Genomic DNA, 57,671 nt, shown 5'->3' with positions numbered 1-57,671 from the left:
ATAAAGCATTTGACTTCATTCGGAACATAATCGATGAAAGAGATAGTACCTCATGAATATTTAAATAACCATCCTTCTTTTTTCTAATGAGATAAAAAATAAAGCTGACAGACCCTTTATAAAATAAATAGGTTCCGATAATGACAGATCCTAGTATAAAGATCATCGCAAGGAATAGCTCATTCATCGTAGTAAAATCGCCACCAAATAACTTAGACGAAATATAGTAGCCTATAATGATGAAGAATATGCCGAGAATCCCGATAATCATTTCCAACAGGGATACTTTTTTTACTTCTGTAGTGGAAGCAACTTTAAATAAAGATAAAATGTTTTGCTTTTTAATAAATACGTAATTCAACAGCATGATACAAAGATAAATCGCACTAAAAACGATCACTGTTTGGATCAAAGCATTAGGTGAAAAAGTAAGCGTTGCAATGGCATTGACGCCGGTAATTTTAAACAAAATCATAATGAATAATTTGGAGCTGGCAAAGCCAATAAAGACTCCAATGAATAATGAGCTGAAATAAATGATAAAATTCTCAGCCGTAAGAATGCGGAATATTTTCCCTTTTGTCATGCCGATTAATTGAAGCAAGCCAATTTCTTTACTGCGCCGTTTAATGAAGATGTTATTGGCATACAAGAGAAAGACAGTCACAATGACAATCAATAATACGGATGCAGTTCGAATGGCAGCAGCCCCTTTAATCGAGCCTTTTGTTGCATCCATTGACGGATCATATTGCAATGTGACAAACGCGAAATAAAGGGCTACTGTAAACATTAAGGCAAATACATATAAATAGTAGTTTTTCAAATTTTTTTTCAAATTACGGAAAATCAGCTGATTAATGCTCATTTTGCACCCCGCCTAATACCCCTTGGGTTTTCATAATATGCTGAAAGAACGTTTGTCTTGTTTCTTCCCCTTTTATTAATTGGGTATAAATTTGCCCGTCTTTTATGAAAATGACCCTGCTTGAGAAACTTGCTGCGACCGGATCGTGGGTGACCATGACAATGGTGGCTTTTCGTTTTTGATTTAATTTTTGCAGCTTGTTTAATAGATCAGATGCCGATTTTGAATCAAGGGCGCCTGTTGGCTCGTCGGCAAAGATAATGCTCGGCTCGTGAATAAATGCCCTTGCTGCTGAAGTGCGCTGTTTTTGGCCGCCGGAAATTTCGTTTGGATATTTATCCTTTATTTCATAAATGCCCAGTTCTGTTGCCAGTTCATTGAATTTTTGCTCCGCGTCTTTTTTTGCTGTTTTTGTAATGGATAAAGGCAGCAGGACGTTTTCTTTCACTGTTAGTGTATCGAGCAAATTGTATTCTTGAAAGATGAATCCTAAATGTCTTTTGCGGAATTCAGCCAGTTGTTTTTCTTTCATGCTTACAATGTCTTTTCCTTCTATTTTGATCGTTCCTTGGCTGACTTGATCAATTGAGGATAGAACATTGAGCAATGTCGTTTTCCCTGAGCCGGATGCCCCCATGATGCTGACGAATTCTCCCTTTTCGACACGAATGTCCAATCCCTTTAACACTTCTTGTTTATTAAATTTGTTTCCATAGCTTTTGTAAATTTTTGTTGCCTCTAAAATATACATATCGCGTCCCTCCTTGATATTTTTATCATAATCGTCCTTCTTGTATTTTTCCTTCGATTCAGCGAACAAAATGAAAAAGCATGTGACAAAATTGTCACATGCTTGTAATGCGGACAAATTCATTTTTCTTTGGAAAGGTTAAGGTAACAGTCGTTCCTTCTCCAAGCTTTGACTCGACTTGAATATTGATCAGCAATGTTTCGGCGGCTTTTTTCGCCAAGTATAATCCCATGCCTGTTGAGGCATTGTCCTGATGTGCGGTCGTGGATGTGAAGCCTTTGTCAAAAATGCGCGGCAGATCCTTCGGGTCAATGCCACGGCCAAAATCCTTCACTTTGATCATTGTTTGATCATTTTGCCGATAGCTTTGAATGATGATATCGGATGAATCGCTGTATTTTACCGCATTTGTTAACAGCTGTCTCATGATAAAGGCGAGCCATTTCGCATCGCTTAGCACTTCGGCAGCCTCTAGCTCGACCTCAAACCCAATTCCTTTTTGCATACACCATGATTGCAAAGCTTTTATCTCTTTGAAAATGAGTGGTCCCAGTGCAACATTTTCAATATATAAATCATTTTCCATGAAAGGAATCCGTTTTTGATGAAGCTGCTGGTCAAGCAGCAGATGAATGCGCAGCCATTCATATGTCAATTGTGCTTTGATAACTTCATCATCTAATCGTTCAATGATTAAATGCATCGCTGTCAGCGGTGTTTTAACTTCATGAATCCATGACAGCAATTCATCTTTTTCCTGCTCGAGCGCAATTCGATTTTGCGAAGCCTCTTGTTTCAAAAGCTTCGTTTGGTTTATTATCCGCTGTTCAATCATTTTTTCAAAAGGGCTTTCAGCATTCGCTATACTTGTTAAATCAAGGCTGTTTTCCCATCCTTCCAAGCTTTTATAAAACTTTGTTTCTTTATTGTAGCGGATGATGACAAAAATGAAAAAAATAATCATCAATAAAAAGACAATATAGAGAACGGACTTTAATGAAATGGTTGAATCAAGATAAGAAATAAAAAGGATAAACAGCTGCATGAATAAAAAGAGAAGGATCCAGCTCTTTCTTTCAATAATATATTTTTTAATCATATACGGCTGCCTCTTCCTTTGCTATGTAGCCTTGGCCGACTTTCGTTTCAATAAAGCGTCCCAACCCGAGCTCATCCAATTTTTTTCGCAAACGATTGACATTGACCGTTAAGGTATTATCGCTGACAAAGCGCTCATCCTCCCACAGGCTTTTGATTAATTCTGTCCGGCTGACGATTTTGTTTTTCTTCTCAAGCAAATGCTTTAATATCAATAGTTCATTTTTAGTTAGTTCAATTGTTCCTTTATCATTTGTGACTGTATTGTTCTCATAATCGACCGTCGCCCCGCACCATGCCTTCAGCTTCATTTGTTCTGTATTATAGTTGTATACTCGGCGGAGAATGGCTTGTATTTTTGCGATAAGCACCTCGAAATGAAACGGCTTTTGTATAAAATCATCCGCTCCAAGCTGCATTGACATCACCATATCGGTCGGGTGATCCCGCGATGATAAAAAAATAATCGGAACGTTGGAATGGGAGCGGATCATTCGGCACCAATGGAATCCGTCAAATTTTGGCAACTGAATATCAATGATGACCAAATCAGGCTTGATGGCTGTAAATTCTTCAATCACTTTTCCAAAGTCAGTAATGCCGTATACATCATAAGACCATTGTAATAACCGTTCTTTTATTTCATGAAACAGGGTGGTGTCATCCTCAATCAGCAAAATTTTAAACAATGCTTTCACCACACTTTTCCTCTGATCTTTTTAAACGTTTCGCTATTCCATAGCGCTGTCGATTAAAAGAACAGCGGTTCGTTTTTTTCGATGTTTTCTATAATTTCCAGAACACATTTTGAATGTGTGGCTGTTCAAAAGTTTTTCGGTCTTCTGAAGATTGTAATATCACGTGATAATTCATTTTCGTTCACTATCTTTTGCATAATTATTATACTGTATTTAGCAAATTAAAATAAACTGGTTTTATGTTATACTTTGTTCAATAATAAGCGGGGAACAGATTATGATGAAGGGAAAGAGGCTACATGAAAATACGTGTATCTGCTGTTCAATATCATCTTCATTCCATCGGGAGCTTTGAAGATTTTGCAAACCAAGTAACGCATTATGTGAAAACCGCAGAAGAGTTTGATGCTGATTTTGTTCTTTTTCCTGAATTTTTTACGACTCAATTGCTGTCCATTCCGAATCAAAAGCAGACGATTCAAAATTTACCTCATTATACGGACCGATATTATTCACTATTTACATCGCTTGCAAAAGAAACGGGCATGCATATTATTGGAGGCACTCATATTATCGAAAAAGAGGGACGATTGTATAATACAGCCCATTTATTTTATCCCGATGGCCGGATAGCTGAACAAGCGAAGCTTCACTTGACGCCGACGGAAGTGAAAGAATGGCATTTGACTCCCGGAGAAACGGTTCAAATATTTGAGACCGAAAAAGGAAAAATTGCCATGTTAACTTGTTATGATATCGAATTTCCAGAAATCGTTCGAATTGTACGAGGAATGGGAGCTGACGTTGTGTTCTGTCCGTCTTGTACAGATGACCGCCACGGATTTCAACGAGTGCGGTATACAAGCCACGCCAGAACGATTGAAAATCAAATCTATGTGGTGACAACAGGGACAGTAGGTTCGCTTCCTACCGTTGATTTTATGAGGGCAAATTTTGGCCAGGCAGCGGTCATTACTCCGAACGACATCCCATTTCCGAAAAACGGGATTTTGATGGAGGGGGAAATAAACCACGATATGATTATTACGGCGGATCTTGATTTATCTCTCTTATACAAAGTGAGAGAAAACGGATCTGTCACCACTTGGAGAGACCGCCGCTTTGATTTGTATCCTGATTTAAGTGTTCATGGACGAAAGGGGAATGGAGATGAGCCGTTACAGAAAGAGATTTTATCTGAATAATCAAGGCCGCAATGTCGAAGTGGTGATAAGGAATTATAATGAAGCAGATTTTGATGAATTAATTGAAATTCAAAAGGAAAGTTTTCCGCCGCCTTTTCCATCAGAACTTTGGTGGAATAAAGAGCAATTAACGAATCACGTGACATTGTTTCAGGAAGGCGCTTTATGTGTTGAGGTAGAAGGAACGTTAGCAGGATCGATGACATCTTTAATCGTGAATTTTGATCCCGCCCATCCTGATCATACTTGGGAAGAGATAACGGACAACGGCTATATCCGTAACCATGATCCGAATGGCAACACTTTATATGTTGTGGATATTTGCATCCGTCCGTCCCACAGAAAGCTGGATTTAGGAAAATGGCTTATGCAATCAATGTACGAAGTAGTTGTCCATAAAGGATTGGATCGCTTGCTCGGCGGCGGCAGAATGCCGGGATATTATAAATATGCGGATGAGATGTCAGCTGAACAATATGTCGATGCTGTCGTCAGCGGAGATTTAAAAGACCCGGTTATTTCATTCCTCCTCCGTTGCGGACGGACGCCTCTTGGAATTGTGGCTAATTATTTGGAGGATGAGGAATCCCGTAACTATGCTGTTCTAATGGAATGGAAAAATCCGTTTAAATAAGTAATTGAAAAAAGCTGCTTGAACGCCAATTATTGGTGATACAGCGGCTTTTTTTTCATGCTCGCTCTACTAATATTTTAAACTTGCTTTCACATGGAATATGAGCCAGTTTCCATATCAAACTTCGGCTTTTTGGATCTGTACCTCCGATATGATCGTTCGGTATTTACATATTGCAGCCATTGCCTATTCACTTTTGCCTAAGGTAAAATCAAACATAATAAGGCATGACTGGGGCGATAAATAGTGGATGAACGAACGAAGCATTATTTTGCGGAATTGCAGTCAAGTGATAAAAATGCGCAGTACGAAGCGTACAGCAGCATTATGAAGATCACTGAAGAAGAAGTCGATTGGGCGTATGAAGTATGGGATCAGCTGAAGGAAGAGCTGACAAGTAAAGACCCTCATAAGCGCTCGAGTGCTGCTCAGTTTTTAAGCCGCTTAGCGATCAGCGATCCCGAACAGCGAATGTTGGAGGATTTTCCTCAAGTTTGGGAAGTAACCTATGATAAAAAGTTTGTAACTGCCAGACATAGTTTGCAGGCTATTTGGAGGATTGGTTTAGCTGGGGAAAAGCAAAAAGAGATGGTTATCCGTCATTTGGCAGCTCGGTTTGACAACTGTGTTGACGAAAAACATGCGACACTTATTCGGTTCGATATTATTCAAGGGCTGCGAAACTTGTATGATAAAGTGCAGGATGAAGCGATCAAGCAGCTTGCCTTCGATTTAATTGAAAAGGAAGAAGATCCGAAATATCAAAAAAAATATGCAGCAGTATGGAAATAGAAAAAAAGAGCCGTCAGTAGCAACACTCCCAGTAAATGAATGGCAATATGATTGCAAGAATGATTGTTTGCTGATTATGTAGTGGCTTTAGAGGATCGGAAGGTATTTGCAGACTGTCGCAGGCATTCATTTCCAACAGATTAATTGAAGAACAAACATATTCTTACAATAACAGAAGGAAAAATAATGCCCTTTTAAAGTGATTGCACATCAAATAAATGCCGTTTGAAGTGAAAAAAGAAGAAAATTTTCATTTTGAAGTATTATACGCTGTCAAGCTTCTATAAAAAATACTTTTGATCATTCGTCTCAGCGCTTCAAAGCAGAGGCTTCAGTAGAAAAAACTGCACGTAAATATTAAATCGGCAACATTTTATAAAAAAAATTTTTCAGTTGATTGGCTATCATAGAACAAAGAATTACATTTCGGAGTGATAAACGATGGAAAATTCTCAAATAAATGAAGTTCAAGAGCTGTACCAGCAACTAATCAATGCGTGGAACAATCGAACTGCTAGCGGAATGACGGATCTGTTTACTAAGGATGGCGAAAGCATTGGTTTCGATGGCAGTCAGTCGATTGGACGCGATGAAATATTCGCACATCTCCAGTCCGTCTTTGAACACCACCAGACAGCTAAATTTGTCAGCAAAGTGAAAAATGTCCGGTTTCTAGCTCCTGATATCGCTATTTTACGAGCGATTGCCGGTATGGTTCCTCACGGCCAGTCCGATTTAAATCCTGATGTGAACACTCATCATACACTTGTTGCAGTGAAAACGGAAGGAATTTGGCGTATTCAACTTTTTCAAAATACTCCAGCTCAGTTTCATGGCAGACCTGAATTGGTTGAACAAATGACCGAAGAGTTAAGACAGCTGCTTAAATAATCCATGTCCTGTTCAGGGGAATGGTGAAATATACTTTCATGCAAAAAGAAGATTAGGAAAATCCTAAATCTTCTTTTTTGATGTGTGCGAATAAAACGCTTCACATTTTCATAACGAAAAAATCATTTTTATATAATCATCGTTGATATCAAATTTGTTATTAATGACTTTTTGTTGCTGTAAGCCTCTGTGATATTTGGACAAGTAATCTTTGATACCTATTAGTGGCATTTGTTTTAAATAAAAAGCGGGCAAATCGGAAAATGCTTTTACTACTATAAAACTACCCTCCAATTATGATTGCAAGCTGCGATGATAGTTTTGTGCTCTAATATGTAGTTGGCAATGAGTTCGGTCATGTCGATGGGGATATTTTTAACGATCGGTTTTTCTTTAAACATATCAAAATTGCCTGTTCCACCTGCGCGGTAGCTGTTCATGACGACATCATATTCTTTGTCAAGCTCCAATGGGCTGCCGTGATAATTTAGCTTCACAACTCGTTGGCCAACTGGATTAGAGATTTTTAATTCGTATTCAATTCCTTCCCACATATCATAATTGTAATGCTGCGGTTTAGGATATAAGAAAGCGGGATTGACAGAGATTGTTCCGTTTTGAACCGTAAAATACTTGGCGCTTTGCTCTAAAGCATCTTTAATATCTTGGCCGCTGATGCGGATGACAGTTAATGTGTTCGGATAAATATAATTGGAAACAATATCGCGCATTGTAACATGTTGTTTGAATCCAGGCAAGTCATTATTGAATAAGGCAGTGGCAGAAATATCAACTTTGGCTGTTTCCATTTGCACCTTATTGATAAATTCTATAAAAGGATTGTCTTGTAATCGGGTCTTCAATGGATCAGATACGGTCATGTCACCAATAACGGTTCCGATCGGCTGATCCAGCCATTTTTGCGTTTCTTGTTCAATATCGGATATCAATGCCAAAACATCTTGATTCGCTTCCATTTTTTCATCAATTTTGATTAAGTTGGAATGACTAACGATTGCGGGGCTGTTTCCATTTGCCTTCTGTCTAACTTTCATCGTCACTTCACCCAAAAATTGCCCCTTATGGCCTGGCTGAATGATTGTGATGCCGTTTAGTTTATCTGCGAGTGGGCGGTGCTGATGGCCTGTGATTAAAATATCAACACCCTCTAGTTCTTGGCACATTTGGTATGCTTGGTTTTCTCCTGTCAGCTGTTCTATAGGCTCTCCAGTTTGTAGATCTCTTTCAAATCCCCCATGATATGAGACGATCATCACATCTGGTTTTTCTTTTTGGCGAATATCGCTCACCCATAATTTAGCCGTTTGCAATGCATCTTTGAAAACAAGTCCCTCAATATTTCGCGGCTCTTCCCAATTAGGGATGAAATGAGTGGTGATACCAAGTACAGCAATTTTGACTCCGTCCAATACCTTGACGAGATAAGGTGTTCCAAAAGCGGGCTCTCCTGTTGTTTGCTTTAAGATATTGGCGGACAGCCAAGGAAAAGCAGATTGGTGAATCGCCTTTTGTAAATAACTTCGTCCATAATTAAATTCATGATTTCCCAATACGCATGCATCATATTGGAGATCATTCATAACTTGAATCATCGGATTTTCACTGTCGGGTCTGCTTTTTGCATGATAATAAGTCAACGGGCTTCCTTGAATCAAGTCTCCATTATCAAGTAAGAGCACGTTCCCTTTTTTTCTTTTTTCTTTTATAATCGTGGCTATTTTGGCCAGTCCGAAATTTTGTTCTTCTTTGTCTCTGTAATTGGTCGGGTAAATGTAGCCGTGAAGATCGCTGGTTACAAGCAGATGAATCGCAGTTTCTTTCTCCATTATTTTCCTCCCTTCTTTTTTCATCATAACAAATTGTTGCAAAAATGAAACGAATAATTGAGTGAAAAGAAAAATTTACAAAGTTAACAAAATATTTGTGATATTTTATAACGAAATTTACAAATAATAAAAAAATTGGTGTTAAAATGGAAATTAGATTTTCAAAAAGATATGGGGGAAATTAATATGTTAAAAAAATTAGTAGCTTTTGGAACAATACTAGCTTTAACAGCGGTGGTCATCAGCGGATGCGGGGAATCAAGCCAACAAACTAACAGCAGCAAAGAATCAGAAGGGTATATTCCGAAAACTCTTTCTGTACAATTTGTACCTTCTCAAAATGCAGATACATTGGAAGCCAAAGCAAAGCCGCTTGAAAAGTTATTGGGAGATCGTTTAGGTATACCTGTAGAGGTGAGTGTTTCAACGAACTATAATACCATTGTTGAAGCAATGGAATCCAAAAAAGTAGATGTAGGATTTTTGCCGCCAAATGCTTATGTGCTGGCGAAAGAAAGAGGAGCTGCTGAAGTAATTCTTCAAGCGCAACGTTACGGAGTGGATGATGAGACCGGGCAGCCAACAGATGAACTAGTAGACAATTACAAATCAATTTTCGTAGTGAAAAAAGATTCTGGTATTACTAGTGTGAAAGATTTAAAAGGAAAGAAAATCGCTTTTCAAGATGTCACTTCATCTGCAGGTTATGTTTGGCCGGCCGCAACGCTGATGGATAATGGGATTGATCCATTAAAAGATGTACAAGGAATAACAGTAAAAGGGCACGACCAAGCAATTATTTCTGTTTTGAACGGTGATGTCGATTGTGCGGTTGTTTTCCAAGATGCCCGCAATACCGTAGCAGGAGATTACCCAACTGTTTTCGAAGATACGAAAGTCATTGAGTTTACAGAACCGATTCCGAACGATACGATTTCCGTCCGTTCCGACATGAATTCAGAATGGGTTGAAAAAATCAAGCAAGCTTTCATTGATATTGGAAAAGACGAAGAAGGGCATGCGATTATAAAAGACATTTACACGCATGAAGGCTACATAGAATCGAAAGACAGTAACTTCGATATCGTCAGGGAGTATGCTGAAAAAGTGAAAACTGAATAATGTATTTTCATAAAATATAGCCAGGCGAATCGTTCGTACTGGCTAATCCTCTATGAATAGATAAAGCAACGTCGGGATGTTTAGATAAATATTTAAAAAAGGTTGGTATGCAGAGTGATAGAATTTCATCGTGTTACAAAAATTTATCCTAATGGTGTAGTAGGATTGGAAAATATTGATTTGAAAATTGAAAAAGGGGAATTTGTTGTGATTGTCGGTTTATCTGGCGCTGGCAAATCAACGTTGCTACGTTCTATTAATAGATTGCATGAAATTAGTTCCGGAGAAATAACAATAGACGGGAAATCCATCACGAAAGCAAAGGGGAAGGAACTCCGCCGCATCCGTCGCGACATTGGGATGATCTTCCAAAATTTTAATTTAGTGAAAAGGTCGACTGTTTTACGAAATGTTTTATCTGGAAGAGTTGGCTACCATTCTACTCTCCGAACCGTTTTGGGATGGTTTCCAAAAGAAGATGTGGATTTGGCCATGAATGCTCTGGAACGAATGAATATTCTTGAAAAAGCGTACACCAGATCGGATCAGCTTTCAGGAGGACAGCAGCAAAGAGTGTCGATTGCTAGAGCTTTGGCGCAAAAAGCTAAAATCATTTTAGCGGATGAGCCTGTAGCATCTTTAGATCCTTTGACAACAAAACAAGTAATGGATGATTTAAAAAAGATCAATCAAGAGTTAGGAATAACGCTTGTTGTCAACCTGCACTCGGTCGATTTAGCTAGACAATATGCCACAAGGATCATCGGCCTGAAAGCAGGACAAATTGTGTTTGACGGATCTGCTAGGGAAGCGACAGATAAACGGTTTTCTGAAATATATGGAAAGCCTTTTGAGGTGGGAACAAATGAAGCGGATAGAGAGTTTAAATATGAATCGATTAACTAAACAAGAAATTCCTAAAGCACCTACTAAAATAAAGCATTACTTGACAGCAGCGTTGATTGTGCTGCTGATCGGCTGGAGCGCCTATCAAACGGAAAGTTCTTTCATCGATTTTGTTGAAGGGTTTCCAAATATGTTTGATTTGCTTGTACAAATGTATCCTCCCAGCTGGTCATATTTTGATGATATTGTTCCGGCAATGCTTGACACATTCCGCATGGCGGTTATTGGGACAACGATGGGAGCTTTGCTTGCGGTCCCATTTGCTTTGTTATGCGCAAGCAACATCGCTTCTAGTAATTGGATTTATTACCCGTTCAGATTTATTTTAAATTTAATTCGTACCATTCCTGAACTTCTTTTAGCCGCTATATTTGTTGCGATTTTCGGATTGGGGCCATTACCAGGAATATTTGCATTAGCTGTTTTCTCAATGGGCATTATTGCGAAATTAACTTATGAAGCGATGGAAAGTATTGATAAAGGCCCATTGGAGGCGATGACGGCAGTTGGCGCCAATAAAATTCAATGGATCGTCTACTCTGTCGTTCCGCAAGTGTCCCCTTACTTTGTCTCTTTCGTTCTTTACACCTTTGAAATTAATATAAGGGCTGCAGCTATATTAGGACTAGTGGGAGCAGGAGGAATCGGAGAATATTATGATAAAACATTAGGTTTTCTTGAATACGACAAAGTGAGTACAATCATTATTTTTACATTAATGGTTGTTTTGTTGATCGACTATATTAGTTCTAAATTGCGGGAGAAACTATTATGAAGAGTGTTGCAAGACCAGTTAAACCAAAAAAGAACCAGTTTAAGCTGTGGAGTATATATGTGTCATTGGCTGTTATTTATATATGGGCATTATCCGGTATTCCAATAGAAGGATTTAAAGAAACGGCCGGCCAAATTACAAAAGCGATTTTATCCGGCATTCTTTCTCCTGATTGGGGATATGTTTACTTGCCCGAAGGCGAAGATCTGCTCCGAGGGCTATTAGATACATTAGCGATTGCCATATTAGGCACATTTATTTCAGCTTTTCTATGTATACCGTTTGCTTTTTGGGCGGCTAACAATATGACGAAAGGAAAGATTGCGGCAGGAACAGGAAAATTTATTTTAAGCTTTATCCGGACATTTCCGGAACTAGTGATGGCGTTGTTATTTATTAAAGTAGTAGGCCCTGGCTCTTTTGCCGGTGTGTTGGCGCTCGGACTCCATTCCATCGGGATGCTTGGCAAATTGTTTTCAGAAGAAGTGGAAAATATTGATTTCGGACCAATTGAAGCTTTGAAAGCAACAGGAGCAAGCGGCTTGCAAACGCTGTGGTTTGCCGTTGTTCCACAAATCATTCCTGGGTTTATCTCTTACACCTTATATCGTTTTGAAATTAACCTCCGTTCCGCAAGCATTTTAGGAATCATCGGTGCAGGCGGAATCGGTACACCGCTTATATTTGCCATGCAGTCTCGCGACTGGAGTCGTGTCGGTATTATTTTATTAGGAATCATTGCCATGGTTACGATCGTCGATATCATTTCCGGCTATTTGCGCAAGAAGGTGGTTTAGCAGATGCTCATTAGGCAGCAATGTATATCGAAAGCTTCAGCAATAGCGGCTGAACTCAATAAAAGGCTTTTGCCTTGTTGAGTTAATAAATTATGGAGGTAGAGTCATTATGAGAAAGATGCTGTTGCAGGGCCTTGTGGCAGTATTGGCGTTTTTTATTTTTGCTTTTGAAAACGTAACTGTAAGTGCAGAAGGTCCGAATGATCCGGCCCCAATCTTAGTTCCTAGCGATCCGAACGGCAAGAAAGTTTTGTTTGATAACAGCCATGGGCAAACAGCAGGACAGTCCGATTGGGTGATTGATGGTGCATTTTCCGATTTTGCCAATGCATTGCTTGAAGCGGGATATACAGTGAAGGAGCATCGGAGTTTAGATCCACTTACTCTGGAGGATTTAGAAGGTTATAATGTTTTTATTATTCCAGAGGCACAAATTCCTTTTAAGAAGTCTGAACAAGATGCTATTGCCGAGTTTGCAGAACAAGGGGGAGGCGTATTTTTTATTGCCGACCACTATAATGCCGACCGAAATTTTAACCGTTGGGATTCAAATGAAATTATGAATGGTTGGCGCAGAGGGGCTTTTGATAATCCAACAAAAGGAATGGATCAAGGTGAACAAGCTGCAATGGCTGGTGTTGAAAGCACCGATTGGCTAAGTGAAGAATTTGGTGTAAGATTTCGTTTTAACTCGATAGATAACACAACAGCAAATGTGATTATACCATCTGATGAATCCTTTGGTATAACGAGTGGCATTGATGAAATTTCGATTCATGCTGGTTCTACACTGGCTATTATGAATCCTGAAATTGCTAAAGGGATTGTTTATTTGCCTGATGGGCTTACTGTAGAAGAAAACAAATGGAGCAATGCAGTTGACGGAGGGGTTTATTTTGGCGGCGGAATTCATGAAGGGCCCTTTGTAGCGATAGGAAAAAAGGAAAGAGGAAAGGCCGCTTTCATCGGTGACTCTTCTGTGGTGGAAGACAGCACCCCTAAATATAGAAATGAAGAACACGGAGGAGTCAAGAGAACGTACGACGGATTTACTGAAAAAGATAATGGCCAATTGCTAATGAAAATTGTCGAATGGCTGTCTCATAAAGAAAGTTATCTAACCTTCTCTGAACTTGATATACCGCTTGATCAGCCTTCACCAATATTAGAAATGGAGACCCCAGAGCATTCTGAGGAGCTGAAGCCGGAGCCTTGGCGTTCACCGAATGAAGGTTATCTTTGGTATGATCAATCGACATTTGCTGACGGTTCATTTGGCTCGGAAATGGATCCTCCAAAAGATATTAAATATAACATTGAAACCCCTGAATATTTGCCAACTGGCGGAGAACCTTTTCAAGTAACACTCAAATTAACAGATATGAAACCGGGACAAGTCATTGAAAATGGGGAAATTCAAGTATATTTAGAAGGTGGTACATCAATTTCGCAAGTTCGGCTTCCGAATGGAACATGGCCTACCACTTACGGTTATCAAAGTGTTGGGAGCATTCAAGCTAATCAGCATGGTGTGGCGGAAAAAGTACTGACAATGAGACTTAACCCAACGGTACAAGACGGAACAACAGGATATATTCGCCTTCGAATAGGGGCTGGAAACAACGTCTTCACCAAAACAGTCAATATCGGTCAGTCAATTGTTGAGACGCCGCCTGGCGGTGAAGAAAAATATCAATTGTTAACACCGAAATATATTCCGCTAGGTGGTATACCATTTCTGGTAGAAGTGGTGATGAGTGGTTTAACACCTGGCCAAGCAGTAGCAAATGGACAAATTCAAATATATCTGTCAGGCGGGCAAAGCATTTCGCAAATCCAATTTGAGGATGGAACATGGCCAATCACTTACGGTTATTTCAATATCGGCAAACTGACAGCAGATGAAAATGGAAAAGCAAAGAAAACGATCATGATGCGCATTAATCCAAATGTTTCGGCGTATGAAGCCTATATCCGTTTGCGCTTAGGTTCGGGCAATAACGTTCTCACGCAGAAGGTAACTATGAGATAGCCATTACAAATTGAAAATGTGTTAGTGTGTATCAGGTTTTAGAACAGTATTTTGCAACGGCAACGGGGGTAATAATTATGTTTACATTACCATTCGATAAGGTATCACTAAAATGTTATTCAGCTGAAAGAAGGAGATTGTCTCCAAACATAAGACTAAATATTCACTCTTATGCGTGGAAAAGCGGTGTTCCTTATATGCCCCTTTTTACATTATTTAGTTAATATATATAAATTGAAATAAAGGTTTTCTCCCGTTCCACGGCGAATAAATACAAAGAGAAAATAGGGGAACGGAGAGAAAACTATGATGCCAAATCACAAAGACGAGATCGAAAAGTTGTCCACTGCCATGAAAGAAGCAAAAAGTAAACGAGCATATGAACGCTACCAAGCGATTTATCTTCATTTGCAGGGATATACCAAAGGAGAAATCGCAACGATTATTGGTCGATCCAAGAAAACTATTTATAACTATATTCATGCCTACGCCCAGCGCGGTCTTGATGGACTGGAGATGAAATACTCACCTGGCGCCCCACGTCGATTGACCCCTGAGCAGGAAAAAGAGCTGGCTTTGATCATTGAACATCAGCTCCCCGTAGATGTGGGATTCGAAGCAAAATATAATTGGACGCTTGCGATAATCGCTGAACTCATTCAACAAAAGTGGGGGCCAACATACACGCTTCGCGGAACAAGTGACATTCTGCATCGGTTAGGGCTAAGCTATACGAAACCGACCTATACACTAGCCAATGCCGATGAAGAGAAACAAAAAGAATTCGTCGAAATCACCTTCCCTGAAGTAAAAAAAAACTGGTAGATGGGAACATCGCCCATGTCCTCTTTCAAGATGAGTCGATGATTCGTGATTACCAAGCGATTCAAAAAACATGGTTTGTCAAAGGAAAACAACGAATCATTCCGACGTTTGGAAAACATCAAGGGCTGAAGCTGATTGGCACGTTGAACTACGAAACAGGGGAAGTGTTTTGCATCGAAGAAGAACGCTATGACGCGGAAACATTTCTTCGATTTCTTCAACTTGTGTTAGAACGCTATCCCACAGGCAAAATAGTGATGATTTTAGATAACGCTCGAATTCACCATGCCAAACTCATTCAGCCATTTTTAAAAGAACACGAAGATCGGTTAGAGCTCGTCTTTTTGCCACCATACAGTCCGCAATTGAACTTGATTGAAGGGCTATGGAAATGGCTGAAATCAGACGTGATTTACAACGTGTTCTATTCGAGTGTGCAAGAAATTAGAAAGAATGTCCAAGCCTTTATTCAGCGAATCAACCAGAAACCAGAACAAACGATCGATCGTTTGTGTGTTCAGTTGTAAATCTTTAATTCAACTTATATAGGGACGGTTCGATAAGTCCCTAATAAAATGAAGCCAGTATAGAAAAACAGCTCGTTTTTCTATACTGGCTTTTGTATATGTTTACAATTTTTCTTAGAAAACAGCTGGCGGATGACGGTTACTTTCAGTATGTTGTGGGCTAAAGCCACAATCCCTTCATGAGCCTCGGCAAATTCTTGAAGCTTTCTCTCCGCTATTTCTCATTAAAATCCTGAATTGTTTTCCTCAGCTTTTGAGCTCAAACTGTACATCGACTTCAAACGTTTCCGAATCTCCTTGATCGTCTGTTCGATTACATTGGTCGCATACATCACGCTCCGAATACTGACTGGATTCGTCCATAATTGTCAGAAGGACATCCAAGTCGTTGCCGCGATTGCGCCTCTCTCAGATATTTGGTAATGACGGAATGGCAGATCATAAAATATTGCCTGCGCCCCGGGAGCAATGGTGATACGCTTTCTCAGGCAGCACTGGCGGGATCACTATAAATAAAAACAAGGGGATTCCCTTTTTCCGCTTCAGAGTCGAAGTAATAGCAAAAAAACATCCGCCTGTTCTACGTCCTTTCAAGATGCCATAATGAAGTAAAAAATTTCTCACGGCATTTGAAAGGGGAAACTATTGAAAATTTTATTTGCGAAAAATTCATGAAGATTCTATTATTTATTTAGAAAATTGTTATATGTTTTGGAGTGTGGTCACGAATTTATGAAAATGGTTTCCTTTAATGCATACCGGACCATCGGAATTCCAGGTGTACACTATATAAAGCCTGACAATATGTTTAAAGAATTAGAAACCATTCGACAAGCGGATATTGTTCTTTTTCCTGAAACGTGGCAAGCCCCTGCTCTAGTATACGGATTAAAGAAAAAAATTTTCCCAAGCATTGAATCATTGCAGTTGGGCTTTAGCAAAGTAGAAATGACGAGAGCGCTGTGGACGGTGGCGCCTGAGCATGTTCCATATACGGAAATATTGGCGAGCACCCCAAGCAATATCGAAAAAGTATTAGAAACGTTCCCGTTCCCATTTGTTGCAAAGGAAGTCCGGAATTCAATGGGAAAAGGAACCTTTTTAATTAAAAATGAGTATGATTTTTATCAATATGCTAATCAAAATGATGTTTTGTACGTACAAGAATATTTAGAAAACGACGGAAAAGATTTACGCATTTGTGTCATTGGAAAAGATATTTTCACCGCCTATTGGCGGGTTGGGGCGGAAGGGGAGTTTCTCCACAATGTTGCCCAAGGCGGAAGCCTCTGTTTTAAATTTATACCGCAAGAAGCTTGTGACCTTGTTTTGAATGTCTCGAAACAATTGAACATTAATCATGCCGGCTTTGATGTGCTAATAAGCGGAGGGCATCTTTATATTCTCGAGTTTAATGTTCTTTTTGGGAATATGGGCATCACAAAAAGTGGCTTATCAGTTGAAAAAGCAATTTATGAATATTTATTAAGTGAATTTGTGCCGCCTTTTCCAACATCACCGACTACAAAAAAGGTTATTTAAATCAATAAATGCTAAATGTTCATTTTTGTAGATTCATAGTGATACTTAATAAGGAAAAGACGGAAGAAATGCAATAGTTTTTCTTATCATAGAGTGGGAAGCGGCCAATTGGAAATTTTTGTTTTTTAAATGGGAAATACAGTATGAGATTGCTTGTGGATAGATCGTGCGCCAGCTTTGGAAAAGATGTTTAACGGGCTTCCTTCGTCGATTGTGTACATGCTTCAGGAAGAGCATGTAAAGGTTCATTTGCATGAAGAATTATTTTAAAAAAACTTTTTTTCTCGCTATTGCTCAGCTGATCACAAAGGGTAGATTTTTTCATCTTTAAACGAAAGGACAGCCGAAAGTTGCACTTTCCTTCAATAACGATTTGCCGCACAAAAGGTAAAATTTGAGCCTGCTGTCTGATTTATGTTTCACATGGAACAAATGTGCTGAACGTTTGTCTATTGCAATAAATATGAAAACATTTATTATAAGTTATACCCGTGGTGCTAGTTGAGCGTTAGAACTCAACTAGCCCTAGTGTGACCAGCGAATAGGCTAACAATATGCCGTCGAGCGCTACTTCAAATCCGATCATGGAATTCGCTCGAATCTCTGTGATCCGGTATTGGTCAACCAGAACCGAGAACACCGTCTCGATCACTTTGCGTTTTTGTTGGATCCACTTCTCCCATGCCTCGGACGGGCGATGTTTCTGGTTTTTTCGAGACGGAGTCCAAAGCGCCATTTGGTATTCTTCGTACAGCCTTTTTTGCAAGTCACGGCTAATGAACCCTTTGTCCCCGAGGTTATAGGGATGAGGAATTTGGGTCATCACGCTTTCGGCTGCGATTCGATCGTGGCAGGATGCTTCCGTCACCACATATCCCATTGGCAAACCTTGATCGGTCACTTGAAGGTGCAGTTTCAACCCGTAGTACCATTGCTTTTTTGAAGCGCAATACCCGATGTCGGCGATCCCTTGAAACCGTTTGACACGATGCATTCTCGCAGCATGGCACAACTCTAACGGCAAGCTATCGACCACGGCATAGGCATGATGTTGGCCGCGTTTCGCCAGTTCATGGCGGATCCATTTCATCGCCCAGCGCAGCGCCCGGCAACGGCGATTGTATCGGGAACGTTCGAGAAACTGCCCGTTTGTGAACAAATTTCCGGTGACAAAGCGATGCCATGCCCGTTCGGAAGAAAAGCCAAGCAGCTTCCCCAAAATGTGAATCGCTATGATCACGTCATCTTCTTGCTTTACCAAATGGCGGTTGCGGCGTTGAAGATGCGTCTGAATCAATGACAGTTGAGCGGAGACAAAAAAGAAAATGGCGGCATATTGCTTTTGAATCTTGGTCCGATCTGTAGTAAAATGAAAGTGCTCTTGCATGGGGATTCTCCTTTCGAATGGTAGGTCGCACTTTCATTTTAAGGAGATCCGCCAGGCAAGGGCTATTTTTATGCTTGATCAAGTTTATCTAGCACCACGGGTTTATATAATAATTCCTTAAAGCTTCTGTTTTTTCTTATCTCTTCTACCATATAAAGTGACATAAGGAGGATTTCCAACAACATAATCAAACTGGTCTATACCTTTTACAGCATCAAGTTTTACTTTTGCAGCTTCTTCTGTTTCAACAAATTTTAATCCTGTATCAAACAGTTCTAGTTGTCCCATTTCTCCTTCTGGTTTAAATGTAGTATCTGTAACATAAATTCTTGGATTTAATTTATCTTGAATAGATGCATCGTCCTTAAATAAATAAGCCATTAAGCATTGAATATTTAACTTGGTAAAATAAACCATCTCGGGTAAAATATCAAATCCAACTAAGTTATGATTAATAAAATTGATTAAATCTTCTTTTGAATGCCCCTTCTGATAAAGTTTGTAAATGATAAAAAGTAAAAAAATACCTGTACCGCACGACGGTTCAAGGAATTTTTTTTCTATTGTATTCTCTGCTTCGAAATCAACGACATTTTTAAGTATTAATTCGATAACATCTAAACTACTTGTATGAAACTGACCACTTTTCTTAACGGATTCATTTTTATAAACGGCACTAACCTCATTTGATATAGATACAAAAAAATCTATTATATTATCAACATTCACATATAAATCATCGGTTTTAGAAACGAGTTGTCTAGATGGTAGTAAATGATTAATATCAATACCAAATTTTTTACCAAAAACGCTGCAGTATTTACTAAATACATTTTGGAATTTATCCAAATTCAGATCAGCTTTCTTACGTTCCAATACACTGACCATTTCCATAACTCCTTTTGATGATGATGAGTCACATAAATGTTATATGAGCTCATTTAAATCGTCAAGAAGCTAGTTCGAACGAGTCAGTCTCATTTGTTGTTTGCAAACAAAAACTTTTTCAATAAGTATTTAATACATTAAAGAAGTCTATTTCATCGTCATCCGTGTGGTCATTACCAAAAATTTCAAATTATACTTCGGCCGTTGTATTAAATTCCAATGTTTTGACACTATTAAACAAGATGCGTTTCATGTAGGCAGATGGGTTTTTAATTCTTCGTTCCCGGCTAGCTTGCTTAAATTGTTCAAGGGCGTGTTCTAAATGAACGATTGTGAAGCTGTTGGAACAAGTCCTAAACCAAATCCTCGAGGCGCAAGTCAAAGAACAGCTGGGGGTCCGCCGTTATGAACGAACGGAAGAACGGAGAGAAGCGAGGACATGCCGCGAAAGTTCCTTGACAACATGATCGCTTGTCCGGAAAAGAGACCGTCAAGGAGGCTCTCCGGACTTACCTACTATACGCCAAGCCATCAAAGTCCATGTTGTCTAGCAAAGGAGCCGGCGAACTTAAGTCTCCGAAAAATAGAACCGCTTTGTGCTGTGTCCCGCTTCTTTTTACACAAATTCTTGGACTTCATCAACTCCACGGCATTCATGATCTTTGTTTAGTTGGTTTGATGTTGTTCGTTTTCATATAACGTTTAAGCTCATCATAAAAATTTTCGCGGGTTCCTGCTAAGACAACAACCACTAAATTTCCGTTTTCATCGAAATCAATAAAATAGGCAATCTCGTAATTAATCCCTTGATGGTAAATGTCATAACCGTAAATCCCTGCTAAATCCCCTGTTTTCGCTTCTCCAGCTTCGGTTGGATTGGAAAGAATCTCCCGCAAGGCGTTTTTAAAGCGTTGTTTTAATGCTTGGTCTTTTTTCGTCATCTTTTTTATCGCCTTTTCCGCCTTAGGGAGTAATTGCAGGCGATTATTCTTCGTCATCTTCGTTAAATAAATCCTCCAACGTATCCCATGTATATGTTTTCGCCTTTGGTCTTTCTTCAGAAATCATGGTTTCTAATGCAGGGGCGATTTGCGATTTACGGTATACAAACTCTTTGTAAAGTTCTTCTCCTGCATATCCTTCTTCGATAAGGTCTTTTAAAATAAGATCGGAAAAGTCAAAGTGATCTCCGTGAATCGGACGAATAATTAATTTATTATCTGCTAACTCAATTAATACTTCGTTTCCAATTCCTAATTGCTCATAAAAGTCCTTCGGTATCGTAATTTGCTTTTTGCTCGATACGGCAATTCGTTTCACAGCATGTTTCTTACGATTAGGGATATTCTCCATAGGTACCTTCCCCTTTGCCACCACATCTGATGGTACCATATTATTCCCCCTCCTCGAAAAAATTAACCAACTTTCTTGCTTTTTTTGTTATAAAAATTCTTGGTTTCTTTGTTTAGTATGATACCACTAATGAAAAACAAAAACAATGATTCCCTCAAGCCGAAAGAATTGTCTACTAACAAACATGTGTCATTGAAACGTTGGCGGCGCCCTCACTGCATCCCGCCAAATCATAGCCACCATCCTTTAAGCCGAAGGAGATCGTGGCGTGATGCCCAGCGAGCCGCTGCATGTTTCCGTGTCCCTTTTATCCTCCCTTTGCGGAAAGAATGGAAAAACAGATTAGGCGCCAGCTTTTGATTCAGTAGATGGTGTCTTTCAGTTATTCACCGTGTCAAGGAAAACGTGGAATACCTTGGAATCGAGGAGTTGCCGCGAAAGCTCCTTGACACACCTGTTCCTTGACAACATGATCGCTTGTCCGGAAAAGAGACCGTCAAGGAGGTTTTCCGGACTTACCTACTGTACGCCAAGCCATCAAGTCCATGTTGTCTAGCAAAGGGGAATTTACGCAATCATTTGGACTTGACCGAACAATCCGCAAAAATTTTGCACATTATTTCCGAATCCGCCTGAAATAATTTGAAAAAGGGATTCTGAAATAATGTGCTAACTCGCAATACTCTTATCCCAAAATCTGTCCACCTTATATTCAGAATGGATGCTAGATCAATCTACTTTCAGTCTCTTTTTTGACACAACAAAAACGCCTAGCAAGATGGGACACCTCGCCAGACGCGCTTAAATAGACTTCTTTATAGACATTTTTGCTTGTCCGAACATAAAATTATCCAGCCAGAAAAAACGCGTTATATATTACTGTAGTTGAGCAATTTTAATTACAATAATTACCATGTAAAAGAGACAAACAGGGTACCCCTTATGCCACGTGGAGCTGTTTTTTCACGGTATCAATGGGAATATTTTGTTTCGCTGCACGGTAAATGAACTCCACGAGGCTATGTCCTTTTCTCTTGCGCAGAAGATCGAGCCCATCAGAAAAATCGCTGTTCGACTCGAACATGCTGTACACGTAAGCAAGCTGCACCAAGATCCAGTAGCGTTTCACCGCCCGACGTCCGCGAACGCGGTATCCATCGAGTTTCAGCTGGTCTTTCGCTTGACGGAAAAAACATTCGATCGACCAACGCTGGGCATAGTAGCGCAAGATCTCTTCATCGCTTAGATCCCGGTCGGTGCTCAAGACGCAGTGAAGATGTTCCGATGTCATCGGCTGATCGGCTTTCCAAGCGAGCAGCACCACGGCATCATCGAGACCTTTGAGAGAGCCTTCGTAGCGATAAACCCGATAACGCTCTTCTCCCACCGTGACGAGATGGGTGTCGTTCGGTTCGATATAGCGGGCAAACTGTTTGGCTTGGATGGCGATGCCTTTTGGATAAAGAACCCGATTCGTCTTGAGCATTGCGATTACGTGGAATCCCTTTTTCAGACAAGCTTCCACGAGCTTTTGCGATGGATACCAAGAGTCCATCAGCACATAAACAGGACGGTGTACATCCAAAGAAGAAAGCATCTCGATCGCGAGTTCCCCCTTGCTTTTCCCAGCCGCCTTGTCGTAGAGGCGGAACGCAAAGGGAAAAGCCTGGGTCATCGTATGAACCATGAGCCAAACGAGAGAATGTCCCCAGATCGACTTTTTCTCTGTGTGAGAATAGTGCCAATCACACCCTTGAATGGCGTGCGTTGCCTGTGACGAAGGCTTGGTTTTTTGGCAAATCGTATCATCGATCGAAACAAAAAGGGGTTGATTCTCCTGTTTGGCGATGCGTTCGACACGACGAAGCATCCACTGTTGAAGTTTGCGAAGCAGCGTCTCTTCATCCCAAGGGCTTTTCGTGAAAAAATGGCTGAGTGTCGTTCGATGATTGGGGTGAAAGCTCCAATGATGAAGATCGGTCAACGTTCCAGAAAAGCCTTTCGTGATCATCGCATCCACGATATGAACGAGATGCTTCATGACAGGTTTTGAAAAATAAAGTGCCAACCCCAACATCGTGAAAAACTTGTGGATTCCTTGATGATGTGCTAATCTATTCATGAGACATGAACCTCCTTGTGAATAGTTTTGGTGACACATCTATTCTAATCAAGGAATCGGGTTCATGTCTCTTTTTTTTGCTTTACCAAATGGCGGTTGCGGCGTTGAAGATGCGTCTGAATCAATGACAGTTGAGCGGAGACAAAAAAGAAAATGGCGGCATATTGCTTTTGAATCTTGGTCCGATCTGTAGTAAAATGAAAGTGCTCTTGCATGGGGATTCTCCTTTCGAATGGTAGGTCGCACTTTCATTTTAAGGAGATCCGCCAGGCAAGGGCTATTTTTATGCTTGATCAAGTTTATCTAGCACCACGGGTTAAGTTATATATTTAATGGAATTTTAAAATTTTTATTATTTCCCAGGTTAAATTGTTTGCGTTCCCTTTATTATCATGTAATAATTTCTGTTAACAACATAGATATTTAGTATTTCAAAACAGATCTCTATAATACTGCAAGTGGTGGTGTATAAAATGGAAGGAATCAATCAGTTGCCAGTGAAAGTAGGGGATTGGGTAAAAGGAAAAACAAAAAGCGGCGAATTTATTTACGGTTATGTTGAAACGATAGATTCATCACAAAAGATTATAAGAGTAAAAGTTATGGCTTGCGACAATGAAATCGTCGTTGGTAAAACAGTTGAAACATTAAATCATTGGGTAAAAAAATTGCCCGTATCTCCAATAGAAAATGAAGAGCAGATTAAAGCATTAATTGATTTAGCCTTGTTAACAAAAGATGAAAATTGGTTTATGGAGCTGTCCAACAAATTAAAACAATTAACGAAAGAAAAGGAGAAAGAAAACATAATATAAATGAATAAGACAGCTCCGATGATAATTTTTTCACAATATTTTTTATGATCGTTTTAATACGATTCACGTTCCCCCGTTATAACTTTATGTTATCCTCCCAGAATATAGAGCATTTTATTATTTCAATATATTATACTTCTTTCCCATTGCCAAAAACCTTTATTCTTTTATAGCTGCCCACATTCCTACATTGTATATATTTTTTATCAGTTCAATTCAGTTGTTATGTAATGAAGGAAGACGTTTGAAAAACATCATCATACTGATCAATATTTGTTCACAATAGGGAGTTCTGCTTACATATGCAGAAGAACCGGCGGCATTTTTCAAAGTGATTGTTGGAACGTCGTTTCGTCTTTTTTTGAAGCATACTAAAAAATCACTGATTTTAAACATTAAGAATTACCGTTTAAATGCCATGAAGCCGTTTCATTTAGAAAAAACAGAGCTCCGCCAATCACCATTCGATCAAGTTAATAACTGGTAATACAATTTCCAAACATATGAATAACGGAAAAAAGAGAATGATTTGGCCTTCCGTGCAGAAGCAAGAAAGACTGATTCCAATCTTTTGGAATCGGTTTTTTTATGACCCATTTTGTCGATGCGTCCAGTACGATCGGTAACTGTAAATTTCTGTATTTCCGGGATATCAAAAGAAGGGCGCCCCAATTTCTCATGATTGAAAAAGTAAAAGGGGTTTCCAGCATTTTTGGGTTAAAAAGTTTCAAAAATAAAAGGAGCTTCATTCAGTGGATCGCTAGTTCTCACAGCTTTTTTGTAATGCTACAATAAAGGAGAATATTAAAAAATACGATAAACATTGTAAGCTGGCATGTGATGCGATTGGACGGAGAAGCTTCAATCAACAATTGAAGGAGGTGTTTTATGATGAAGAAAAGAGAGTATGTCAAACAATGTTGGAAGCACTTTATTTTTGAAAATAAGCTCGACGAACAATTATCTCCCATTGTAAAGGATTCATGGATTCGTTCCAAAGAAATGAATGTTGATCCTTTTCAACGATACGGTCAAATGAAAAAAATCGAGATAGACCATTACAAGCCTTTAATTGAATGTTCGGTTCCGTTTATGGAAGGATTGTATTCAATCGTAAAGGGCTCGGGTTTTTTAGTGATTCTTTGCAACGAAAAGGGACAGTTGTTAAAATCAATTGGCGACGCTGATACGTTAAAGATGGCAGCTGATATTCAATTTGTGGAAGGTGCCGATTGGAGTGAACAAGCAATGGGAACGAATGCAATCGGCACTTCGATTGTGATCAATCAACCTGTACAAATATATGCTGAGGAGCATTATTCGGAAATTTGCCAGGCATGGACATGCTCGGCTGCGCCCATTCACGATTCAAAAGGAAAGATAATCGGCGTATTAAATGTTTCAGGCCCATATGAAAAAGTGCATCCACATACTTTAGGAATGGTAGTGTCAGCAGTGAAAGCGATTGAGTACCAACTGGAGCTGATTGAAAAGACAGAAAAAAACATTATGATGCAAAGATTTCTTGAAGCGACTACCAATAATATGAAAGAGAGCATCCTCATTTTCGATACGGAAGGGCTCATTATTAAAGTGAATGATCAATTAAAAAAGCTGCTTCAATTGAATCATTCTTGCCTGGAAGGGAAAAAGATCAGCGAAGTTTTTAGCAACAAATCGATTATTTCCAATCGCCCTCGACATCTTCAAAATCATGAACTGCACTTAAAAATAAAACAGTCAAACAAAGTTTTTCATGTTCTAGTTGATAAACTCCCCATTTATAAAGACAGCCAATGGATCGGTTCAATGATGATTATAAAAGAGATTCAAAAGATAAGACAATTTATTAATCATTTATCAGGCAATCAGGCGAAAATCACTTTTTCTGATATGATCGGGAAGCATCCCCAGTTTCTCCAAAAAGTAAACGAAGCGAAGCTAGCAGCAAAAACGGACTCAAATGTATTAATTTTAGGAGAAAGCGGTACGGGAAAAGAAATGTTTGCACAAGCGATCCATAATGAAAGCGATAGAAAGCATAAGCCTTTTATAGCCATCAATTGCGGCGGAATTCCTCGAGATTTATTAGGAAGCGAACTGTTTGGTTATGCGGACGGTGCTTTTACCGGAGCGAAAAAAGGGGGAAGTGCAGGAAAATTTGAGCTTGCCGATGGCGGTACGCTTTTTTTAGATGAGATTGGAGAAATGTCTTTGGAAATGCAAGTATTGCTTTTACGAGTCATACAAGAAAAGGAAGTGGTGCGAATCGGCGGGCATAAAGTTTTGCCTGTTGATGTTCGCATCATCGCAGCGACGAACAAAAATCTTCGCGAAGAGGTCGAAAAAGGCAGCTTTCGGGAGGATTTGTTTTTCCGGCTTAATGTCATGCCGATCACTTTGCCGTCATTGCGAGAAAGAAAAGAAGACATACCGCTCCTTGTTCATCATTTTATTGAAAAAAATTGTGAAAAGTTAAATAAGCCTTTTCCTGAAATCAAACCGGATTTTTTTCAAGCGTTAATACATTATCATTGGCCGGGAAACATTAGAGAATTGCAAAATATAGTAGAAAGAACTTTAAACAAATTGACGAAGCCTGTTTTAACTATTAAAGATTTGCCTGAGGAAATTATAAAAACGGACTCCAAGCCAAAATCGGAAACGGTGTTTATTCATCGAGATGAAATGAAAAAGCAGTCGATCTTGCAAGCTTTACGTCTATATAACGGCAACATCACAAAAGCTGCGCAATATTTAGGGATATCACGAAGCACTTTTTATCGGCAAATGCAAAGATTTCAAATCCCTTATTAATATCATTTTGTTTCATTTCGTATCAAATTGTATCATTGTGTCTCTAAAAAGCGTCCCAAAACGGGACGTTTTTTGTGTAGCATAAAAAATCTTATTCATTTTCAATGAAATTAAATATATCAATCACGAAAATGTAGTTTGGCACAATTTTTGCATTTAACTATTTGAAACCGTTTTCTATTTTGGTAGAAGGGAGAGAATACATTGGCAATTTCTAAAAATGATCTTTTATGGATGTATGAAAACATGTACAAAATCCGTTATTACGAAGACAAAATGGCAGAAGCTTATACTGAAGGGAAAAATCCGGTTTTCAATATTGGGGCGGGTCCTGTTCCTGGCGAGATGCATTTGGCAACAGGGCAAGAACCGGCAGCCGTCGGCATATGTGTTCATTTGAAAAAAGAAGATACGGTTACGTCGCCGCACAGGCCTCATCATCATGCCATCGCGAAAGGCGTTGACCTAAATAAAATGACGGCTGAAATTTTCGGAAAAGAAACCGGGCTTGGCAAAGGCAAGGGAGGACATATGCATTTGTTTGATCCGGATGTCAAGTTTTCCTGTGGAGGAATTGTTGGAGCAGGAATCCCACACGCTCTTGGAGCAGCTTTAGCTGCTAAGAAAAAAGGGAAAGACTGGGTTGCGGTTTCATTTATTGGAGAGGGAGCTGCCAATCAAGGAGCTTTCCATGAGTCATTAAATATGGCAGCACTTTGGAATTTACCTCTTATTGTGGTGATTGAAAATAATCAGTACGGAATTTCTGTTCCGAAAACAGCATCGACATCTGTAGCATCTAACGATGTTCGTGCAGCTGCATATGGCATTAAAGGATATTACGTCAAAGACAACGATCCGATCAGCATGTACGAAGTATCAAAAGAAGCAGTGGAACGCGCCAGACGAGGCGAAGGTCCATCGATTATTGAAATTGAAACATATCGTTACTTGGGACATTTCCAAGGGGATCCGGAGTTGTATAGAGATAAAAATGAAGTGTCGCTTCTTCGGGATAAAGATCCGATCATACGCCTTCGAAATCTATTAATCTCTGAACAAAACATAGCGGAAAACGATCTTGACATCATTGAAAATAAAGCAAAACAGGAAGTAGACGCTGCTTATCAATTTGCACGCAGCAGCAATTATCCGAATCCGGAAGATGCTTTAAAAGACTTATACGTTTCGTAAATAAACAGGAAAGGGGTTATAAGCTGTGCAAGGAACAAAAACGCGCTTATTAACGGGAAATAAGGCCATGGCGGAAGCGATTAAATTGGAGATGGAGCGAGATCCAAACGTGTTTGTCATGGGGGAGGATGTCGGAGTTTACGGGGGCATCTTCGGATCGACAGAAGGGTTATTTCAACAATTTGGATCAGATCGAGTGATTGATACCCCGATATCTGAAACTGCATTTATTGGAGCGGCCATTGGCGCAGCAGCCGAAGGAATGCGGCCGATCGTTGAATTGATGTTTGTCGATTTCTTCGGAGTTTGCATGGATCAAATTTATAACCATATGGCAAAAATCCCTTATATGTCGGGCGGCCGAGTGAAGCTGCCAATCGTGTTAATGACCGCTGTTGGCGGAGGGTACAGTGATGCTGCTCAGCACTCTCAAACTTTGTATGCAACGTTTGCGCATTTGCCGGGAATGAAAGTGGTGGCTCCATCCACTCCATATGATTTAAAAGGGATGATGATTTCAGCCATTCGGGATGATAATCCTGTAGTCTTTATGTTCCATAAAACGCTGCAAGGCTTAGGATGGATGGATCAATTAGACGCATCAGTCGGTCATGTGCCGGAAGAAGCTTACACGGTGCCGCTAGGAAAAGCAAACGTTGTCAGGGAAGGGAAAGATATAACAATTGTAGGGATTCAAATGACGACTCATCATGCACTGGAGGCTGCCAAAAAGCTGGAGCAAGAAGGAATTGAAGCAGAAGTCATCGATTTGCGTTCACTTGTCCCGTTAGATCGTGAAACAATCCTGCAATCCATTAAAAAGACTCATCGATTACTTGTAGTAGATGAAGATTATTTATCGTACGGCATGACGGCGGAGATCGCTGCCATAGCTGCAGAGGAAGGCTTGTATGACTTAGAAGCTCCGGTCAAACGATTGGCTGTACCAGACGTGCCGATTCCTTTCAGCCGCCCGCTTGAACAGTTTGTTTTACCGAATGCAGAAAAAATTTATCAAGAAGCTGTAAAACTCGTTAATGAATAAATCTACCATTTCTTTCACAGGAGGCCAACATGATTATTGAAATTAAATTGCCGCAATTGTCGGAAGAATATAATGAGAGCTTAATTGCATTTTGGCATGTGTCAGAAGGGGATGCGGTGGAGCAAAATGACATACTTGTTGAAGTTCAAACGGAAAAGGCGGTATCGGAGCTGCATGCACCTGCAAGCGGAATCGTGAAGGAAATCCGTAAAAAAAGAGGAGATACAGCATCTGTCGGCGAAGTGCTTGCAACAATTGAAACAGCTGAACGCGACGGGCAGCCAGACATAAAACAAGAAGAAACGAATGAAAGATCGGAAGAACAAATAGCAACGGAGCAAAAGGTCGAGAAAAGGGCGACGCCGCGAGTGAAGAAATTAGCGAAAGAGCTAGGGGTGGATTGGCGGCTTGTGGAGCCGACTGGTTTAAACGGGAAAGTAACGGAAGAAGATATTCGCAACGAGTACAAGAAGCGGGAAAAAGAGAAGCAAACAAATTCTTCATTCATAGTGGCCGCTCCATCCGTGCGCAAATTTGCAAGAGAACATCAAGTGAATCTTGAAGAGGTAATTCCATCGGGTCCAAACGGCAAAATATTAAAAGAAGATATTGAGGCCGTGATCAATAGGCGCAAAAATCAGCAGCTTGAGATGGAAAGTCAGCAAAAAAATCAGAAGGAAGAAACAAAGACCAATTCGGTACAAGATGAATATATTCCGCTTTCAAACATTCGCAAATTCATTGCACGTTCAATGGTTCATTCGAAAAAGACGATTCCGCATGTAACACATTTTGATGAAGCGAATGTTACTAAGCTTGTTCAGCATCGGCAAAGCGTAAAATCATTTGCGGAAGAGGAAGCAATCAAACTCACCTATTTAGCTTATGTTGTGAAAGCGTTGACGATCGTTTTGAAAAAATATCCACAATTAAACGCTTCCTTTCATGAAGAACGTGAAGAAATCATTTTGAAGAAACAATACCATATCGGTTTTGCGGCTGATACAGACCGCGGTCTTGTCGTTCCGGTCATACGGCATGCAGACCAAAAAACATTATTTCAAATTGCTAAAGAAATTCACGAGCTTTCCCTAAAGGCAAGAGATGGTTCCATTCAAGCGGATGAAATGACAGGCTCTACATGTACGATATCGAATATTGGATCAGCTGATGGCGCATGGTTTACACCGATTATCAACCATCCGCAATCGTGTATTCTTGGCATCGGCCGAATCGAGAAAAAGCCTATTGTGGTCAATGATTCAATTGAAATTGCATCCATGATGGCGTTATCGCTCAGTTATGACCACCGGATTATGGACGGAGTATTGGCACAAAAAGCATTGAACGAGCTAAAAAAATATTTGAACGAGCCAAATTTCATTTTTGTCAATTAATGTGGGTTTGAAGAAATATAGACAATATTGGGGCTGTTCAGACAGTCAAATCTCCATTGAAAACAAAAAACATCAAATATCAACGTTTTTAAAATATTAAAGGGGGCCGTCTATAAGCCGAAAAAGTCTTATAGACAAGCCCCTTTGTCCTTCACAACAATTTTAAATTCTGCCCTTGAGACGTTCTAACTTTTTTTTACTTATTTCAGATCAATTGAAAACAGACCGACGCCTAGCATTTTTATGGGCTGCTTTAACAGGTTTCCCTAAGAACAGTAGCTGGGGTCCGATTATTTTATTTTTTGGTTTTCTCCGCAAAATGAAGCGGATGTCTTCTCGACTTTTTATGGTAAAATAATTAACAACAGTCTCAATTAAAGGAAGAGGATGCATGTGAAAAATTGGCTGCCCATTTTGTTTATTGGCTTTGGTTTGCTTTGTGTCGCATATGGCGGATGGAAGTTATGGTCCATGAACAGCGCCCAAAATGAAGCATTGAAAGAAGCCCATCAGCTTGTTGGTGCAGAAAGTCTAAAGAAAAAGGAGAAAAGCGGTGTTGTACCAAGCGACTTTCAACCGAAAATGGACGAGGTGATTGGCATTTTGCACATTCCGAAACTTAAAGCACAATTGCCGATCGTTGAGGGGACGGATGAAGACGAATTGGAGAAAGGCGTCGGTCATTACAGAGGCACTGCTTTTTCTGGGCAAAACGACCAAATCGTTTTATCAGGACATCGGGATACAGTTTTTCGCAATGTTGGCGATTTAAAAATTGGAGATGAACTCATTGTTGAAATGGAGTATGGTCGTTTCACATATTTGATTCAAGAAACAGAGATTGTTGATGCCGATGATCGAACAGTGATCCGATCTACTGCTCCAAACGAAGTTTTAACGTTAACAACATGCTATCCGTTCGGTTATATTGGAAATGCGCCACAGCGATATATTATTTATGCGGTACCGGCATAATTCAGTGGAAAAACGAGCCCTTGCTTATAAAGCATCAAGGGTTCTTTTTTGTTTTAATAAAGTCATTCAGCCGTCTATCCGTAACTGTTCATTTAGCATTTGAATGAAGTTAAATGAGCGGTAATTGAATGATAAATTTGGGGCTTTAATCGCAGATTAAGGCGATGTCGATTTCAAATTATTTCACAGTAAGATCCAATGGGCATTCATAAATAAAAAATTCTAATTTTTGATTGGAGAGTTGTTCGAGTTTTGTTTTTCAATATTTCATTACTGTACACGTGCATGTATGCTGGATGTCTCTTGCAATTGGCAGTATATTTTACACTTTACATCTGCATTTTGCTGAAAAAAAGACTGCTAAACTGTCTGGATGAATAATATTGGATTACCTGTTATGACCAGAAGCCCGGTTTTTTACTATTGGCACCCAATGGTTCAGTTATTGCTGTGATTGGATATTTGCCATCGGATACAATGTGTTGCGTAGTTTGAAGAATTGACTTTGTCAATCATTTAAAATGCCGCCTCGGAATATATAACAATTTGTTTTTTATTCTAAAAACCTTTTTTCCCTTTTAACGCTAATAAAGTTTTACAAACAATTAATTTTTAAAAAGTAGAAAGAGTATTGCTTTTTATTTTGTAATCGATTACAATAGATTACAAATCTAGCATAAAAAATAATACAGCCAAAGGATTTTTATCTAGGAAATGGAGATCTGGATATGGTTAGAATTAGCGATGTTGCAAAAATGGCAAATGTGTCCACAGCTACTGTTTCCAGAGTTTTAAGCAATTCTGGGAACGTCAAAAAAGAAACGGCTGAAAAAGTATTGGAAGCAATCAAAAAGCTGAATTATCAACCAAATTTATTGGCTCGACAGCTGAGACGCTTAGAAACAAAAACGGTTCTTGTTGTAGTGCCTGATATAACAAATACATTTTTCTCAAAAATATTGAGAGGGATAGAGCAAGTAGCGATTGAAAACGATTACGAGGTCCTTCTCGGCGACACCGGGAATAGTTTAGAGCGTGAAAAAGGCTATTTAGATATATTGCGCCAGAAAAAAGCAGATGGAATGATTTTGTTGACCGCAAGACTTGAATCTCATTTATTAGAGGAGATTTCTCATGAATTCCCAGTGGTGCTCGCATGTGAATATTTGGAGGGATCGGATATTCCAACTGTTTCTATTGATAATATTAGCAGTGCCAGAAAAGCTACGGAATATTTGATCAGTTTGGGCCATAAACGAATAGGATTTTTATCAGGCCCAATGGACGTAATATTGAGCAGAGACCGCTTAAAGGGCTTCAAGCAAGGAATGATGCAGCATGATATTGCGATCGAACCGAATTTAATTCAAGAGGGAGATTTTTCATTTGAGAGCGGTTTTAATTTAATGACAAAACTGCTTGCGCTTACTGAACCGCCAACTGCTGTTTTTGCGTCAAGCGACGAAATGGCCATTGGAGCGATAAAAGCGATCAAAGCAAAAGGATTGAAAGTTCCAGATGATATCTCAATAGTTGGTTTTGACGATATTAAATTCGCATCTATTTTTGAACCTGCGCTAACAACTGTTTCACAGCCTATGTTTGAGATAGGTCAGAAAGCGATGGAATTATTAATAAAACTTATTCAGAAAGATAAGCTGGAAAAAACCCAATATATATTAGAAGATCAACTGGTTATTCGCGAGACATGCAAAGAGAAGAAGAAAGATATGATTAAAATGTAATGGATTACAAAAATATACGCCTTATTCCCTCTGTTTTTTTCATTTTAATGTAATCGATTTCGCTTTATGGGAGGTGATGGCAGCTTTTCAATACGAATGGGGTAAAAAAGCAACTGATGAACATGTAAAAGAATTAGGAGGGGTAAAAATGAAGCTAGGCTACCAGACCAATACTTGGGGCGGTGTTGTTGGCCATCCGGCAGGGGTTACGTCAATTAAAGATCTTTACTATTTGGCAAATGGATCAACAGAAGAAGCATTAAAAGATATAGCTGCTTCCGGTTATAAAGGTTTTGAAATTTTTGACGGAAACTTGATGCAATATGTAGATAGAAAAAAAGATTTTCAAGCATTAATGAACGAGTACTCTTTAGATTTTGTGGCGGTGTATACAGGCGGAAATTTTATTTTTCCAGATATTTTGGAAGAAGAAATGTTGAAAATTGAAAAGGTTGCAGCATTTGCCTCCGAATTAGGCGCCAATCATCTAGTTGTCGGCGGGGGAGCTGTACGTTCAAACGGGATTTTAGAAAACGATTACATTCATTTGGCAAATGCATTAAATAAAGTTGTGGAGATTGCCCAAAAGTACGATTTAATCCCAAGTTATCATCCTCACCTGGGAACGATCGTAGAATCACCAGCTCAATTAGATAAGCTGATGCCTTTAACAACTATTAATCTATGTCCTGATACGGCGCATCTGGAGGCAGGCGGAGGCGATCCAATCGAAATTATCAAAAAATACTCATCTAGAATCAAATATGTCCACTTTAAAGATTATGATAATGGCCAGTTTCTGCCATTAGGAAAGGGACACCAAAATTTTAAAGAGATGACGAGAGTATTAAAAGAATTTAATTATGACGGCTGGATCACGATAGAATTAGACAGCTATTCGGATCCAAAACAAGGTGCAGAAATCAGCAGAAATTATTTAAAAAATATTGGTTTGTAACATTTTAGGAAAAGGGGATGGCTTATGAGAAAATTTTTCACGATATTTTCCATATTTGCAATAATTAGCAGCATTATTCTCGTCGGTTGTAATCAAAACAAATCAAACAATGAAAATAGCTCTTCTGATCAAAACAATTCATCATCTGAAGCTCCTGCATCAGGACCTATCACGATTAATAAGGAAATTTCAGATGATCAGTTAATTTTAAGTAAAGGCCCGCACGGGGAAACAGCAGTTTCCGCCAAAACATTGGAGCTGACCGAAGAGGAAATAGCAAAAATAAAACAAGGAAACTATAAAGCAGCGATTGTCATGCATTATGCAGGGAACGACTGGTCAACCGCCCAAATTGACGGGCTAAAAGCAACGTTTGAAAGAATGGGAATAGAAGTAGTGGCTGTAACGGATGCAGACTTTAAGTCTGAAAAACAAGTTTCGGATATTGAAACAGTGCTTGCTAAAAATCCGGATATTATTGTCAGTATTCCAGTAGACCCGGTATCTACCGCTGAGGCTTATAAAAAAGCTGCTGAATCAGGCGTAAAATTAGTTTTCATGGATAATGCGCCTCAAGGGCTAGAACATGGAAAAGATTATGTGAGTGTTGTTTCAGCAGATAACTACGGAAATGGAGTTGCAGCAGCTGAAATTATGGCTGAAAAGCTAGGCGGTAAAGGGAAAATTGGAGTTATATTTCATGATGCTGATTTCTTTGTGACAAAACAGCGTACAGAAGCTTTCGAAAAAACAATTCAAGAAAAATATCCTGATATTGAGATTGTTGCACGGGGCGGTATAACAGATCCAAACGATGGTGAAAAGGTGGCTTCGGGTATATTGACGAAAAATCCTGATTTAGACGGCTTGTTTGTCGTTTGGGATGTACCTGCTGAAGGTGCACTAGCAGCAGCACGGACAGCCGGGCGTGACGATTTAGTTATTACGACCATTGATTTAGGAACAAATGTAGCTTTGGAAATTGCTTCTGACGGTATTGTGAAAGGATTAGGAGCGCAGCTTCCGTATGACCAAGGAATTTCAGAAGCTATTTTAGCTGGATATGCATTGCTAGGTAAAGAAACCCCTCCGTATGTGGCAGTTCCAGCTTATAAAGTCACAAAAGAAAATGTTCTTGATGCATGGAAGCTTGTTTACCATAAAGAGGCACCAGATTCTATTCAGAGCGCAGCAAAATAATCATTATTCAATTTTTAAACTCAATGGGAGGTAAGGTTAATGAAAAAGTTTAACATAGCAATGATCGGCGCTGGATTTATGGGAAAAGCCCATTCGCTTTCATATGCAGGTATGCCAATGTTTTTCTGGCCTGCTCCTGGAATCCCTCATCGTAAAACGGTTGTTGATGTTACGGATGAATTAGCAAAAGAGGCAGCTCAGCGTTTTGGTTTTGAAAGCTATTCTTCTAACTGGAGAGAGGTTATAGAAGATCCTGATATAGATATTGTTGATATCGTAACACCTAATGATACTCATGCTGAAATTGCCATTGCAGCTGCAAAGGCCGGCAAACATATAATAAGCGAAAAACCATTAGCTAGAAATGCTGAAGAAGCAAAAAGGATGCTGGATGCTGTAAAAGAAGCAGGGGTCAAACACATGGTGGCTTTCAACTACAGAAGAACGCCAGCCGTTGCTTTAGCAAGAAAGTTTATTGAAGAAGGGAAAATTGGAAAAATCCTAAATTTTCGCGGAACGTATTTGCAAGATTGGTCAGCAGATCCTCAATCTCCTTTATCCTGGAGATTCCAAAAAAAAGTTGCAGGTTCAGGTGCACTCGGAGATATTGGAACACATGTAATTGATTTTGCGCGGTATCTCGTTGGGGAGATCACAGATGTCATGGCAGTAACAAAAACATGGGTGCCGGAAAGACCGATTCAAACGAGCGGCCTTGATAAACTCGGCACAGTCAAAGGCGAGGCAGAGGCTCCTAAAGGTCAGGTTGACGTTGATGATGAATTTACAACGTTAATAAAATTTGAAAACGGTGCCATCGGCAGTATTGAAGCAACACGTAATGCATGGGGAAGAAACAATTTCTTGACATTTGAAATCCATGGAGAAAAAGGGTCATTATATTTCAACTATGAACGACGTGATGAGCTGCAAGTTTGCTTTGCTGATGATCCAAGCAACAGCAAAGGATTTAGAACAATTTACACCGGTCCTGAGCATCCGTACGGTCAAGGATTATGGCCAATCCCAGCGTTGGGAATAGGGTATGGTGAAACAAAAATTATCGAAACGTATGATTTCATAAAATCCATTGTAGAAGATACTGAAGTTTCGCCGAATTTCTACGATGGCTACCAAATTGCCGTAATTTGTGATGCGATTTTAGAATCAGCTGAAAAAGGGGTATGGGTAAATTTGAAATGAAAGAACAACTATTGAGGCTACTCTTGCATTGAGTAGCCTCAAATTAAAAGAAGGTGATCAAAATGGACAAACCTTTATTATCAATGAAAGGAATTTCAAAATATTTTAACGGCATCAAAGTTTTAGACTCGGTTGATTTTACTTTAAACAAAGGTGAAGTTCATGCATTAATGGGGGGAAATGGCGCCGGCAAATCTACATTAATGAAAATATTAACAGGCGTCTATCAAGCTGACGAAGGTGAAATATATATTGAAGGAAACAAAGTAACGATTAAGGATGCGAACGATGCGAAAAACAATTATATTTCCATGATTTTTCAAGAATTTAGCTTAATCCCTTCACTGACTGTCGCTGAGAATATTTTTTTAGCCCGTGAGCCAAAAATTGCAATCGGGATACTAAATGATAAAAAGAGTATAGCCAAAACAAAAGAAATACTCAAGGAAATGGAAATTGACATCAACCCTAAAGATATCGTCGGAGACCTTGGTGTTGGATACTGGCAAATGACTGAAATAGCAAAAGCTTTGTCGCATGAGACAAAAATATTAATTATGGATGAACCTACATCGTCCTTAACGGAAAAAGAAACAGATGTTTTATTTAAAATCATCAATAAGTTAAAAAAGAAAGGTATTTCTATCATATATATCTCACACCGTATGGACGAGATTTTTAGAATATGTGACAAAATTACCATTTTACGTGATGGAAAAAAAGTTGCAACTGAACAATGTGATCAAATCGATATGGAAACTGTCATTCAGCATATTGTAGGGGATGATTTAGATAAATCGTTTGAATGGAAAGAAAGATATTATTCGACAGAGGGAACTCCTGTCTTAGAAGTCAAAAATTTAACTTCCGGCTCCAAAGTAAAAGATATCAGCTTTCAGCTCTACTCAGGAGAGATTTTAGGAATTGCTGGATTAATGGGGAGCGGAAGATCTGAATTAGCGCGTGCCATTTTTGGCATTGACCAAATAAATAAAGGTGAAATTTATATAAAAGGCAAGAAGCATACAATTAAAAGTCCATCAGATGCGGTTAATGCCGGCATAGCACTTATTCCAGAGGACCGGAGACTGCAGGGGTTAATTCTAGATTATAGTGTGAAAGAAAATACGATTTTACCGATTCTATCAAAATTAAAAAAAGGAATTTTCATCGACCATCGCAAGGCTAATATGATAACAGAAAAATTTGTCAAAAGACTAAATATTAAAACAGATCATATTTTTAAAACAGCAAAGCTGTTGTCTGGGGGCAACCAGCAGAAAATTGTATTAGCGAAATGGCTTGCTAATGACCCTGAAATATTAATTTTAGATGAGCCTACGATCGGTGTAGATATTGGCGCAAAAACCGAAATCATAGATATTATTCGTGAATTAGCTGACAGCGGGAAATCAATCATCGTCATTTCTTCTGAGCTGCAGGAGCTGTTAGCCGTAAGTGATCGAATTCTAGTAATACATGAAGGAAGAAATGTCAAAGAACTAAAAAGAAAGGAAATTCATTCAGAGGAGGTTCTCCAGCATGCTATCCAAGGACATTAAATTTAATGAGCAAGATCAGTTGCAAAATAACCTAAGTCCTTCGAAACGATCAATGACATTTGATTGGCGCAATTATATTGTATATATAGCTTTTATTGGAGTGTTAATCTATTTTTCTGTTACGTTATATGACGAAGGTTTTTTATCAACATCAAATTTATTGAACATCGCCCGCCAAACGGCAATGATTTCGATTATGGGAGTTGCGATGACTTTTGTAATCAGCACGGGCGAAATTGATCTTTCTGTCGGATCTATTACGGCGTTATCCTCTTTAACAGCAGCATTAGCGCTGCAAGCTGGCTTCGGCTTGATCGGGGGTCTGGCAGCTGGATTAGGAACCGGTTTGTTAGTTGGATTAGTAAACGGTTTTCTAGTTACGAAGATCGCCATCCCCTCATTTTTAGTTACGCTTGGGATGATGGAAGCGGTAAAAGGCTTGGCGATGTGGATAACAAATACTGCACCAGTGCCGATTGTCCATTCTACGTTTAATTATTTATTTGGTTCAGGAGATATCGGACCGATTCCTATTTTATTGATTTGGACAGTTGTGATTACAGTTATCGGCCATATTTTATTGAAAAAAACCGCGTTTGGCAGGCAGACATTAGCAACCGGGGGAAATGAAATTGCTGCCAAATATACAGGAATCAAAACGAATCGAATTAAATTTATTGTGTTTCTAATTTCCGGTTTAATGGCAGGATTTGCTGGCTTATTATATGCCGGTCGGATGCATTCCGGGAGGTTTACATTTGGTGAAGGCGACGAACTATCCGTTATTGCTGCTGTAATTCTTGGCGGAACAAGCCTATTCGGGGGAGTCGGAACCGTTATCGGCACCGTTTTTGGTTCTATCATGATTGGAACAATAAACAATGGATTAATCATCATGGGGCTTGATGTAAGCCAGCAGATGATTATTAAAGGGTTGATCATCATTTTGGCCGTGGCGTTCGGAAGGAAAACGTTAAAAAAATAATCATCCAAAAGAAAAGGGGCATTGTTTATGTCAGTTATCAAAGTAGGCGTAATCGGGACAGGGTTTTCTGCCAAGTCGCACATAGAAGCACTGAGAAGATTAAATGGTGTTGAAGTGGCTGCAATTAGTGCCAGAACATTAGAGAAGGCAAAAAAAGCAGCCGAACAATTTGGGATCCCGAGGTATTATGGAAATGAAGATGATTTAATAAATGATCAAGAAATAGATGTCGTTCATAATTGTACTCCTAATTATTTGCATTATGATATCAATAAAAAAGTTTTAGCTGCCGGCAAGCATTTGCTGTCAGAAAAGCCGTTAGCAATGACGAGTGAAGAATCGAGTGAATTAGTAAGGTTAGCCGAAACAAAAAAGGTCGTCGCAGGAGTATGCTTCAACTACCGTCATTATCCGCTAGTTGCCCAAGTGAAAGAGCTGATGGCCAGCGATGAATACGGTCCGGCACATTTAGTGTATGGAACGTATCTTCAAGATTGGCTCCTGTACGATACTGATTACAACTGGCGTTTAAATGAGGAAAAAAACGGCAGATCACGTGCGATTGCTGACATCGGTTCCCATTGGTGTGATACTGTTCAATATGTTCTCAATCAAAAGATTGTCAAGGTATTTGCTGATTTAAAAACGGTTTATCCTGTAAGGAAAAGACCGGTTGGAGAAATCGAAACCTTTAAAAGCGGAGGTCAAGATTCTTTCGAAGAAATAAAGATTAATAGCGAAGATTGCGGCAGTGTGCTGGTTCATTTTGAAAATGGAGCACACGGGGTATTCACCGTTTCACAAGTAAATGCTGGAAGGAAAAATTTCTTTACGTTTGAAATTGCCGCGCAAAAGAATACTATTTATTGGAATCAGGAAGAGCCAAACAAAATATGGATTGGACGCCGTGATCAGGCGAATATGGAGCTAGTACGAGATCCTTCCTTGCTGTCTGACTTTTCTTCTTCGCTGGCGCATTACCCTGGCGGTCATCCAGAAGGATGGCCAGATGGTTTAAAAAACTTATTCATTGATTTTTATAAAGCAGTAAAAGCGCATCCAAATCCAACCTCTTCGTCCTTTGCCACTTTTGAAGACGGACACTACATTATGAAGCTGATTGAAGCTATATTAAAAAGCCACGAAGAGAAAAGATGGGTCAAGGTTGAGACAGGGGAGGTATTGAAATGAAATTAGGTGTTTTTACTGTACTTTACCAAGACCTGCCGTTCGAGGAAATGCTTGATAAAGTGCGAGAAATGGGGATAGAGGCGATAGAATTGGGGACTGGCAATTATCCGGGCAATAAACATTGCAATCCGGATGAATTGCTTGAAAACAGCACGAAACTAAAAGAATTTCAGCGGGCCATCGAAAGCAGAGGGCTGATGATAAGCGGTCTAAGCTTTCATGGCAACCCGCTTCACCCGGACAAGAAGTTTGCGGCTGAATCCCATGATGTATGGAGAAAAACAGTGCTGTTAGCAGAACGTTTGGAAGTATCAGTTGTGAATGGGTTTTCCGGATGTCCAGGCGATCATCCAAATGCGAAATACCCTAATTGGGTTACTTGTTCCTGGCCTCCGGAATATATGGAATTACTGGAATGGCAATGGAATGAAGTGACAATACCGTATTGGCGGGAGGAAGCAAAATTTGCCAAATTGCATGGTGTAAATAAAATTGCTTTTGAAATGCACCCAGGTTTTATTGTTTACAATCCTGAAACTTTATTAAAGTTAAGAGAAAATGTAGGGCCAAGTATTGGAGCGAATTTTGATCCAAGCCATCTCATTTGGCAAGGCATTGATCCTGTTGAAGCAATAAAAAAATTAGGACGTGAAAATGCCATATTTCATGTACACGCTAAAGATACTTATTTGGATCAAGCAAATATACAAGTGAATGGCGTTTTAGATACAAAGCATTACAGTAAAATTTTGGACCGATCATGGACATTTCGGTCGGTTGGTTATGGCCAAGGTGAAAAAGTGTGGAAGGATATTGTCAGTGCCTTGCGTGCTGTCGGATATGATTATGTTCTTTCAATTGAACATGAGGATATGCTGGCATCCATTGATGAAGGATTAGGAAAGGCAGTAAGCTTATTAAAGCAAATTCTTTTTAAAGAAAAAGTTGCTGAAATGTGGTGGGCATAACAGTCACATTGTAAAGGTAATCCCTAGGGAATTTTACAGTCCCTAGGTTTTTTTATTTGTTTTACGATGGGGCATTCTTTTTCAATGCGAATTTTTATCATCAACTTAATTTTGAGGAAAGTCCTCTGCAAATAAAAGCTTAGGATAATCATCTGTCTTTCTTAAACAATTACGAATAAAATTTATTCATTAAGCCATTTGTTTGTATGACGAGTGTAAAAAAAATAAATAATAAAATTTTCGTTATTAAAGAAAAAATGAAGATTGAATGATGAGGAAAACAAGAATTTTCAGCGTTTTCTGCGACGATCATAGATTTCATTAACTATATGTTTTTTTGACGAAATGAATAAAAAATATTGAAATTTTAAAAATTCAGATATATTATAATATTTGAAATATTAGTTCCGGAGGAAAAGGGAGGAGAAAAGATACCTAGGAAAATGAAAGCGTTTTAAAAACGGGAGGCGAATTTTGAAAGCGTTTTACTTAACAAGTACGGGGGGATTTTGATGAAAAAGAAGTTATTTTTGATTATGCTAGTTGTTTTCTTAGCCGTTTTATCGGCTTGTGGCAACAGCGCGATTCAGTCAACATCGAAAAAAGAAGAAGGCGGGAGCAAAAGCGGAGGAACAATAAAAATTGGTGTGCTGCTTCCAGATTCGGGGGTTTATGCTTCACTTGGAAAGCATTTGCACAAAGGTATGGAGCTGTATTTTGACAGCATTGATTGGAAAATTGGCTCCAAAAAAATCGAAATTATTAAAGAAGACAGTGAAGCTGATCCGCAAGTAGCATTAAGGAAAGCGAGAAAATTGATTGATCAAGATAAAGTGGACATTTTAACAGGAACGGTAAGCACGGCGGTAGCCTATGCCATTCGCGATGAAGTGGATAAGAAAAAAATTCCGTTCCTTGTTTCGCATGCGGGAGGAAATGATTTAACGAGAAGCAAACGAAGTGACTATATTTGGCGTTCTTCTTTTTCCTCGTGGCAGATTGGCAATTCATTAGGAGAATGGGCGTTTCATAACGTAGGAAAGACAATGTACATTGCAGCAGCAGATTATGCGTTTGGACGGGAAGTATCTGAAGCGTTTAAAGAAGCTTATACTGCCGCAGGAGGAAAAATTGTCGGTGAAGTTTACCCGCCTCTCGGAAACAATGATTATTCCTCTTATTTGACCACGATTAAAAATGCAAAGGCTGAAGCAGTATATGCATTTTTCGCAGGAAGTGATGCGGTGAGATTTGTTCAGCAATACGATCAATTCGGGTTAAAAGAAGATAAGAAATTAATTGGTTCCGGCTGGCTTGTTTCAGAGGACGTGCGGAAATCACAAGGAAACGCAGGAGTTGGAACAATTTCCTCTATTTTCTGGGATTATAGTATAAAAACAGAAGAAAATAGACAGTTTAAAGAGGCTTTTGAAAAGAAATATAATGAACGCCCGACCATTGAAGCATTGGAAGGCTATGATGCTGCCAAAATTATCGCAGAAGCGCTGACAACGCTTGACGGCGACGCCTCAGATCCAGATAAAGTGGTAGAAGCGATTTCTAATGTTGAATTCATAAGCCCGAGAGGCCCGATTAAGTTTGACAAGGAGACTCACCACGTTATTCAAAACATGTATATCATTGAAACCAAGCTTGTGAATGGACAGACGGAAAACGAAGTGATCGAAATTATTGAAGAGGTGAGAGATCCAGGAAAATAGATAAAAAAAGAGGTGATAATCATGGATATTATCGGGGCGCAGCTAGTAAACAGCATTTCATACGGGCTTTTGCTCTTCGTCATTACATGCGGATTGTCGCTCGTCTTTGGCATTTTAGGAGTATTGAACTTGGCGCATGGATCGTTGTATATGATAGGAGCTTATGTCTCATATTCGATTACCGTCCATTCTGGACAAAATTTTTGGCTTGCCTTAATCATTGCACCTTTAGCAGTAGCTGTTTGCTCTCTCATTATTGAAATGATCTTATTGCGGCCAACTTATCAGCTAGGGCACCTGTCACAAGTATTGTTAACATTTGGGCTTGCGTATGTCATTCATGATATGACAGCGGCGATATGGGGATCGGATGTTTTATCGATCCCTTTGCCTCAAAGTTTATCAGGTACGGTAACCTTATTTAATCAAGCCTTTCCTGTCTATCGTTTAGCTGTAATTGCAATAGGTTTAATTTTAGCGGGGCTGTTGTGGTTCATTCAAGAAAAAACGCGCTGGGGGGCGATCATTCGCGCTGGACTGAGCGATAAAGAGATGATATGTGCTTTAGGTGTAAATATTCAACTAGTTTTTACCGTCGTGTTTTTCATAGGGGGATATTTAGCAGGTTTTGGCGGAGTCATTGCCGCGCCGATCCTCGGGCTTTATCCAAGCATGGAATTCCAAACGCTTATTTTGGCATTAGTTGTTCTCGTTATAGGGGGCTTAGGGTCGATCGCTGGAACGTTTGTGGCCAGCTTAACGATTGGGATTGTTGAGACTTTTTGCCGATTTTTAGTTCCTGAGTTAAGCTTGTTCGTCGTTTTCGGATTAATGGCGGTCGTCTTAATCGTCAAACCGAACGGATTGCTCGGAAGGCAGGTGGTTAAGCATTGAACAAAAAAGGTTTCGTTCTTATTGCCGCAGTTATGTTGCTCATCTTTTCCCCCTTTATCTTTTCTTTGTTTTATTTAAATTTGGTAACTGAAATTTTAATTTTAGCTATTTTCGCTCTTAGTTTAAATATTTTGGTCGGATATACCGGGCTGGTTTCGCTTGGTCACGCGGCGTTTTTTGGAGTCGGGGCTTATATGTCCGCCATTCTTGCAAGGGAGATATCTCCAAACTTTTTCCTTACTCTTTTCGCCTCGCTTGCGGCTGCAATCATTGCATCCGCCATCATCGGAATTTTTTGCGTAAAGGTGAGCGGCTTTTATTTTCTTATGTTAACATTGGCTTTTTCGCAAATGATTTATTCATTTGTCCACCAGTCAACGACTATCACGGGCGGTTCAAACGGATTATCAGGCGTTCCAAGCCCTTTAATTGGATCACTTGATTTTTCAAACCCGGTTTACTTTTATTATTTGATATTGCTTTTGTTTATATTGATCTACGGCGGTTTAAGCCTCATCGTACACTCCCCTTTTGGGCAAGTATTAATAGGGATTCGCGAAAACGAAACAAGATTGAAATCGATGGGCTATCATACAACACTATATAAGCTTGCCGCATTTGTTTTAGCCGGCGGGCTCGGTGGAGTAGCAGGATCGTTATATACAAGCTTTAACAGCTTCATTTCGCCTAGCGATGTATATTGGACGATGTCTGGCTCTGTTTTAATTATGGTTCTTATCGGCGGTTCCGGAACAATGATCGGGCCCGTTTTGGGAGCAGCATTTATCGTCATTTTAGAAACGATTGTCAGCTCTTATACGACCATGTGGATGATGATTATCGGGATTATCTTTATCTTGTTTGTCGTATTTTTCCCAAAAGGAATTGTCGGGCTTGGAAAATTGCTCTTTCAGTCATTTTCAAAATCCAACAAGCTGTCAGCTATTTCCGGAAAAAAATCCAATGCGTTGTATAACAATGATGTGAAGAATTGAGGGATGGGGCATGGAGAATCCTGTAATCTTGAAGATTGATCGCGTCGGCATGCATTTTGGCGGTCTTGAAATTCTTAAGGATGTTTCATTGGAAGTGAAAAAAGGTGAGCGGATAGGCATTATCGGTCCGAATGGAGCCGGGAAAACGACCTTTTTCAACATTTTAACCGGCGACCTGAAACCGAGCAGCGGGTCTATTTATTATAAAGGAGAAAATATAACGAATGTTGCCAACTTTAAACGGACAAACGCCGGAATCGTCCGCACTTTTCAACGAAACAATTTGTTGAACGAACTGACGGTGCTTGACAATTTATTATTAGTTTTACAGCGGAAACATCATTTGCAAAACGTGTGGTTTAAAAAGAGAAACGAAAAAAAATACCCGAAGCTTTTCGAGGAAGCAAACCAATTGATCAAAACTTGGGGATTGGAAAAGCGCGCAAATGAAATAGTGAAAAAGCTGTCATACGGCGAACAGCGGCAAATCGAAATTTTGCTTGGCATTGCGATCAATCCGCAAGTTTTATTATTAGATGAGCCGACTGCCGGCATGTCGCAGGCGGAAACGGATTATATTGTCGATTTGCTGCACAATTTGCCGAAGGACTTGACCGTTTTAATTATTGAGCATGATTTGGAGGTCGTATTTGGACTGGCGGATAGAATGGTCGTTTTATATGACGGAGGAATTCTCATTGACGGCGATCCAAATGAAGTGAGAAACGACAGGAGGGTGAACGAAATATATATTGGAAAGGAGGAAGCGGCAGCACATGCTTAAAGTTTCAGATTTAAATACATTTTACGGCGACAGCCACGTCCTCCATAATGTTTCGTTAACGGTTGAACAAGGCAAGGTAACCGTCCTGCTGGGAAGAAACGGAATGGGGAAAACAACAACGATTCATTCTATCATGGGAATCATTCAATCAAAAAAAGGAAAAATTGTGTTTGAAGAACAGGAAATTCAATCAAAGACGAGCTTCCAGGTTTCGAAATTAGGTGTTGCTCTTGTTCCGCAAGGGAGAAGAATATTTCCGAATTTGACTGTAAAGGAGAATTTAATGACCACTTATAGGCCTGCCGAAAATGGCTGGACATTAGAACAAATTTATGACACGTTTCCAAGGCTGAAAGAAAGAGAAGCATCGATGGGAGGGGCTTTGAGCGGGGGAGAGCAGCAAATGCTCTCAATTGGACGCGCTTTGCTAACGAATCCTAAATTACTGCTGCTTGACGAGCCGTCAGAAGGATTGTCCCCATTGATGGTTCAGGAAGTGAAACGGATTATTCGTGAATTAAAGAAGCAAGGTCTTACAATGCTTTTAGTTGAACAAAATTTATCGATGGCGCTTGAGCTTGCAGACCGCATATATATTTTAAACAAAGGCTCGATCGTGTTTGAAGGCTCTCCCGACGAATTAAGCTCTGCTGTAAAGCATAAATATTTGCTGTTAAGTTCGTAAATTGTTCAGGAATCATCCGATGATGATGTTGTCAAAGAGAAAAAGGGGCTCTTAGAAAGTCAAATCGCCATTGAAAACAAAAAATCATAAACACCGATATATCAACGTTTCTAAAACATTAATGGGGGCTAATAAGCCGTAAAATCGACTTATTAGCCCCCATTTTTTACATATTTTCCAGAATAATAGAACGGAAGAAACAGGTCATTACGGTGATTTTCCTAAATAAACTGATGAGCGGGCAGCACCTTATTTTGCAAAAATAAATTGTCGGCGATTTGCAATCAAATTTTCCAAAAGAAAAACAGAGCTGCTGCAATTTACGGGTATCATTTCTAGAAATATTGATTCTTGATGCATAACCCGAATAGAGCTTTCGCAAAGCAGAAAAAGGTTCAATTTGGAACTCTTACATGCTGCAATTGCTTCGGAATGAACGATGAAACCAATCAATATAGGTAAAGCAAGCTGCTGCCCTTTATCGAAATTCCGCCACATTCTGTCCGCAAGCCTCGCTTAATCGATAGTTCATTGCACGAAATTCACGTTCGACAGGCTCTTAACATTACACACTTATGTAAGTATTTCTTTAGTAAACGATTATTTCCAAACCTCTTCGGCAATTTCTACGACATGGCGAAGTTTTGCCCATTGCTCGTCCTCTGTGAGCAGGTTTCCTTCCTCAGTTGATGCAAAACCGCACTGAGGGCTTAAGCAAAGCTGATTGAGATCAACAAATCGGGATGCTTCATCAATGCGCCGTTTAATTTCATCCTTATTTTCTAATTCTCCAAATTTTGACGTGATCAAGCCGAGAACGATGGATAAATTTGACCGGTTTACGAAGCGAAGGGGTTCAAAGCCGCCGGCTCTTTCGCTGTCGTATTCCAAAAAGAAGCCGTCCACATTTACGCCTTCAAACAATATTTCCGCCACTGGCTCATAGCCGCCGGATGAAATCCAAGTGGAACGGAAATTGCCTCGGCATATGTGCATCGTAATTCTCATATCATCAGGACGATTGGCAACAGCTTCATTAATTGTTTTCGCATACAATTGTCCTAACGTATCCGGATTTAAGCCGCGGGCTCGCATTTGCTCCTTTTGCTCTTCTGAACAAAGATATGCCCATGATGTATCATCCAGCTGCAAATAACGGCATCCAGCATCGTGAAATGCTTGAATTGCTTTTTTATACGTTTGGGCTAAATCGTGGAAAAACTCGTCTTGATCTTCATAAGCGCTTTTTTCAATCGTCCCTCTGAAATGAAGCATGCTCGGGCTCGGAATAGTCATTTTGGCTGTATGGCCGGAAGCGATGCTGTTTAGAAACTTGAAATCTTCAAGCATCGGATGGCCGTTGAAATCTAGTTTATCAACAACTTTAATAGAATGAGATTTTGTTTGTTTTTGATGGAATTGGATTCCGGTCTCTGTGTCGTATCCTTCCACACCTACTAAATTTTCAAGGAAGTCAAAGTGCCACCAAGCTCTTCGGAATTCGCCGTCTGTCACCGCTTTGAGGCCAATTTCTTTTTGTTTTTCGACGATGCGTGTGATTTCTTCGTTTTCCACCTCTCTTAATTGCTCAGCTGTTATTTCCCCATTTGCTTTTTGCAATCGGGCTTGTTTAATTCGGTCTGTTCTTAACAGACTGCCTACATGATCTGCTCGGTATGGCGGTAGGTGGTGATGTGATGATTGATGTGACATTGTCAGTAATCCTCCTTCTCCGGTTGAAATATTATGAATAATAACAAAAAATAAAAGAAAAGTAAACTTTATAAGCAAGGGGATTTTTCATTAGAGAGGTATGAATGCCATTTTTTGATAAATTTTCATAAAATAAAAGCCCTCAGCCGCCATGTGCGGCCAAGGGCAAATCACTTGCCTGCGAAAGATTAGCTAATGACAAATTCGAAGCTGCCGAATAATTTTACATCTTTGCCGATGAGGAATCCTCCTGTTTCAAGAGCAGCGTTCCATGTTAAACCATAGTCTTCCCGATTGATTTTTCCTTCTACATCAAATCCTGCGACAATGCTTCCGTCCAACGGGTTTTTCGATTGACCGTTGAATTCTACTTTGAACGTTTCGGTTCTAGTAACATTTCTAATTGTCAATTTTCCTGTTACTTCATAGTCATCGTCGGAAACCTTTTTAATAGATTCGCTGACAAACGTGATGACCGGATAGTTTTCGACATCAAAAAAATCCCCGGAACGAAGATGGTTGTCTCTGTCTTCATTTTTTGTGTCAATAGAAGAAGCTTGAATTGTTACTTTTACTTTTGCAGATTCGAGCTGATCGACATCGCCGTCAACTTCTACATCAAATTGCGTGAATTCTCCCTTTGCTTTGGAAACCATTAAGTGTTTTACTTGGAAAGAAATAGAGCTGTGCACCTTATCTAATTGAAAATTTGCCATTTTTTATTTTCCTCCTTTTGTTTTGATATTATCATAACCGAAAAATATCTCGAATTCAAATATTTTTATATAAATATTTTTTGACAAGGTAAAAGAAAAAAGAACCAATTTTGATAAGATCTTCTTTAAGTAGACAGTGGACAAGGCCCATATACTTAGAGGGGATTTTTTTGGAACGAAAAAAGCAAACATTTCGTCATTATTAAGAAAAAGGCTCTGCTTCCTTATTGAAGAAAAGCACCCTTTAGAAAATTCGCGTTTTTCATTTTTAACATTGGCTATTGTTTAACCTCTGCAAGCAATTGGCCTATTGCAAAGGAATCAGGGCGGGAGAGATGGTTCGAATGGCGTTGGCATAGCCGATTCAATAGAATGTTTTATAGAGAGAAGTGAAAGAATGAACAGTAAAAAGAAATCTTGATTTTGGATAATTCCAAAAAATATTTTTTTGTTTATGATTACAGCGGCTCTGATTTGGGTCGTTTTCCATCACATATGACAGTGTATGAGCAAAATATCCACCATTAGGACAATTAGTTGAAGTAGATGGAAAGAATATGCACGTTTATACAAAAGGTGATGGAGAAAACACGATTGTGTTATTAAGCGGTTTAGGCACAGCAGCTCCCGTGTTAGATTTCGAACCCTTAGTAAATGAATTGGCAAAGAATCATAAAGTGGTCGTAGTAGAGAGCTTTCGATATGGTTGGAGCAACGTAACGAATAAGGAACGAACAGTGGAAAATATAGTGGAGGAAATTTGAACCGCTCTAAAAAAATCAAATATAGAAGGTCCATACATATTGATGCCGCCCTCTATTTCTGGCATATACAGCATGTATTATGCTAATGCATATCCAGATGAAGTGAAAGCAGTTATAGGGATTGATTTCACCTTGCCGCAGGCTTTAGAGTATTTCGGCGAGTTAGCTCCAACAATGTCCGAATATATGAGGTATGTTTCACCAACTGGAATTGCACGATTGGCATTATATATCATTCCTGATGATTTCCTTCCTAGTAGCTGAAAAAGGTACTTATTCCGAAGAGAATTTAACAATGACCAAAGCCATTTCTAGGCATATCAGGCGGGAAAGTTAAATTGACTGTTTGCTCAATATATTTTTTATTTCATTTGCTTCTTGTTGTATCCTTTGTCTTGATTTTTACTTCGAAAGAAGATCGAGTGAACGAAGATAGGAAATCCAATGTAACTTTTTATCAAACGAAATTAAGCCGCAGTTTTTCAAGTAAAATAGTTACTTTAGAAGGAAATCATTATCTTCATTGGACTCGTTATAAGAAATGAGTGCACACGTAAATGATTTCACGAAAACATTTGCAGGTGGTGTTCATTGAGGAAGCAGCTAGATAAAGGACCTCCTTGGGGGTTCTTTATCTAGCGAATTATCAAATATTATTTGATAGAGCCTTAGCATTAATACGAGATTTTAATTCTTTATTGTTCAATAAGTTTTATGACATCGCTCAAACTTTTTTCTGCCATGGATTGAAGTCGCAAATCATAATTTTCGAAAGGTAAAGACTTCGTTACTGGATTTGGCACAATTACGCATTTCAGTCCAGCAGCTAGAGCTGCTTGGAGCCCATTTAAAGAATCTTCAAATGCTAATGCTTCGTTTGAGCTGATGTTTAAGGCATCAACTGCTTTTAAATACAAATCAGGTGCCGGTTTTACCTTCTCAACATCATCCTGCGTGATAATAGTATTAAAATAGTTTAACACCCCAAGTTCATCTAAATAATGAGTTACCCACTCCCTTGTGGAGCTTGAAGCAATAGCAATTTTATATCCTAAATCGTTTGCTTCTTGCAAATAATCCTTTACACCTTCACGTGCCTGAGGTGTTTTCATCTTTTCTTTATAAATGCTTTCTGCTTTGGCATCAATTTCCTCAATATTACAGCTTTCTCCCAATTGTTGTTTGAAAAACTCGTAAAGTACTGTATTATCTGACCCAACGCTTTTTACATAATGTTCAAGGGGCAAATCAACATTATAATAACCTAAAGTTTCTTTATAAGCCTCAAACCAGGGAGTCTCTGTGTCTATAATTAAACCGTCGAAATCAAAAATAATTGCTTTTATCAAAGCTTTTTCTCCTTTCCACTCATGAGGATAAAATAAATACACCTTCATAAACTATATGCAATAAAGTTAACTCAGTATGTTCCAGTAATTCTGAACACCAATCGATTGCTCATGATTTCAATAATAGTCTAATCGTTTCTTTTTATGCGGATAAAGGAATATATATTGTATCGGTTCACGCTCATAATTAGGAGCACATTTCCTGACCTTTCAGTTTATTTCGTCAAATAAATTAATTCGGTCCTCTCCCTGCCGCAAAACCTTCATCGCCCGTTTTTTCTTTCCAATGTGAACAAAGATGACTCACTTCGTTTTGAAGATGAGGGAAGACCAGTTTTCTATTTTCTGGTATTCGTCTAAGCAGAATAGAAGGACTCGGTCACATGGCAGCCGTTCTGGCAAAGACATCTGCCTGGATCACGCTGCATCGAGTCCTTTTTTTCCTTAAAGTAGAAATGTTGTATTTTTCTCACTGTAAAACAACAATTTTTGCATTGTGCTCCAGCTGAATACCGAAACACAGTTTTGCATAATCTTTTTTTACAACTGTCTATTTGGCAGGGAAAAGACTATTTACACAGTCTTCTTACTTATTCAACGAGACCAAGCTTTTTCAAACCGTGATAGACACCGGAATTTGTTACGTCTGTTGTTTGGTGCTTCGCATATGGCAAAAGGTTTGGATCTGCGTTCCCCATTGCAAAACCTTCGCCGACTATTGAGAGCATCTCTTTATCATTCATGGCATCGCCAAAGGCAATGGCGCTTTCTTTTGGCACGCCAAGATAATTTAATATTGCTTTGACAGCTTTGCCCTTATTGACCTTTTCCCTAATGACATCGTAGCATTGGGCCAGGCCTTCGATATTCACTTGGGATAAGTATATAAGATCGTCTTTTTCATAAAGAGAAACATCGCGATCAGCTAAATTTAATATCGTCATTCCTAAAACTTGATCGATGATATCATACGAAAACAACTCATTTTTTTGTAAATGAAATTTTTGAATGAAATCTTTTATGGCAGGGGAATCAAACGAGCTAAGGACATTTTTTTCTCTTGTATACATGACGAGCTCATGTCCATGGTGTTTGGCGGTATGCACAAAGTTTTGAACAATATCTGGATTCATCGGCTCTTTTAAAATCTCGCGGCCCCTATAAACCGTAAATGCGCCGTTATAGCCAATAAACGATTGAACGTTCAGCTCTTTGCCGATATGCGAAATTTCATGCAAAGGTCTCCCTGTTGCCAGAAAGACCTCTACACCTTGTTTCTGAACTGCAGCTACAGCTCTTTTCGTAGATTCTTGAATTTGATCATCCGGTGTCAAAATTGTTCCGTCTATGTCCAAAAATAAAAGTTTATATGTCATCTCCATAAACTCCCGTTAAAATTTATTTTGTTGTAAGATTTTATCATAAAATAAAAATTGTGAAAACTCTAACAAGATGAATTGTCTTGTAAAAATAGTTTTTGTGCCGGGCTGAAGAATATTTGAAACATTTCAATTCGCAAATTCGTATATTGAAAAAACGGATACAGAGGTGGATTTATATGTCAGTAGTCAACATTTTAAAATGGGTAAGCGGGGGTCTTGAAGCATTTTTCGGAATTCCAGTTATAGGTGGAACGATTATATTATCTTTCCTATGGACGCCTTTGGCGTTTATGTTTGTACTGCACCTTGTGACGTTGATTTTTGCCATTATAACAAATAAAAACAAGCATGGCAGCATTTTAGGAATTATTACTTCCTGCATTGCATGGATTCCGATTGTTGGAATGGTGATGCATATCATAACGGCAATTTTCCTCTTGATTGATGCATACCGCGAGTATAAATATGAAATTTAATGTTTTTTTGCTTACAGGGTCTTAGACCCTGTTTTTTTTAGAAAAAAAGTTACTGACCTAAAAAAATTGGATGTGTTATCGGCATCTGTGCCTTCTGCTTTCTAATCCAAGATGAGAAATGTCAGTCTTCAAAAGCTGAACAACTTTGGTACAAGCCGCGATGCTACGACAATTCAAATAGTACTTCCAAGCAGGAACTTCAGGCTGGGAAATATACGAAAGGCTTACCGTCCAAACACTTTTGGATGCTGATGGCAAATAATATATGAAGAACGAGTGTGTAGTGCGTAAGAGGGGAGAAGCTCCATTGAGAAAAAGATAAAGGACAAGCTTTTCGGCTTGTCCGAAATGAATTCGTATGAGATTTGATTGAAAAGGAGTTTAAGTCAACCCGCATGCCGGATACTTGCCTTGTTCACAGCACTTTGCTTAAAAAAGCTTTTGTTCGTTCGTGTTTAGGATTGTTAAAAAGCTCGCTAGGTGTGTTTTCCTCTACAATATATCCGCCGTCCATGAAAATCACTCGATCGCTCACTTCTTTGGCAAATCCGATTTCATGCGTCACGACGACCATCGTCATTCCTTCCGCCGCTAATTCTTTCATCACTGTTAACACTTCACCGACCATTTCTGGATCGAGGGCGGATGTAGGTTCATCGAAAAGCATGATTTTAGGATTCATTGCAAGAGCGCGGGCAATGGCAACGCGCTGTTTTTGGCCCCCTGATAATTCGCTTGGATAGCTTGAAGCTTTTTCGCTTAATCCCACTTTTTTCAGCAGCTGCAAAGCTTTTTCGTTTGCTTCCTGTTCCGAGACTCCTTTTACTTTTATCGGAGCAAGTGTAATATTTTCCAACACTGTTTTATGCGGAAATAGGTTAAACTGCTGAAACACCATTCCAACCTCTTGGCGAACTTTATTAATGTCCAAGTTTGGATTTGTAATATCTTGACCGTTCACGATAACCTGTCCTGCCGTAATGTCCTCAAGCTTGTTTAAACAGCGAAGAAACGTGCTTTTGCCTGAACCGGATGGACCAATGACGCATACAACTTCTTTTTCTTTAATGTCTACACTGATGTCTTTTAACACTTCAAGATTCCCAAAGCTTTTCTTTAAATGTTTTACTTGAATCATCCGGTTGTTGTTCTCCTTTCAACAAGGCTTAATAATTTGCTTAAGGACAATGTCAGAACAAGATAGATGAGCGCAACGGTGAGGTATGGCTCCCAAACGATATAATATTGCCCCTGCATAGCCCGTCCCCAATACATCAGCTCAGGGGTGGCAATGATGGCGGCGATTGACGACTCTTTTATTAAAATGACGAATTCATTGCCAAGAGGCGGAATCATCCGTTTCGTCGCCTGCGGCAAAATGACATAGCGCATCGCCTGTTTATGGCTCATACCGAGAGATCTTGCAGCTTCCATCTGTCCTTTATCAATCGATTGAATACCTGCACGGAATATCTCTGCAATGTAGGCGGCAGAGTTTAAAGAAAGTGCAACAATTGCCGCTATAATTCCATTCGTATCACCGATTAGCAGCGGTACGAGCCCGAAATGAACGAGCAGCATCTGGACAAAAAGAGGCGTGCCTCTGAAAAATGTAACGTACCATGAAAAGGGCAGGCGAATAAATTTATTTTGAGCAATTTTCCCGATGCCGATAAAAAGACCCAAAATGGTGCCGATGGCGATTGCACCAAGAGAGAGCCCAATTGTTACAAGCGTTCCTTGGAAGAAAAAGGGTGCATATTCAGCTATGAGATCAAAACGAAAATTCATACATATATCTCCCCGCGTGCATTCCGGACAAGCAAAATACCTGTGGAATGCTGAAAATTATTGCTGATTTTTTAATATATCAATATCTGGTTCGACACCAAACCATTTTTTATAAATCTCACTGTACGTTCCGTTTTCAAACAGTGTATTGATCGCTTTGTCAAGTTCTGGTTTTAATTTGCTTCCTTTCGCGAACATTAGACCGTAAAACTCCGAATCGAAATGTTCCGGATCTTTAATTGCTTTCAATTTTTTGTCCGGATTATTTTTAATATATTCGTTGACAACCGCGTTATCGGCCACAACTGCGTCTGCGCCTCCGTTCAGAAGTTCCATGATCGCGAGGACGTTGTCTTCAAATTTTTTAACCGTTCCATCGCCGGCAAGTATTTTTTCAGCGGCTGTCTGACCGGTTGTTCCGTTTTGGACAGCAACTTTTTTGCCTTTCAGATCAAGCGCATTTTGAATATCGCTGTCTTCAGGAACTAAAATCATAAGAGTTGATTCAAAATACGGAACAGAAAAATCGTATGTTTGCTTTCTGTCTTCAGTAATGGACACAGAGGAAGCTGCCAAGTCAGCTTGTTTTCTTTGAACTTCAGCAAACATTGGATCCCATCCGGTATGTTTAATGTCTACTTTATAACCGGCCTCTTTAGCCACAGCGTTTATGAAATCAATATCAAAGCCGACAACTTTACCTTTGTCGATATATTCAAACGGAGCGTATGCTGCGTTTGTAACAACCTTTAACGTTTCTTTCTTCTCACTGCTTTCTCCTTTATCGCCTTCAGAACCTCCTGCGCCGCATGCTGAAAGTATAAGCATTAGGCTTGTGAAAACAGCAAGTGCAATTATTTTGCTAAAATATTTTTTCATAAGTACCTCCTTATAAATGAATCAAAGAATGAAATTCGTTTCGACATTCACTGGTCTATTATAAATGAAAGATGTATATTCTTTCAATAACATGCATATTGATTCGAAATGATTGTTTTATTTGAAATTATCCTGAATCCGTGATGAATTGAAATCGACTTTGATTTTGTTGTAATTTTGATGGATTGATAATCCATAAAACCCCTTTTATGCTTATGACCTATGTCATCTCTATTTCCGAAAATGGAACAAATCTCTTTTTTAGGTATACGAACCAAAAAAATAGACAAAAAAGCACAGGGAGTGACGTTGGACATCAGTGCCCGAACATTCGTTCGTTATCTTGCCTCTCTCCATTTCTGATAGACGTTCAGTAGGGGCTCGCTATAGCCACTCCTTCGCGTCAGTTTCATCCAGATCTGTCGTGATCGACGGACGAGTCGCCCTGCCATCGTGATCACCGTCTGAATAATCGTCTTGATGCGGCGGCGTTTCACTTTGTGGTGCAACGGATGTCTCGGATCGCTTAATAGATCTTGTCCAATCAGACGAAGAAGATTGTAAACGAAGGCTCCCATGACCAACACGAGCGCATTCGTTTTCATCTTCCCAGATGGAAGCCGCTCTAAATCTAAGTCGCTCTTCAGTTCGCTATGAAACTGTTCGCATGTCGCATGGTCATGATACAACGCGAGCACATCGCTCATTCGAACATGCTCGTATCCTTTGAGCCGCACCCAATAGCTTTCCACTTCATAATCAGGAACGAGCATCAGCTGTCCATTGCGTTCCATCGTCCGTTCCGTCACTTGGGTGACTTGAACGTACGTATACGTGTTTCCATCGATCGCTGCCTTCTGTGGAAGGCATAGCTCATAGGTTTGTACTCCTTCGCTTTGTCCATCATCGACACGTTTGCCCTTTTGCGAAGCGATCTGGAACCAAAGCGCTTTCGATTCTCGGCGTAAGTTTCGCTTGATGACAAAGTCCACGTCTTCCTTTAGGCATACGTGCACATTCGCTTCTGCATCGTTTCCTGCATCCATGCGAACAAGCAGACGAGATGAAGTCAGTTGACGAGCTCGACGGATAGCGGTGACTAAAAACGAGGGCATGTTGTCTTGCACATGTTGTTTCCCTGGACGCAACTCGGCATGAACGAGATACCCTTCCTTCCCTGCATACGCAAACAACGGTGTAAAACCGTCAAATCCTTTATACGTTCGACTGACTCCTTCTTTTTTCGTATCGGAGTTGTCAAATGGGGAACCATCTATATCAAGGGGAAGCCATGTCGTCTTTCCTTTGGTCCAACAAGGGGACAAAGTGGCATGTCGTTGAATCAACAGACGTATGGACTCCTCCCAAAGAATCGTTTCGGTCATCGGAAGACAAGCGAGCTGATCGAGTCGTTGTCGCAAGGTTGGAGAGGAAGGCACGTGCTGAATCCCCATCGATGCCGAAAAGATATCGTCCTGACGATACGCTTCGATATGATCGAAATCCGTTTTTCCTGTGGCAAGCAAGCCAATCATCGAGCGAATGACATCGCTATGGGAAATGTGCACTTCTCGACGAACCGTTGGAAGCCGAAGTGCGTTTACCCGTTTATCCAGTTTCGTTCGATGGAGTAAGTAGCCAACGAGAGCAAGCCCAGCACTTGGGGTAATCGCTTCATCTGTCAATACAAACCGAATCGGGAAATCTTTCATCACATCACCTACTTGATGAAGAATCGTCAACGTCGTTTTCCCTTATCGTATCAACGGTTTGCGACCATTGTAAAGATGTTTTGTCACGGATTCAGGATTATATCATAAAAAGTGTCATGTTAAAATGAACAATTGCAGGCGGATAAAGAGCAAATTTTTCATGAAGAAGACGAAAATTTGGATTGTAAATAAAAAGAGAGTATAATGATTGGCAGAAATTATCATAAAAAAGCAGGTGCAGAACTTTTGGCATCAACCTGAAAATACAAATTCTTCTGTCTTATCGTTCAAATTTGTTGGGGAATTACGGAATTTGTTGGAATAATTTCCAATACATGATGCACTTTGCAGCTTGGGCAAGGTGCTTTAGCTTTCTAGAAGGAGTGAGAAAATGAATAAAGAACAATTGATTTTGGCGCTAGAAAAGGTTCGCGCCCAAAATCCTCTCGTCCACAACATTACGAATGTCGTCGTCACCAACTTTACAGCAAACGGTTTGCTGGCGATCGGCGCTTCTCCGGTTATGGCGTATGCAAAGGAAGAGGTTGCGGATATGGCGAAAATATCCGGCGCGCTCGTTTTAAATATTGGCACATTATCTCCTGAAGTAATCGAAGCAATGATTATTGCAGGAAAATCAGCGAATGAACACGGGGTTCCAGTCATTTTAGATCCTGTCGGTGCGGGCGCCACCC

The 57,671-nt window shown here is 39.6% G+C and carries 52 protein-coding genes and 3 pseudogenes (2 of these 55 only partly in view); 35 read left to right on the top strand and 20 right to left on the bottom strand.

The genetic code is table 11. The features are described from left to right. The 4 genes from NSQ44_RS17925 to NSQ44_RS17910 all read right to left on the bottom strand — a co-directional run. Positions 1-868 carry the beginning of an ABC transporter permease gene (locus NSQ44_RS17925; RefSeq protein ID WP_340857946.1) on the bottom strand. Its footprint begins 1,067 nt before the window's first position, so 868 of the gene's 1,935 nt are visible here — the first part of the coding sequence; its start codon is at positions 866-868; the stop codon falls past the left edge of the window. Then, complete coding sequence (locus NSQ44_RS17920) at positions 858-1,619, bottom strand: ABC transporter ATP-binding protein (protein ID WP_117016894.1); 762 nt, start codon at positions 1,617-1,619, stop codon at positions 858-860. Before NSQ44_RS17920 ends, NSQ44_RS17925 begins: the two co-directional genes overlap by 11 nt. 94 nt (positions 1,620-1,713) lie before the next feature. Next, positions 1,714-2,718 carry a sensor histidine kinase gene (locus tag NSQ44_RS17915; RefSeq protein WP_340857944.1) on the bottom strand — a complete coding sequence of 335 codons (1,005 nt, stop codon included), beginning with the start codon at positions 2,716-2,718 and terminating at the stop codon, positions 1,714-1,716. Further along, a complete protein-coding gene (locus tag NSQ44_RS17910) occupies positions 2,711-3,406 on the bottom strand; it encodes a response regulator transcription factor (protein ID WP_117016918.1) in 696 nt (231 codons plus the stop codon). Before NSQ44_RS17910 ends, NSQ44_RS17915 begins: the two co-directional genes overlap by 8 nt. A gap of 308 nt (positions 3,407-3,714) precedes the next feature. On the opposite strand from NSQ44_RS17910, the gene NSQ44_RS17905 reads away from it, so the two are divergent. From NSQ44_RS17905 to NSQ44_RS17890, 4 genes are all read left to right on the top strand, one after another. Beyond that, on the top strand, positions 3,715-4,620 hold the full coding sequence (locus NSQ44_RS17905; RefSeq protein ID WP_063389120.1) for a carbon-nitrogen hydrolase family protein: 906 nt from the start codon (positions 3,715-3,717) through the stop codon (positions 4,618-4,620). Continuing rightward, complete coding sequence (locus NSQ44_RS17900; protein WP_232515623.1) at positions 4,586-5,254, top strand: GNAT family N-acetyltransferase; 669 nt, start codon at positions 4,586-4,588, stop codon at positions 5,252-5,254. The genes NSQ44_RS17905 and NSQ44_RS17900 overlap by 35 nt, the downstream gene beginning before the upstream one ends. Positions 5,255-5,500: 246 nt before the next feature. Next, entirely contained in the window at positions 5,501-6,046 is a 546-nt protein-coding gene (locus NSQ44_RS17895; protein WP_340857943.1) for a hypothetical protein, read from the top strand. 441 nt (positions 6,047-6,487) lie between these two features. Then, entirely contained in the window at positions 6,488-6,937 is a 450-nt protein-coding gene (locus NSQ44_RS17890; protein WP_063389118.1) for an SgcJ/EcaC family oxidoreductase, read from the top strand. A 275-nt stretch (positions 6,938-7,212) separates the two neighbouring features. Here the strand turns inward: NSQ44_RS17890 and NSQ44_RS17885 are convergent, their stop codons facing one another. Further along, positions 7,213-8,784: a bifunctional metallophosphatase/5'-nucleotidase gene (locus tag NSQ44_RS17885; protein WP_340857941.1), complete on the bottom strand. Its 1,572-nt coding sequence runs from the start codon at positions 8,782-8,784 to the stop codon at positions 7,213-7,215. Between the two features lie 186 nt (positions 8,785-8,970). On the opposite strand from NSQ44_RS17885, the gene NSQ44_RS17880 reads away from it, so the two are divergent. From NSQ44_RS17880 to NSQ44_RS17855, 6 genes are all read left to right on the top strand, one after another. Then, the gene (locus NSQ44_RS17880; protein ID WP_340857940.1) at positions 8,971-9,906 is read left to right on the top strand and encodes a phosphate/phosphite/phosphonate ABC transporter substrate-binding protein; all 936 of its coding nucleotides are present in this window, start codon (positions 8,971-8,973) and stop codon (positions 9,904-9,906) included. A 114-nt stretch (positions 9,907-10,020) separates the two neighbouring features. Beyond that, positions 10,021-10,812 (top strand): phosphonate ABC transporter ATP-binding protein, encoded by a 792-nt coding sequence (gene phnC / locus NSQ44_RS17875; RefSeq protein WP_063389115.1) that lies wholly within the window; start codon positions 10,021-10,023, stop codon positions 10,810-10,812. After that, a complete protein-coding gene (phnE, locus tag NSQ44_RS17870; protein ID WP_340858297.1) occupies positions 10,796-11,587 on the top strand; it encodes a phosphonate ABC transporter, permease protein PhnE in 792 nt (263 codons plus the stop codon). The genes phnC and phnE (NSQ44_RS17870) overlap by 17 nt, the downstream gene beginning before the upstream one ends. Next, on the top strand, positions 11,581-12,384 hold the full coding sequence (gene phnE, locus NSQ44_RS17865; RefSeq protein WP_445659542.1) for a phosphonate ABC transporter, permease protein PhnE: 804 nt from the start codon (positions 11,581-11,583) through the stop codon (positions 12,382-12,384). The genes phnE (NSQ44_RS17870) and phnE (NSQ44_RS17865) overlap by 7 nt, the downstream gene beginning before the upstream one ends. 109 nt (positions 12,385-12,493) lie before the next feature. Beyond that, entirely contained in the window at positions 12,494-14,416 is a 1,923-nt protein-coding gene (locus tag NSQ44_RS17860) for a DNA-binding protein (protein WP_340857935.1), read from the top strand. Between the two features lie 306 nt (positions 14,417-14,722). After that, a protein-coding gene (locus NSQ44_RS17855) for an IS630-like element ISBs2 family transposase (RefSeq protein ID WP_015374552.1) occupies positions 14,723-15,768 on the top strand; the annotation gives its coding sequence in 2 pieces (ribosomal slippage) (positions 14,723-15,226 and positions 15,229-15,768; 1,044 coding nt in all). An 80-nt stretch (positions 15,769-15,848) separates the two neighbouring features. Here the strand turns inward: NSQ44_RS17855 and NSQ44_RS19130 are convergent. Then, positions 15,849-16,189, bottom strand: a pseudogene (locus tag NSQ44_RS19130) (hypothetical protein); the annotation flags it as partial. Positions 16,190-16,500: 311 nt separating this feature from the next. On the opposite strand from NSQ44_RS19130, the gene NSQ44_RS17845 reads away from it, so the two are divergent. Continuing rightward, on the top strand, positions 16,501-17,310 hold the full coding sequence (locus tag NSQ44_RS17845; RefSeq protein WP_117016887.1) for an ATP-grasp domain-containing protein: 810 nt from the start codon (positions 16,501-16,503) through the stop codon (positions 17,308-17,310). 508 nt (positions 17,311-17,818) lie between these two features. On the opposite strand, the gene NSQ44_RS17840 is transcribed toward NSQ44_RS17845, so the two are convergent. Both NSQ44_RS17840 and NSQ44_RS17835 read right to left on the bottom strand, forming a co-directional pair. Next, complete coding sequence (locus tag NSQ44_RS17840) at positions 17,819-18,697, bottom strand: IS982 family transposase (protein WP_340855981.1); 879 nt, start codon at positions 18,695-18,697, stop codon at positions 17,819-17,821. 117 nt (positions 18,698-18,814) lie between these two features. Continuing rightward, positions 18,815-19,585 carry an Eco57I restriction-modification methylase domain-containing protein gene (locus NSQ44_RS17835; RefSeq protein ID WP_340857929.1) on the bottom strand — a complete coding sequence of 257 codons (771 nt, stop codon included), beginning with the start codon at positions 19,583-19,585 and terminating at the stop codon, positions 18,815-18,817. 329 nt (positions 19,586-19,914) lie between these two features. On the opposite strand from NSQ44_RS17835, the pseudogene NSQ44_RS17830 reads away from it, so the two are divergent. Beyond that, positions 19,915-20,022, top strand: a pseudogene (locus NSQ44_RS17830) (transposase); the annotation flags it as partial. 216 nt (positions 20,023-20,238) lie between these two features. On the opposite strand, the gene NSQ44_RS17825 reads toward NSQ44_RS17830, so the two are convergent. The 4 genes and pseudogenes from NSQ44_RS17825 to NSQ44_RS17810 form a co-directional block, all read right to left on the bottom strand. After that, positions 20,239-20,583: a type II toxin-antitoxin system RelE/ParE family toxin gene (locus NSQ44_RS17825; RefSeq protein ID WP_090952513.1), complete on the bottom strand. Its 345-nt coding sequence runs from the start codon at positions 20,581-20,583 to the stop codon at positions 20,239-20,241. Further along, a complete protein-coding gene (locus NSQ44_RS17820) occupies positions 20,570-20,977 on the bottom strand; it encodes an AbrB/MazE/SpoVT family DNA-binding domain-containing protein (RefSeq protein ID WP_340857922.1) in 408 nt (135 codons plus the stop codon). The genes NSQ44_RS17825 and NSQ44_RS17820 overlap by 14 nt, the downstream gene beginning before the upstream one ends. 901 nt (positions 20,978-21,878) lie before the next feature. Further along, positions 21,879-23,060, bottom strand: a complete 1,182-nt coding sequence (locus NSQ44_RS17815; protein ID WP_340857919.1) for an IS701 family transposase — start codon at positions 23,058-23,060, stop codon at positions 21,879-21,881. A 68-nt stretch (positions 23,061-23,128) separates the two neighbouring features. Further along, positions 23,129-23,275 (bottom strand): annotated as a pseudogene (locus NSQ44_RS17810) (IS982 family transposase); the annotation flags it as partial. A gap of 258 nt (positions 23,276-23,533) precedes the next feature. Between NSQ44_RS17810 and NSQ44_RS17805 the strand changes: the two are divergent. From NSQ44_RS17805 to NSQ44_RS17715, 19 genes are all read left to right on the top strand, one after another. Further along, complete coding sequence (locus NSQ44_RS17805) at positions 23,534-23,875, top strand: IDEAL domain-containing protein (protein ID WP_063389111.1); 342 nt, start codon at positions 23,534-23,536, stop codon at positions 23,873-23,875. A gap of 888 nt (positions 23,876-24,763) precedes the next feature. After that, positions 24,764-26,692, top strand: coding sequence for a sigma-54-dependent Fis family transcriptional regulator (locus NSQ44_RS17800; RefSeq protein WP_340857916.1), 1,929 nt, complete (start codon positions 24,764-24,766; stop codon positions 26,690-26,692). A gap of 204 nt (positions 26,693-26,896) precedes the next feature. Continuing rightward, on the top strand, positions 26,897-27,886 hold the full coding sequence (locus tag NSQ44_RS17795; protein ID WP_144597639.1) for a thiamine pyrophosphate-dependent dehydrogenase E1 component subunit alpha: 990 nt from the start codon (positions 26,897-26,899) through the stop codon (positions 27,884-27,886). Between the two features lie 25 nt (positions 27,887-27,911). After that, complete coding sequence (locus NSQ44_RS17790) at positions 27,912-28,931, top strand: alpha-ketoacid dehydrogenase subunit beta (RefSeq protein WP_340857911.1); 1,020 nt, start codon at positions 27,912-27,914, stop codon at positions 28,929-28,931. Positions 28,932-28,960: 29 nt separating this feature from the next. Further along, the gene (locus NSQ44_RS17785) at positions 28,961-30,328 is read left to right on the top strand and encodes a 2-oxo acid dehydrogenase subunit E2 (protein WP_340857908.1); all 1,368 of its coding nucleotides are present in this window, start codon (positions 28,961-28,963) and stop codon (positions 30,326-30,328) included. A 387-nt stretch (positions 30,329-30,715) separates the two neighbouring features. After that, a complete protein-coding gene (locus NSQ44_RS17780) occupies positions 30,716-31,303 on the top strand; it encodes a class D sortase (RefSeq protein ID WP_340857905.1) in 588 nt (195 codons plus the stop codon). Positions 31,304-32,031: 728 nt separating this feature from the next. Continuing rightward, entirely contained in the window at positions 32,032-33,048 is a 1,017-nt protein-coding gene (locus tag NSQ44_RS17775) for a LacI family DNA-binding transcriptional regulator (protein ID WP_327847834.1), read from the top strand. A 76-nt stretch (positions 33,049-33,124) separates the two neighbouring features. Continuing rightward, a complete protein-coding gene (locus tag NSQ44_RS17770; RefSeq protein WP_340857901.1) occupies positions 33,125-34,006 on the top strand; it encodes a sugar phosphate isomerase/epimerase family protein in 882 nt (293 codons plus the stop codon). Positions 34,007-34,030: 24 nt separating this feature from the next. Continuing rightward, entirely contained in the window at positions 34,031-35,206 is a 1,176-nt protein-coding gene (locus NSQ44_RS17765) for a substrate-binding domain-containing protein (RefSeq protein ID WP_340857900.1), read from the top strand. Positions 35,207-35,245: 39 nt separating this feature from the next. Then, positions 35,246-36,409, top strand: a complete 1,164-nt coding sequence (locus tag NSQ44_RS17760) for a Gfo/Idh/MocA family protein (RefSeq protein WP_340857897.1) — start codon at positions 35,246-35,248, stop codon at positions 36,407-36,409. 62 nt (positions 36,410-36,471) lie between these two features. Beyond that, on the top strand, positions 36,472-37,971 hold the full coding sequence (locus tag NSQ44_RS17755; RefSeq protein ID WP_340857894.1) for a sugar ABC transporter ATP-binding protein: 1,500 nt from the start codon (positions 36,472-36,474) through the stop codon (positions 37,969-37,971). Then, positions 37,952-38,956 (top strand): ABC transporter permease, encoded by a 1,005-nt coding sequence (locus tag NSQ44_RS17750; protein WP_082829612.1) that lies wholly within the window; start codon positions 37,952-37,954, stop codon positions 38,954-38,956. Before NSQ44_RS17755 ends, NSQ44_RS17750 begins: the two co-directional genes overlap by 20 nt. A 27-nt stretch (positions 38,957-38,983) precedes the next feature. Next, the gene (locus NSQ44_RS17745) at positions 38,984-40,147 is read left to right on the top strand and encodes a Gfo/Idh/MocA family protein (protein ID WP_340857889.1); all 1,164 of its coding nucleotides are present in this window, start codon (positions 38,984-38,986) and stop codon (positions 40,145-40,147) included. Beyond that, positions 40,144-41,115, top strand: coding sequence for a sugar phosphate isomerase/epimerase family protein (locus NSQ44_RS17740; protein WP_340857887.1), 972 nt, complete (start codon positions 40,144-40,146; stop codon positions 41,113-41,115). The genes NSQ44_RS17745 and NSQ44_RS17740 overlap by 4 nt, the downstream gene beginning before the upstream one ends. A gap of 512 nt (positions 41,116-41,627) precedes the next feature. Continuing rightward, a complete protein-coding gene (locus tag NSQ44_RS17735; protein WP_063389097.1) occupies positions 41,628-42,836 on the top strand; it encodes an ABC transporter substrate-binding protein in 1,209 nt (402 codons plus the stop codon). A 21-nt stretch (positions 42,837-42,857) separates the two neighbouring features. Next, positions 42,858-43,730 (top strand): branched-chain amino acid ABC transporter permease, encoded by an 873-nt coding sequence (locus NSQ44_RS17730; protein ID WP_063389096.1) that lies wholly within the window; start codon positions 42,858-42,860, stop codon positions 43,728-43,730. Next, the gene (locus NSQ44_RS17725) at positions 43,727-44,725 is read left to right on the top strand and encodes a branched-chain amino acid ABC transporter permease (RefSeq protein ID WP_340857882.1); all 999 of its coding nucleotides are present in this window, start codon (positions 43,727-43,729) and stop codon (positions 44,723-44,725) included. Before NSQ44_RS17730 ends, NSQ44_RS17725 begins: the two co-directional genes overlap by 4 nt. Before the next feature lie 10 nt (positions 44,726-44,735). Next, a complete protein-coding gene (locus NSQ44_RS17720; protein WP_117016884.1) occupies positions 44,736-45,509 on the top strand; it encodes an ABC transporter ATP-binding protein in 774 nt (257 codons plus the stop codon). After that, complete coding sequence (locus NSQ44_RS17715; RefSeq protein WP_066251407.1) at positions 45,502-46,194, top strand: ABC transporter ATP-binding protein; 693 nt, start codon at positions 45,502-45,504, stop codon at positions 46,192-46,194. Before NSQ44_RS17720 ends, NSQ44_RS17715 begins: the two co-directional genes overlap by 8 nt. A gap of 600 nt (positions 46,195-46,794) precedes the next feature. On the opposite strand, the gene NSQ44_RS17710 is transcribed toward NSQ44_RS17715, so the two are convergent. Together NSQ44_RS17710 and NSQ44_RS17705 are read right to left on the bottom strand one after the other, a co-directional pair. Further along, positions 46,795-47,907, bottom strand: a complete 1,113-nt coding sequence (locus tag NSQ44_RS17710; protein WP_340857877.1) for a 5-methyltetrahydropteroyltriglutamate--homocysteine S-methyltransferase — start codon at positions 47,905-47,907, stop codon at positions 46,795-46,797. Positions 47,908-48,095: 188 nt separating this feature from the next. After that, positions 48,096-48,623, bottom strand: a complete 528-nt coding sequence (locus tag NSQ44_RS17705; RefSeq protein ID WP_066251402.1) for a YceI family protein — start codon at positions 48,621-48,623, stop codon at positions 48,096-48,098. Positions 48,624-49,180: 557 nt separating this feature from the next. Here NSQ44_RS17705 and NSQ44_RS17700 point away from each other — a divergent pair. Beyond that, positions 49,181-49,387 carry an alpha/beta fold hydrolase gene (locus NSQ44_RS17700; protein ID WP_340857876.1) on the top strand — a complete coding sequence of 69 codons (207 nt, stop codon included), beginning with the start codon at positions 49,181-49,183 and terminating at the stop codon, positions 49,385-49,387. A 42-nt stretch (positions 49,388-49,429) separates the two neighbouring features. Continuing rightward, entirely contained in the window at positions 49,430-49,651 is a 222-nt protein-coding gene (locus NSQ44_RS17695) for a hypothetical protein (protein ID WP_340857875.1), read from the top strand. A 431-nt stretch (positions 49,652-50,082) separates the two neighbouring features. On the opposite strand, the gene NSQ44_RS17690 is transcribed toward NSQ44_RS17695, so the two are convergent. Together NSQ44_RS17690 and NSQ44_RS17685 are read right to left on the bottom strand one after the other, a co-directional pair. Next, positions 50,083-50,733: an HAD family hydrolase gene (locus tag NSQ44_RS17690; RefSeq protein WP_235600489.1), complete on the bottom strand. Its 651-nt coding sequence runs from the start codon at positions 50,731-50,733 to the stop codon at positions 50,083-50,085. A gap of 593 nt (positions 50,734-51,326) precedes the next feature. Beyond that, positions 51,327-52,112, bottom strand: coding sequence for an HAD family hydrolase (locus NSQ44_RS17685; protein ID WP_094244755.1), 786 nt, complete (start codon positions 52,110-52,112; stop codon positions 51,327-51,329). Between the two features lie 182 nt (positions 52,113-52,294). Here NSQ44_RS17685 and NSQ44_RS17680 point away from each other — a divergent pair, with 182 nt between their 5' ends. Next, positions 52,295-52,594: a hypothetical protein gene (locus NSQ44_RS17680; RefSeq protein WP_094244754.1), complete on the top strand. Its 300-nt coding sequence runs from the start codon at positions 52,295-52,297 to the stop codon at positions 52,592-52,594. 415 nt (positions 52,595-53,009) lie between these two features. On the opposite strand, the gene NSQ44_RS17675 is transcribed toward NSQ44_RS17680, so the two are convergent. From NSQ44_RS17675 to NSQ44_RS17660, 4 genes are all read right to left on the bottom strand, one after another. Beyond that, positions 53,010-53,732, bottom strand: a complete 723-nt coding sequence (locus NSQ44_RS17675) for an amino acid ABC transporter ATP-binding protein (RefSeq protein ID WP_063389086.1) — start codon at positions 53,730-53,732, stop codon at positions 53,010-53,012. After that, a complete protein-coding gene (locus NSQ44_RS17670) occupies positions 53,729-54,385 on the bottom strand; it encodes an amino acid ABC transporter permease (RefSeq protein ID WP_340857869.1) in 657 nt (218 codons plus the stop codon). The genes NSQ44_RS17675 and NSQ44_RS17670 overlap by 4 nt, the downstream gene beginning before the upstream one ends. 57 nt (positions 54,386-54,442) lie before the next feature. Then, positions 54,443-55,264 (bottom strand): basic amino acid ABC transporter substrate-binding protein, encoded by an 822-nt coding sequence (locus tag NSQ44_RS17665; protein ID WP_327863461.1) that lies wholly within the window; start codon positions 55,262-55,264, stop codon positions 54,443-54,445. Between the two features lie 338 nt (positions 55,265-55,602). After that, positions 55,603-56,976: an IS1380-like element ISGsp2 family transposase gene (locus tag NSQ44_RS17660; protein WP_044899598.1), complete on the bottom strand. Its 1,374-nt coding sequence runs from the start codon at positions 56,974-56,976 to the stop codon at positions 55,603-55,605. Positions 56,977-57,367: 391 nt separating this feature from the next. Between NSQ44_RS17660 and thiM the strand changes: the two genes are divergently transcribed. Then, positions 57,368-57,671, top strand: partial view of a hydroxyethylthiazole kinase gene (gene thiM, locus NSQ44_RS17655; protein WP_340857862.1) — the beginning only. The gene runs 503 nt beyond the window's last position; the window shows 304 of its 807 coding nt (coding positions 1-304); it begins with the start codon at positions 57,368-57,370; its stop codon lies off the right edge, out of view.

This window comes from Aeribacillus sp. FSL M8-0254, from assembly GCF_038008845.1.
GTDB classification, from domain to species: Bacteria; Bacillota; Bacilli; order Bacillales; family Aeribacillaceae; genus Aeribacillus; species Aeribacillus composti.
The sequence above is the reverse complement of the archived record's forward strand: the minus strand, read 5'-3'. Positions and strand labels throughout refer to the sequence as shown.

Coding starts and splice junctions, on each gene's coding strand:
- NSQ44_RS17920 (WP_117016894.1), bottom strand. CDS start 1,619: ATGTATATTTTAGAGGCAACAAAAATTTACAAAAGCTATGGAAACAAA.
- NSQ44_RS17915 (WP_340857944.1), bottom strand. CDS start 2,718: ATGATTAAAAAATATATTATTGAAAGAAAGAGCTGGATCCTTCTCTTT.
- NSQ44_RS17905 (WP_063389120.1), top strand. CDS start 3,715: ATGAAAATACGTGTATCTGCTGTTCAATATCATCTTCATTCCATCGGG.
- NSQ44_RS17900 (WP_232515623.1), top strand. CDS start 4,586: ATGAGCCGTTACAGAAAGAGATTTTATCTGAATAATCAAGGCCGCAAT.
- NSQ44_RS17890 (WP_063389118.1), top strand. CDS start 6,488: ATGGAAAATTCTCAAATAAATGAAGTTCAAGAGCTGTACCAGCAACTA.
- NSQ44_RS17885 (WP_340857941.1), bottom strand. CDS start 8,784: ATGGAGAAAGAAACTGCGATTCATCTGCTTGTAACCAGCGATCTTCAC.
- NSQ44_RS17880 (WP_340857940.1), top strand. CDS start 8,971: ATGTTAAAAAAATTAGTAGCTTTTGGAACAATACTAGCTTTAACAGCG.
- phnE (WP_340858297.1), top strand. CDS start 10,796: ATGAATCGATTAACTAAACAAGAAATTCCTAAAGCACCTACTAAAATA.
- NSQ44_RS17860 (WP_340857935.1), top strand. CDS start 12,494: ATGAGAAAGATGCTGTTGCAGGGCCTTGTGGCAGTATTGGCGTTTTTT.
- NSQ44_RS17845 (WP_117016887.1), top strand. CDS start 16,501: ATGAAAATGGTTTCCTTTAATGCATACCGGACCATCGGAATTCCAGGT.
- NSQ44_RS17840 (WP_340855981.1), bottom strand. CDS start 18,697: ATGCAAGAGCACTTTCATTTTACTACAGATCGGACCAAGATTCAAAAG.
- NSQ44_RS17835 (WP_340857929.1), bottom strand. CDS start 19,585: ATGGTCAGTGTATTGGAACGTAAGAAAGCTGATCTGAATTTGGATAAA.
- NSQ44_RS17825 (WP_090952513.1), bottom strand. CDS start 20,583: ATGACGAAGAATAATCGCCTGCAATTACTCCCTAAGGCGGAAAAGGCG.
- NSQ44_RS17820 (WP_340857922.1), bottom strand. CDS start 20,977: ATGGTACCATCAGATGTGGTGGCAAAGGGGAAGGTACCTATGGAGAAT.
- NSQ44_RS17815 (WP_340857919.1), bottom strand. CDS start 23,060: ATGAATAGATTAGCACATCATCAAGGAATCCACAAGTTTTTCACGATG.
- NSQ44_RS17805 (WP_063389111.1), top strand. CDS start 23,534: ATGGAAGGAATCAATCAGTTGCCAGTGAAAGTAGGGGATTGGGTAAAA.
- NSQ44_RS17800 (WP_340857916.1), top strand. CDS start 24,764: ATGATGAAGAAAAGAGAGTATGTCAAACAATGTTGGAAGCACTTTATT.
- NSQ44_RS17785 (WP_340857908.1), top strand. CDS start 28,961: ATGATTATTGAAATTAAATTGCCGCAATTGTCGGAAGAATATAATGAG.
- NSQ44_RS17780 (WP_340857905.1), top strand. CDS start 30,716: ATGCATGTGAAAAATTGGCTGCCCATTTTGTTTATTGGCTTTGGTTTG.
- NSQ44_RS17775 (WP_327847834.1), top strand. CDS start 32,032: ATGGTTAGAATTAGCGATGTTGCAAAAATGGCAAATGTGTCCACAGCT.
- NSQ44_RS17770 (WP_340857901.1), top strand. CDS start 33,125: ATGGCAGCTTTTCAATACGAATGGGGTAAAAAAGCAACTGATGAACAT.
- NSQ44_RS17765 (WP_340857900.1), top strand. CDS start 34,031: ATGAGAAAATTTTTCACGATATTTTCCATATTTGCAATAATTAGCAGC.
- NSQ44_RS17760 (WP_340857897.1), top strand. CDS start 35,246: ATGAAAAAGTTTAACATAGCAATGATCGGCGCTGGATTTATGGGAAAA.
- NSQ44_RS17755 (WP_340857894.1), top strand. CDS start 36,472: ATGGACAAACCTTTATTATCAATGAAAGGAATTTCAAAATATTTTAAC.
- NSQ44_RS17750 (WP_082829612.1), top strand. CDS start 37,952: ATGCTATCCAAGGACATTAAATTTAATGAGCAAGATCAGTTGCAAAAT.
- NSQ44_RS17745 (WP_340857889.1), top strand. CDS start 38,984: ATGTCAGTTATCAAAGTAGGCGTAATCGGGACAGGGTTTTCTGCCAAG.
- NSQ44_RS17740 (WP_340857887.1), top strand. CDS start 40,144: ATGAAATTAGGTGTTTTTACTGTACTTTACCAAGACCTGCCGTTCGAG.
- NSQ44_RS17735 (WP_063389097.1), top strand. CDS start 41,628: ATGAAAAAGAAGTTATTTTTGATTATGCTAGTTGTTTTCTTAGCCGTT.
- NSQ44_RS17730 (WP_063389096.1), top strand. CDS start 42,858: ATGGATATTATCGGGGCGCAGCTAGTAAACAGCATTTCATACGGGCTT.
- NSQ44_RS17720 (WP_117016884.1), top strand. CDS start 44,736: ATGGAGAATCCTGTAATCTTGAAGATTGATCGCGTCGGCATGCATTTT.
- NSQ44_RS17715 (WP_066251407.1), top strand. CDS start 45,502: ATGCTTAAAGTTTCAGATTTAAATACATTTTACGGCGACAGCCACGTC.
- NSQ44_RS17710 (WP_340857877.1), bottom strand. CDS start 47,907: ATGTCACATCAATCATCACATCACCACCTACCGCCATACCGAGCAGAT.
- NSQ44_RS17705 (WP_066251402.1), bottom strand. CDS start 48,623: ATGGCAAATTTTCAATTAGATAAGGTGCACAGCTCTATTTCTTTCCAA.
- NSQ44_RS17700 (WP_340857876.1), top strand. CDS start 49,181: ATGCACGTTTATACAAAAGGTGATGGAGAAAACACGATTGTGTTATTA.
- NSQ44_RS17695 (WP_340857875.1), top strand. CDS start 49,430: ATGCCGCCCTCTATTTCTGGCATATACAGCATGTATTATGCTAATGCA.
- NSQ44_RS17685 (WP_094244755.1), bottom strand. CDS start 52,112: ATGACATATAAACTTTTATTTTTGGACATAGACGGAACAATTTTGACA.
- NSQ44_RS17680 (WP_094244754.1), top strand. CDS start 52,295: ATGTCAGTAGTCAACATTTTAAAATGGGTAAGCGGGGGTCTTGAAGCA.
- NSQ44_RS17675 (WP_063389086.1), bottom strand. CDS start 53,732: ATGATTCAAGTAAAACATTTAAAGAAAAGCTTTGGGAATCTTGAAGTG.
- NSQ44_RS17670 (WP_340857869.1), bottom strand. CDS start 54,385: ATGAATTTTCGTTTTGATCTCATAGCTGAATATGCACCCTTTTTCTTC.
- NSQ44_RS17665 (WP_327863461.1), bottom strand. CDS start 55,264: ATGAAAAAATATTTTAGCAAAATAATTGCACTTGCTGTTTTCACAAGC.
- NSQ44_RS17660 (WP_044899598.1), bottom strand. CDS start 56,976: ATGAAAGATTTCCCGATTCGGTTTGTATTGACAGATGAAGCGATTACC.